Origin of the sequence: Agrilactobacillus fermenti (genome assembly GCF_021030645.1) — a bacterium.
GTDB classification, from domain to species: domain Bacteria; phylum Bacillota; class Bacilli; order Lactobacillales; family Lactobacillaceae; genus Agrilactobacillus; species Agrilactobacillus fermenti.
In genome coordinates this window covers 1-41,570 of the sequence record NZ_JACGCJ010000024.1, presented here as the reverse complement: position 1 = coordinate 41,570, position 41,570 = coordinate 1, and the positions used below count along the sequence as shown (strand labels likewise).

The window sequence follows — 41,570 nt, the reverse complement described above, 5'->3', positions numbered from 1 at the left end:
GACGCATATTCCATAACGGGCTTCTTCATCACTTCGATCAGATGTCAAACGGTGTGGGTTTGATATTCGATCGAAGTGATGAAATAATCGCCCATCGGAATATCGAAAAAAATCTCTCAAATCGTGTTCAAGATATTGACTCAAATCCACACTAGTACAGTTGGTATCACAGCAATAATTCTCTTCATATTCTCCTGCACCCCCATTTAGCGGCAGGTTATTGCTTTACAACAACTTGTTTCAATTCCAATGTTAACCCATTACTTCAACAAATGAAACGATTTCATACGTAAAAAATAGTGGCTGACAGCAAAACGTTAGTTTTATCCAGCCACTATTTGTTTGCGAACAATTTTACTTTAAACGTGTGCCAAAAGGCAATCTATTTGGTCGCGCCAACTTGAATTAATAAGTTTGAAAAATATTTTATTTTCAGTCATCACGTGGTTACTTAATTGATTTTTCGCTTGGGATTCAAAATACCAAGTGGATCAAACAAGTTTTTAATTTGATGCTGAATCTCGTCCACATCAAAACCAAGCTCTTCATTTGTCCATTGATTTTTAGACATGCCTACTGCATGTTCACCAGAGATCGTGCCGCCCAACGCTAAAGCCTTACGAAACATGCGCCGGGTTGCTTCGATCACAGCTGCCGGCGGCTCTTCTTGACCTTGCCAGATCAAACTTGGATGGACATTACCATCACCAGCGTGGCCAGCGGTATAAACATCTACATTCAATTCTCGGGCCACTTCTTGGACGTAATCCATCATTTCAGGCAATTTAGAGAGCGGCACAGCCATGTCCTCCATAATATGATTACCATTTGCAAAAACGGCTGGTAACATATCCTGTCGTAATTTCATTAGTCGGGCTGACTCAACAGGATCACTTGTCACACTAATGTTTTCTGCCTGATGCGCATTTAGGATTTTTTCGGCAATCGCCAAACTTTCCTGTCCACCAGCGTCTAATCTAAAAATCAACATAGATGACGTTTCACTTTTAGCATAGTTGGTTCCCTCGTATTTATCTAGCGCCTTGACAGTTTTCCCGTCCAAAGCTTCTAACATTACGGGATAAATACCAGAGATACGCAAGTCCTTGACCGCCTTAGCCAATTCTGTCATATTTTCGAAGAAAGCAACCCCCATCACGGAAGTCCCAACTGGGATCGGATTTAATTTCACAGTAATCTCAGATACAATTCCAAGCGTGCCTTCTGAACCGATAAATAAATGGGTCAAATCGTAGCCATATGCCTGCTTAAAAGTACGCCCGCCAATTTTTATTTCGCGTCCATCAGCTAGTACAACTTTCAAACCTAAGATTGCATCTTTGGTAACCCCATACTTCACACTGCTCATACCACCGGCATTGGTTGCCACATTACCGCCAACTGTTGAAATTGGCTTGGAACCAGGATCTGGGGCGTAAAACATACCTTGGGCCCGCGCGGCTTGATCCAAATCCCCATTAATGACGCCGGGTTCCACAACGGCCAATGAATCATCTTTGCTGATTTCTTTAATTCGATTCATCTTGATCAATGAAAGAATAATGGCACCATCAATACCGTCCGCACCAATCACAGTACTCGTATCGCCCGTTTGAGGTACAACAGGAATGTGATATTTGCGGGCGGTTTTTAAGGTGCCTTGAATATCAGCCACGTCAGTTACAGCTACATATGCTAGAATTTGACCATCTATTTTGTCCTGGGCACGACCATTAGCCGAATATTTTAAAGCAACCTCATCAGCCACGTGAATCTCGGCATGGGGTGCCTGCTGTTTTAAATAATCCAAAATTTCATCTTTGCTATAAGCTGGAAAAATTGCCATAAATATAGACCTTCCTTTCACATTTCAACTTATGCTACCTAAGTTAATGGATTTTGATTATTTTAGCAAGCGTTTACACTCAAAATAATAGAAATCATTTGAAAACGAAATATGCACTATTTATACCATATTTACCAAAAATATGTATATTTTTGCAATTTAAACTTTATTTTAGAATTTAATTGCAGTAAGGTTAAAAACAACTTATAAATATTCACATTTAAACGCTAAGAAGGTATGTATATGCAAGTTGCAATTATCGGTGTCACTGGTTATGCCGGCAAAATACTCTATCAACTGTTAAGTCATCATCCATACGTCTCTAATATCAATCTATATGGCCATGAGGATGGTACGCTCCACCAATATCTTTTAGACCCATCAATCCAAGAATATGTGTCAATTCAGCCTTTTGATGCTGCAACGATCATGGCAAATAATGATGTCCTGTTCTTCGCTACACCTGCTGGTGTGAGTACCAAATTAGCTAACCCTTTTATTGAACATGACTTTCCGGTGATCGATCTTTCAGGTGATTATCGTTTACAAGATATAAATCAATTTGAGAAATGGTATCAAAAACCCGCTCCCAGCCCTGAGGCATTGCTGAAAACAAATTATAATCTGCCAGAATTCGATACCCCAGAACAGACATATATTGCCAACCCCGGTTGTTACGCAACCGCAACACTGCTTGGCCTTGCACCATTGGTTCAAAATCATTTGCTTGATAATGAAACCATCATTGTAGACGCCAAATCCGGTGTCACAGGAGCTGGTAAACAGCCTAAGTCAAGTAATCAATACGTTCATGCCAATGAAAATCTAAGCCTTTACAAGATTAATCAGCATCAGCACATTCCTGAAATTATCCAAGAATTACAAACTTGGGATCCCAATTTAGCCCATATTCAATTTAGTACGACCTTGTTGCCAGTAGACCGTGGCATTTTAGCCACGATCTATGTGAAGCCAACAGCTGCTTTTCAAAAACTACTGGCAAACAATGCAGATACGTTAAAAACTATCTATCAACGTGTTTATCAAACCAAGCCCTTTGTCAATGTCTATCCCCCTGATCAAATGCCGGATTTAAAAACGGTGGTCGGCACTAATAATTGCCTTATTGGGTTAACCTATAATCCCATTACCAACGTGATCATGATTGTCAGCGTCATTGATAATTTGCTTAAAGGCGCAGCTGGTGCAGCCGTGCAAAACTTTAACCAGCTATTTAACTTTTCTGAAACTAGTGGTTTGCCTATGACAAACTATAACTTATAGGAGGTCGTTAAAATGCAAGTTCTCGAGGATTTATCCCAACCTTATCAAATAATTGATTTTACTTGGCCAATTGGTTTTTACAGTGATGGTATCCATGCTGGTTTACGCAAGCACAAGCTTGATCTTGGGTGGCTGTACTCCAAAGTACCGGCTCAGGCTGCCGGTGTATATACCACAAACCAATTCAAGGCTGCCCCAACACTGACCACCGCACACTTGATTAAAACCAACCATCAGCTTCAAGCGATGGTCATGAACAGCGCCATTGCTAATTCCTGTACAGGTGCTTTGGGTTTGAAAAACGCGCAATTGACTCAAGAAATTGCAGCGGCACAATTAGCAATTGATCCAGATCTTGTTGGTATTGCATCCACTGGCTTAATTGGTGAACAATTGCCAATGGCTAAGTTAACAGCTGGTATCCACAAACTGGCGTTAACCAAAAACGACGCCCTCACTTCTGCAGTTTTAACGACTGATACTCACAGCAAAACCATCAGTGTTCAATTACAGTTGTCTGGCGAGATCGTCACCATCAGTGGTTTTTGTAAAGGATCTGGCATGATTCATCCGAATATGTGCACGATGTTGGGGTTTATTACCACTGATGCAAATATTCAAGCAGAAACTTTACAGCAACTGCTCAGTACCGAAACAGAAACCACTTTTAACCAAATCACGGTAGATGGTGATACATCTACCAATGACATGGTTGTGGCGCTGGCTAATGGTTTGGCGGCAAACCAATTAATTGAACCAGCCACAGAGAATTATGACAAATTTGCGGCAGCATTCCATGAAATCATGGTCTATCTAGCTAAAGCCATCGCCCAAGATGGTGAAGGCGCAAGTAAATTAGTTGAAGTAACTGTCGAGCATGCGGCCAATGAAGCTGATGCTAAAAAAGTAGCCAAAGCTATCGTTGGCTCAAATCTGGTAAAAGCGGCAATTTTTGGTCAAGATCCAAATTGGGGCCGCCTGGTAGCGGCCATTGGTCAAACAGACGCCAAATTAGATATTGCCCATTTGAATCTAAGTCTGAATGGCATACCTTTAGTTGAACAAAGTCAAGCCAGTAACAGTGATCCAAAAATTTTAGCCCATAGTATGACCCAGCATCATATCAATATTGTCGTTAATCTAAATGTCGGCAATGCTCGCGGTCAAGCCTGGGGTTGTGATCTCACGTATCAATATGTCAAAATCAATGCTAATTACCATACCTAAAACGAATATTAGCAAACGAATGCTGCAATAAAATGAAAACTATTTAGCATCTTAGTAAAGTTTAGGAGGCGAAAATTTATGGCAGAAACAGTCGTGATCAAAATAGGGGGTACTGCCTTAGAGCATTTATCGCAAAACTTCTTTACAAGTTTACAGCGACTGCAAGCAGAGGCAACTCGAATGATCATCGTTCACGGTGGTGGTAACCGCATTTCACAAGCTTGTCGCATACAACAATTACCCGTGCAAAAGATCAATGGTATTCGCGTGACAGATGATCAGACAATGACACTCATGAAAACATTGATCTTAAATGAAATTCAGCCTGCTTTCTACCAACAGCTAACTGCCGCCGACCTAGATACTTGGCTGGCAAATGCTGAATCTGCTTCTATTATGGGCGACTATTTAAATCAGGACACTTATTTAAACGTGGGCAAGCCACTGATTTTAGATGAAATAGTCAAAGCTAAATTGAAGCAAGGTCAATTACTTGTTTTTGGTCCCCTATGCCAAACCAGTGACGGCCAATGGCTAAATGTTAATGCAGATGATGTTGCTGCCTTTTTAGCCAGTGAATTACACGCGGATCGCCTACTTTTACTAACAGATGTTCCCGGACTTTGCCGAGCTGAACACGTCATGCCCAACGTCCACTATGCCCAAGTTCAGCGTTTGATTGCCGGTGATGTGATTACGAGTGGGATGATTCCGAAATTAAAAGCTGCTTATCATGCCCTAACTCACGGTGTTTCGCAAGTGGAGATCTTAGATGATCTACAACATCATGGCACTTTGATTTTAAATTGATTTTTACTTAAACCAGATAGGAGTGACAACAATGTCTCATTTATTTCCAACTTATCATCGTTATCCAATTGAGATCGATACTGGGCAAGATTGGCAATTAACAGATAATCACGGTCAAACTTATTTAGATTTTACGAGTGGGATTGGCGTTTGTAATTTTGGTTATCACAATGCTTTGATCCAAGCTAATGTTCAAAGTCAGTTAAATAAAGTTTGGCACACTTCAAATCTTTATCAGAATCAGCTACAAGAAATAGTCGCCAATAGTTTAACTGCTGGTACGGATAAACTAACTTTCTTCTGCAACTCAGGCACAGAAGCAAATGAAGCTGCCATCAAACTCGCGCGCAAATATACGGGTAAAAGTCAAATCATTGCCTTTACAAATGGCTTTCATGGTCGTACGTATGGGGCGCTCTCTGTAACTGACAACCCACCTATCAAAACTGGCTTTGGCCCCTTTGTCCCGAATATGACGTTTGCACCTTACAATGATTCCACTGCCTTACCACTGATTACATCAGAGACAGCAGCTGTCATTCTCGAGGTCATTCAAGGCGAAGGTGGAGTCATCCTAGGCAACCGATCCTGGCTGCAGCAGGTTCAAACTCAATGTCAAACGACCGATACTTTATTGATCATTGATGAAGTCCAAACTGGCATGGGGCGCACGGGCCACCTATTTGCTTATCAACAATTTGACTTAGATCCCGATATCATCACGTTGGCTAAAGCATTGGCAAATGGCATTCCTGTTGGGGCTATGTTGGGTCGCGCTCAATTTCAATCCGCTTTTGGTCCGGGGAGTCACGGGTCAACATTTGGTGGTAATTTACTAGCTATGGCTGCAGCGGAAGGTGTTTTGGCCCAATTAACACCTGATTTTTTGAAACAGGTCCATTTAAAGGGACAGCATTTTCTAGCGGCATTACAGACACAACTAGCTTCTTTATCTACGGTCACCAAAATTCAGGGTATGGGTTTGATGATTGGGATCCAGTTGTCAGAAACCGTTATGGCTGACATCGTTGTGCGGCGATTACAACAACAAGGTCTACTTACTTTAACAGCTAAACACAATACTTTACGCTTACTGCCGCCCCTGATCACGCCTGAAGCTGTACTCATGGATAGCATTCCTATTATCAAAGCAAGTTTGGAGGCACAATATGAATCCGTTACAGGGTAAAAGTTTTTTGAAAGAAATTGATTTCACACCAGAACAAATTAATTATTTGATCGATTTTGCCATTCATTTAGATAAATTAAAAGCGCAACATATTCCCCATGAGTACCTCAAGGGGCAAAATATTGCGCTATTATTTGAAAAGACATCAACGCGAACGCGCTCAGCTTTTACAGTGGCAGCAAACGATCTAGGTGCGCATCCAGAATTTCTAGGTAAAGATGACATTCAACTTGGCAACAAAGAAAGCATCGCTGATACTGCCAAAGTTCTAGGTAGTATGTTTGATGGAATCGAATTTCGCGGTTTTGCACAAAAGGCCGTAGAAACTTTGGCGGAAAATGCTGGCGTCCCAGTATGGAATGGTTTAACTGATGACTGGCATCCAACACAGATGATTGCCGACTTTATGACGTTAAAACAGCATTTTGGCACATTACCAGGATTAACCCTAACTTATTTAGGCGATGCACGTAATAATGTGGCTCATTCTCTTCTGATCACAGCTGCAATGTTAGGTGTCAATATTCACTTCGGTGCCCCTGCTGCGTTACAACCGACTGACGAAGTGATGACCAAAGCGAAGGCTTATGCTCAAAGCTCCGGTAGTGAAATTCTAGTTAGTGACAATGCCGAAACGGCCGTTAATGGTGCTGATGCACTCTACACCGATGTCTGGCTTTCCATGGGCGAACAAGTCGATTTTCACGAACGCGCAGCTTTGCTGTTACCCTATCAAATCAATCAAACGCTTTTAGCAGCGACTGGTAAAAAATCAACCATTGTTATGCATTGTTTACCTGCATTTCATGATCTTAAAACGACCACTGGGCAAAAGATTGCTGCAGCTTTGAATTTAACAGCTTTAGAAATTACAGATGCTGTTTTCCAATCAGATGCTTCAGTTGTCTTTACGCAAGCCCATAACCGCATGCCGGCCATTAAAGCAATCATGTCCGCAACAAATGGTCATTTATTTGCCTGATCCGTACCGCGAATTAGAGTGATGCGGTCATTTGAATGGTCAGCCGACCAAGTTGTTCGATTTCACTCACTAAAGTGTCACCAGCATGCAAAAATTCTTTAGGCTGCCGACCATAACCCACGCCACCCGGAGTACCGGTAAAAATTAAATCACCCGGGTATAATTCTGTAATTTGCGATAGATAATGAACTAGGTCCCCACTATCAAAAATCAAATTTTTCAAAGTACTCGTTTGCTTCACGACACCATTCACTTGGGTCGTGATTTTTAATGCGCCGATATCTTTTATTTCATCTGGCGTTGTTATCCAGGGACCGATTGGTGAAAAACCAGCATAAGATTTAGCCAATGAAAATTGAGGCTTTGCATTAGCAAACTGCAATTGTCGATCCGAAAGATCTTGGCCCACCATGTAGCCCGCAATATGCTGCTCTGCTTCAGACCGAGGAATATCCCGACCGCCATTACCAATCACAACCACCAATTCTGACTCCCAATCAGTCTGCGGACTCGGTATTTTGACCGTTGGATTTGGGCCCGTAATTGAACTGACAAATTTGGTAAAAATATTAGGCTGCTTGGGAGCTTGTGTGTGTAGTTCTAGCATATGATCTCGATAATTGAAACCTACTCCAAATATTTGTTTGCTTGTCACAATTGGTGCTGTTAATTTTTGTAACGAGTCTAGTGGCTCTGGTGCCGCCAATTCTAGCTGCTTTGGTAATTGATCTAACACTTCACTTAACTGAGCGATACCTAAAATACGTTGCCTATTTAACCCATGCGCATCAGGATTGATCACAACTGGCTGTCCTAAATATTGTCCTAATTTCATATCGTTAAACTTCCTTTGAAATTTTAACTTCAAGTTAATTTTAGCATAGGCTTATATCAATAACAGACCACAGTTAAAAATAGGACACAGCTAAACTTCAACAATTATTTTGCTTGTTTGAAATAATGTTGTACGAGAAAATGAACACCAAAAACAATTTCAAAAATTAAAAACAGACCTAATATTGAAAGGTACCCTATCCGCAAATAAGTGGCAATGGGGCCATCATAAAATACACTACTACTGCCATTTATGGTTATCAAAAAGGCAATTAGTAATCCAACAAGGCGATTCGTCGTTGATTTCGTAACCAATGTGAAAATAATAACACCTATTAAAATGACACCAATAATGATTAAGTCTAAAGGCGGCCTTAGAACCCAAACGATCCCAGCCGGAATCTTATAAGTAACTAAAAGATAGAATAAGATATATAAACCAGCTAAGCAAAATAGCGCAAAGTATTGAATAATATGTGCTTTTTTGACAAACGCAAAATGCTTAAAAGTTTGGAAAATAAGCCAGATGAATACCACCGTGAAAGTATCGATTAGTAAATAATGTAATGGCTCAATTTTTAAAGGTCCCGCATCGGCTAAAGTATTGATAAAGATAAAAGCACTCATGATGATCACAATTATTCCTAGCAATTGCCATAAGTCCCGCTTAGACGTTGGTTTAGTATTGGCCAAAATACCATCAGCCATGGCTTTAGGGTCGTGACCAAAATAGGTTTCAGCTGTCTCACCATTAGTTTCAGCCTGTTGTAAGTCCTGAACCAGATCATAGAGCTGATGCATTAATGCTGTCTCATCATAGGTAATGCTCGCTGAAATTAAATAATCCGATAACTGATCAAAATACTGCCGGTTTTCAGTATTTAATTGTGCGGCTATTTTCTGGTAAGCTTCGCGATAGAAATCACTATTGTGTGTCGCCATGATCATTCGCCACCTTTATAATTTTTGTTACATTGGTCGTCAATTGTTGCCATTCAGCGATGAACTGTTGAATAGTTCCCTTACCCACTTCAGTAATCTCAAAATACTTTCGATCTGGACCTTCAGGTGATTTACGCATCTCTCCTTGAATCTGACCATTTTTTTCGAGTTTTTGTAAAATAGGGTAGACTGTGCCACCTACTAAAGATTCAAAACCGAATTGACGTAACTTCTGAATGAGCGCATAGCCATAGATCGGTTCTTGCTGAATCACTAATAAAATACACCCTTCTAAAACACCCTTTAATAACTGTGTGTTCATCTGTGACCTCCACAACTAGTTTGTATAACCAACTAGCTCACGCACAGTGTAAAATAAAGCCACTAGTATGTCAAACAAACTAGTGGCTTTATTTTAATTTAATTAAAAGCATCAAAGTTATTGAAATAGGCGATAAACGGTTGGGTTGTCAGGTAACAACCAATGAAAACCTTCTTCAGCAATAATGGCGATCAAATTAGCAACGACCAAAATTGCAAAAATCCAGATATTGACCGTGGTAACGGCGTTATATTCACTACCCTTAGGACACAGTTGTTTGGCAAAAATCATCATGAAAGCACAAAAGATCATAACAACCACAAAACTAACGAGCGCCCAGGTATAAGTGTGAATGCCAAAAACAGCAGAACCATAGCCTGGATCACCAGGTTTAATATGTAACAGAATCTGTCGAATGGAGGCAGTGGAACCAATAAAGGCAGCTAATAAAGACAGACCATAACCACGCATAAATTTTGTAATAGAAATTGAGCCATTCCGTGTACTCAAAATAATATATAACGGGCCAAAACTAGCTAGCATCATAAAATAGCGCTGAATCATACATAAGGGACATGGGAATTCGTGTAACGCGAATTGGAAGAAAAAACCGCCAGCCAAAACAAAATTATAAGCAAATAAAAATGCATTAGCTGACCAAAAACCTAATTTTGAAAATACAGTACTGTCCTGGGTCATCGGTTGGGTCGTTTGTTGCATGCTAAATACCTCCTCTACAAATTAAGTTGCAATGCGCTGGTCGCATGTAACTTGAACAAAATAACCGATAGAATGCAAACAGCTACCCACATTGCGAAATCTTTCCGGTCAACTTTGCCTCGAATGATCATGCGTAAAAACATCACAGTGACAATAATCATGATAATAATATCCATAAACTCACTCCCTAAATATCTGATGACAACTACATTTTAAGTGAAACTTATGAAAAGCAACTGATGAATTTGTATTCGTTTTCATTATTTTGAAATACCCTCTCAGATAATTAATAGATTGACAAATTAAGCCTAAATCAATCAAAAAGTGAAATCACACTGTTTTTTTATCAAAAAAATTGCTGAGTTTTAGCCACAAAACCACCAATTTTGACGGTTTTATAAGTGAACTAGTTCTCAGCAATTTTTTAGAAAATAATCTGTTATTATATTCCAAAAAAATCGTGTTTTTATTTTAAGACTGCGTCCAATCGATTTTTAGCTTCGTTTCAATTAAATGTCCATTGGCAAAAACAAATGGTTCTGTGGTACTAGTAGCCCAGTCATCGGTTGAGAATTGGATATTTAACGTATCATCGTCGCGATAGACCACACGATAATCCCCATTACTGTTCTGACCATTACTATAACTTTCATAGGTGCCATCATCATTAAATGTAAATTCAGAATCACCTGAATGCCAAGTTCCAATTAAACCAGTCGTACTTGAGTTATCATTTCGGCGAGTCGAATCACTAGGATAATCTTGGTCCGTTTTGTGCGTACTTGTATGCTTATCTGTTTGAGATTGCGCATCGCTCTGGTTTTCCGTATCAGAATCATCTGAGCTAGCTTGCTGATCCGTAGATTTTGCTGCAGAATCTATTTTATTTCCCGAAGCAATTGCCTTATGTACCTTGGTTTTAAATTGTATCTTTTTCATAATATTAGCTTGATCAAAAGCAATCACATCAAGTGTCCGTTGCACTGACTTGCCGTTAACTTTGCCGCTTAATTTCAGTTGATAAGTACCTGGAAGCACAGGATCAAATTGATAATTTGTGTTTCCGGAAGCAGAGACTTTTATTTGGTTCAAATAAAAGGTTGGCTGTTTTAAATTTGTTTTGAGTGTTAAAGGTATTCGTTTAATAATTAAATAGTACTTCGGATAAAATAAAAATTGTCGTCCTTTCGCCTGAATATTAAAGTTAGGGACTTGCTTTTGATCACTTAATTGAGCGACCAATTGACTGCGCTCAGCTGGATGAGCCTGTATAAAGTCTGTTAAAGGCTTCAACTCAGTCTGTGACAACGGTTGGTAATTCGTATCTAAACTTAAGTGCGCCAGCGCACTTCTTTGATCATTATTTAAGGCAGTCATGATATTAGCTTGTTGTCGCGCTTTGCTAAAATACCAGTTACCAAATAAGTAAAGGCCGCCTAAAAGTAGTAACACAACTAACCCAGTCAGCCAAGGCCATTTTTTATGCTGCTTAGGTTTAAGCGCATTCGTAGGCATCGTTTCATCAGCGTTTTGCTTATTCTCTGAATGAATGATATTGGTAGTATCCGATAATTGATCGTTTTTCTTTAGCGTATCTTGAGCTGTCTGACTTTGCTCGGTCTGGTCTAAAGTGGTTAAATCAAAGCCACAGTTTGGACAAAACTGATCATCTGAACTAATTTTTGCCCCGCAATTAGGACAATACTGCCGTGCTGCGTTCATAAATTATGCCTCCAAAGATTCATTAGAAATTTATTGTTGTATGATTTGTGCGAGTTGTCGTGCAATCAAATCATGTCCCGTTTGGTTAGGATGGAAATTATCCCGTGGCCCCCATTGTGCAAAATCAGGAATACGCTTACCACTAGGGCCAGTCACAGAAGTGTCAGTCCCCCAAATTTGGTGCATATCGACCACTGGCACATGATGTGTTGCAGCCACAGCTTTGATCTGTGTATCAAATGCTTGATCATTGGCCACATAAGGGCCGTTTGCCGGAGACCAAGTGGTCATTAAAATCAATTGTGCTTGTGTGCCTTGCTGTAATTGCTCAACCACAGCTGTGAGATCTGCTCGAAAACGATCCAATGTTGCTGCATCTGTACCGCCCACAGCGTCATTTGTGCCAAACTCTATCGTGACCACATCTGGCTGCTGCGCTATCACACTCCGAACTTGCGGCAAAGCTAAATTAGCCACCGTTTTTCCAACTTGAGCTACTTTGGTCAACTGGATCGTTTTCCCTGTTTCTTTTTGCAGCTGATTCGCAAACTGATGTGCAAAATCCTGTGGCTCGGTATCGGCGAACAGCCCCACCGTCAAAGAATCACCAAAGGCAACGTATTTTAATTGTGTTTTTGTTTGCCGTTTTAACTTTGAAATAATCGTATTTGAATTTTTTTGGTTACCAGCTGTGTGTCGCCTCTGCTTAGTCGGTGTTTTTACCGCTGATTGGTGCCGTACTTGACTGGAAGATTCATGGTTATGACTGGATTCCGAGGCTGTTTTCTGACAAGCAACCAACAACAAAATAATGCTTGTAACCCCAAATATTAATAATAAATATCTTCTAAGATAAAGCCCTATCCCTTTCAGATCAATCCCTCCCAATTGACGTAAATTTTTTGATTGATATGCTTTATTCTATACCAATAAGCACGGCAGCAAAAGACAGCAGCCGTGATTGTCATGATTGTATTGGCAAGCGGTCATTGAACCGTCTTTTACGCTAAGCTTTACATTTATATTTGTGCTATGATAATCACAATGATATTTTTTATTTTGGGGGAAACTATGATGATAAAAATTTGTCCAAATTGTGGGACGCAACTAGCTGAAAATACAAAATTTTGTACCCATTGTGGTCAAGATGTTCGTGAAGTGGTGCCAACAACCACCTCAAAGCCCGCAGCTGCTAACCAGACTGTAACGAAGTCCGAAATACATACACAAACTGACAATTCAAAAGTAACCGTACCACCAACACCGGCACCTCAACCCAATGCCAATGTAGAAGCAACCAAGCAATATGCGCGCAACTATTGGCAATTTCTGCTGGCTAGTTTGAAACATCCTTTTACCATCAAAACAACTTATCATCGCTATTTTGGTTTTGTTTCTTTTATGATTGCCGCCCTATTAGCCACCCTCTCAATTGTGACAACTTTACATAGTCAATCTTCTGAGGCCTTCAGAGCTTTTATGATGCAAGCTAACTTAGGTTTCACATTCTATCTTCGCATATTCATTTTTACTTTATTAATTTATATGGCCCAATTCTCAGTAGCTTACTTAAGTACTCATGTCTTACTTGGAGACCGGCGTTTCTCTTATTTACAGTTCACAACACGCTTTGCGCATTATTCTAACCTTAATGTCTTTGCAATGGCTTTATTATTATTGTTTAGTCTCATGGGCATTTCTATGACCAATCTTGTTTTGTTTATCTTAATTGGCAGTGTCGGCTCATTCTTCACAAGTGTTGCTTTTGCAGCTAGTATTTTTAGTGCCCAAGCAACCAATACTTTAGACAAGATCTATGCCTATTTCCTTGGAAGCGTCATTTTAGGGATTGTCGTCATGATTATTTCATCAATCGTTGGCGCTTCAATTATAGATACAATTATCAAAGCCATTGAAAATGTCATCAACAACAGTGATTGGCAAAGGATTTTTAGTAATTTTTGATAATAAAACTGAAGCAACATAAAGTACCCCTTAATTGTTAGATTATCTAGCAATTAGGGGGTACTTTATATTAGCAATATTCTCTATTTTTTACTTAACTCATAATCTAAGCATCAGCACATTTACATTCATAAGTGATCTGAGGGTTGTTAATGGCAATAATATTATCCTTAGTAAAATTCAATTCATCGCCTTCGCTCAACCCTTCAATACGATCTGGAATGTTGATCAATTTACCACGATACTGGTCGCCATTAATGGCTTCGACTTTGACCCACATACGTTCCAAAGACCCATCTGCTGCCTTAAAGCCCAGTTTAACCATGGTCATTTTATCGTCAATGGTTGCTAACTGAAGCTCAGAAGGATGATCTGCTTTTTCTAAAGTGGTACGATTTAATAGTGTATAAGCCATGACACTGCCTCCTTGAATTGTATCCGGTTTCACATTTATTATAGCACGCTTTCCGGGGAAAAGATGTCCTAAAAAATACCGATTACTGCGTTGAATTTATTCTGGTTCAAATTCGATCCATAAGCCACAAATAGGAGAATCAACTAATGAAGCATTTAAAATTGCTGATCTTGGCTTTATTATCATGCCTGGCCTACTACCTATATATGTCGCCTACCCACGCCAATGCTGCCGAAGTCCAAGATAACCTAAACCTGCTCTCTTCAGCCCAAATCAAAGCCATTCAGCAACAAAATCAAGCATTCCGTAACGCCGGCACAGACTATCGCATTTGGGTATATACCATTCAACGTTTCCCAAATTATCTTGCAGTTCGTAAGGGTGATAACAAACTCATGAAGGCTGACAATTTGGAACGTTATCGCAAGTACGCCATTGACCACGCAACTGCCCAGAATTTACGTGCTGCCGATCCTACAAATCAGACCAATACAACCGCAACTTATGCTGCCCTAGAGCAGCAATACGACCATATTGCCATGGTATTGGTCTATCCTTATAATGGCGGCCAGCGCATTGCTTTTATCCCGCCTAATTATGGCGATGATTTTATCACAGATTTTCAGCAGACTATTTATCGTGCCAATTTAGTATCTTTTCTAATTACTGGTAATAACGTGATGCGGTATTTCAACCACTACACCGCTTTTATCCAGGATCATCATATTCAGCACCATTACACCAATCGTTTGACTTGGCGTCTTGTCGGTCATTATGTTTTTGGTTTCATTCTCGTATGGCTTATTTGGCTCTATTTATTACATCGTTTACGCCATCCCAAGCCACCTTACCAGCGCCATCATACGAACAATACTGGCGGCGGCTTTGAGGAAGGCTATATGTGGGGCTATTTACAAAATGACTCTCAGGATTAAAAAGGACAGCGATAAAAATGAAAAAACTTTGGCGTCTTATTTTAGGTTTGTTATATATTAGTATTCCGATGATTTTTGGCATTGGCCTCCTAGATGCACTCAATACTGAATTCACAGCTAAACACGCTGGCCTGCTCTTATTTCTATTAGGCCTTTTAGGGTATAGTTTAGATATTATCTTCAACGCTGACAAGCGCTTTTTGAAACAGATCATCAAACCCAAGAAGGCTGACTAATATGGATAAAAATTTGACTAAACTCAGTAAACGCATGTCTTTCATTTTGCGCCATCATCCTGAAAGAATTGGTCTACAATTAGACAGCTATGGCCGAATTGATCTGTCGACGTTTATCGCAAAATTCAATCAGCACTACCAGACACCCCTCAATCGCCAAGTCATCGAAAAAATCATTACCAGTAGCGATAAGCAGCGTTATGCCATCGAACTCTCCGATCAAGGCGAAACGATTCGTGCCCTTTATGGCCATAGCATCCCGGTCAAACCACTCTCCTTGCCGCAAACACCCCCAAAAATTTTATTCCATGGCACCTCGCGCGTTGCCGCAAAGTCTATTTTAATAGAGGGTATTAAAAAGATGGACCGCGATTTCGTCCATCTTTCCAGTAATATTCAAATAGCTGAACAAGTAGGTGTACGCCACGATCCCCAACCCGTTGTCCTAAAGATTATGGCCCAACAAGCGGCTGAACAGGGCGTTCTTTTCTATCCAACTAAGAGTGGTATTTGGCTTGTGAAATACATTGCACCACAATTTATTCATCATTAAGTTTGCTAAAAACCGGCTATCAACTATTGGCATTGGAATTAGCTGAGCCGCTTTCATCAGCCTTGACACGATCAATGGCAATCACTAGCGAAACAATCAGCTGCTCATAACTTTCATCCGTGATTTGTAATTCATAGGTATCGCCCCAAGAGATCCACTTCTTATGGATCGCAGCAATTAAATTGCGGCCTTGTCTCACTTCAAAATCCATGTCCCACCAGTTGCCTTGAACCGCCAACCCCTTAGCCTCGATCTGGTACTTGGCTCGCAATAAAGTCAGTTTTTTGGTAATCGTCACAACTTCAGGTCGATCTTTTACTTCTACAAAAAACTTGGGTAATACCGAAATTACCTTTTTAGTGATCAGTCCAACCTGATTACCATTGTTATCTAAAATTTTGAACCGTTTAGGTATTTTTAAAAAACTACCTTCTACTCGGTAAACCGGCTGCTGTTGTTCATCCACGACTGTAAACTTTTCGCCTAAGCTGATAATTTTTTGCTTAATGTATAAATTTCGCATGGCTTATCTCCTAAAATGATTAATTACTTTCATTCTAGCAGATTAAGCTACTCTAAATAAAATATTCTTTCTCAAATATCTTTGGCAATATAGTACGCGTCCCAAATGGCATTCATAATTTTACCCGGTTTAACGGCGTCGCCAATCTGATAAGTTTCTTTATCGGCCGTTTGCAATAAATTGACAAAAGGATCATTGGCTTTGTAGCCCACGGCACAAATCACAGTATCGCCATTGATCTGCTTTGAACGGCCTTGTTTATCTTGGGCAAAAACCGTGGTCCCTTCAACATGATCTACTTTTGTTTCGGTCAAAACCGTCACACCTTCAAAAGGTAATAATTCAGTAATCATTTCCCAATTGGCAAATGGTGTGTGTTCTGGACCACCGCAAAGCTGGTCTGACATCTCAATGACCGTCACTTGTTTACCTTTGCGCTGTAACCACAAGGCTGTTTCACAACCAACTAAGCCACCACCGATAATGGTCACGTGATTGCCAGCCTTATTTGGAGCCATCAAAACGGTTTCAGCTTTTAACATTTGCTTACTGCCGAAATCAACCATGATTGGTTTTGATCCGGTTGCCACGACAATTGTGTCATAATTAGGATCATTAAAGTCTCGTTTGGTCGCTGGTGCATTTAATTTGACCGTCACATTAGTCATCTTGTGTAACTGGCGTTCAAACCAAACTAACAATTGATAATCATCTTGCTTAAACGATGGCTGGGATCCAGGAATCACCGCCCCGCCCAAATGATCTTGTGCTTCTAATAACGTCACTTGGTGGCCGCGAGTCCCACAAATATAAGCTGTTTCTAAACCTGCTGGGCCACCACCAATAACGAGCACCCGTTTTTTGGTCAGAGGCTGAGTTAATTTATACTCTGCCTCATGACCAGTTTCCGGGTTAACGGTACAAGAGTATGGTAGACCCTTAGCCAGTCGATCCAAGCAGCCGTCATGGCAAGAGATACAAGGCCGAACATCTTCCCAATCATCAGCTTTAATTTTATTGACTAAATCTGGATCAGCCAGCAATGGCCGACCAAATTCTACCAGATCAATCTTGGCATCAAAAGCTTCATTGATGGCTTCTGGGTCATCCATCCGACCGGCAACGGCAACCGGAATATTCACTGCTGCTTTGACTTTTGCCCCAAATTCATTGTAGATACCCTTCTTTTCAAAATACATTGGTGGATGATTCCAGAACCAAGCATCATAAGTCCCAGCATCGACATTTAGCATGTCATAACCTGCATTTTCGAAGATTTTGGCAACTTTTAAGCCTTCTTCAATATCTCGCCCCTGTTCCACAAAGTGCTCACCCGGTAAACCACCTTCACGCAAGTGCCGAATGAAACTTTTCAGAGAATAGCGCAATGAAACCGGGAAGTCTGCTCCACATTTGGCCTTAATGGCTTTCACAATTTTAATTGGCAAACGCAGACGATTCTCTAAACTACCGCCATATTCATCTTGACGTTGATTGAAGAACGCCATCGTAAATTGATCCAATAGATAGCCTTCGTGAACAGCATGAATCTCAACACCGTCAAAACCGGCTTTCTTACAAATCAGAGCCCCTTTTGCATAGTCCTCAATCGTTTGCTGTATTTCCGCTTTAGTCATTGCGCGATGATGTTTCTTAGGATCAAAGCGATTTTCCTGTTCAGACGGTGCCCACATTTGTTTTGAAACACCTGGAAACGCTGAGCGACCCATCCCAGCCGAAATCATACAAATCGCTTTCGTACCATAATTATGAATCTGTTCCAGCATAATCTTAGATGTTTTGGTGAAGTCGATCGGATCGTAAAGTGGACAAGGCAAGGACAAATCAAAGAAATCTTGATAGTCCACTGCAACTAAACCAACAGTGATCATGCCCACGCCACCCTTAGCACGGCGAATATAGAGTTCTTGAATATTTTTATTAAAGCCACCCCGAGCATCATTGTACCCAACCAGCCCCAGTGGTGCCATGACGGTACGATTTTTAAGTTTTAGTTTACCGATATGTGTGGGCGTAAAAAGTCTGGATACATCCCGTTTTTGAACATCTTTTGTAACTAGAACCATGATATCCCTCATTTCAAGAATTTTTTAAGTTCAAATAAATTGTGCATCATTTAACAATCTTTGTTAAATTACTATTTTTATGGGATAATATAATAGATTTGTTATAGGTAGATTCCCTATAATTCAAATGATTCATAAATATAAACTTTAATGGAATAAGTGAAATTACTATCATGTCTAGAAATATTAAACGCTTTCTTGAAGCTATTCATCAGTATCAATCCATCTCCAAAGCAGCTACTGCCTTATATGTAACCCAACCCTATATCAGTCAAACAATCCATAAATATGAAAAGCAATATGGCGTGTCATTATTAGATCGCGGCAAAAATAAAACCGACCTCACAGTGGCCGGTTTAAAATTATTACACTATTTACAAAGCTGCGCGCAGCGTGAAAATCAATTCGCTCAAGAAATGGCAAGTATTGCCCACTACCACACTGGAGCCATCAAATTTGGCACCAACCAACCTTTAGGGCGCTATCTCCTACCTGACATATTTCCAGACTTTCATAAAGCATACCCTAATATAGCCGTTCAACTGCTTGAGTTACCTACACAGCGCGCTGCTTACCTATTAAACAGCAACGAACTGGATATTTTTTATGGGATGCAAACAAATCTGAACGAAATTCAGTTTTTACCCTTAAAAAGCAACCATTATTATTGGATTATTGCAAAAGGATCCGATCAACATACACGCTATAAAACGAAAGCTATAAAGTCACTGACTAACTTTGAGTTGCTTAATAACACGCCACTCATTAACGTCACCAGTCATTCAAAATTTCAGCAAAACATTGATCAGTTCTTATTACTACAAGGCTTACATCCCAAGATTATCGCTACTGTCCCGGATTTAGATATTGCCACTAAAATGGTAGGCAATCATGTTGCTTCGACCTTTACAACCTATCAAGCCATTCAACAGAACAATTTGACATTGGATCCTAAAATAAGTATTTATCAATTGCCAAAGACACTGCTCTCACTTCAATCAGGTATTTCAACCAGGATGGCTCCTACACCACCGATTCAAAAATTGACTGAGTTGATTACTCAAGTGGTGGTTTAAACAAGCTTTTCCTGGTCATTTCATCGATACATTGCACTTCGGCTTATTCTTTAGGCGGGTTCTCCCGAATGACACGTGCTGGGGCGCCCGCAATCACGACGTTATCGCCAAAAGACTTGGTTACGGTTGAATTGGCGCCAACAATCACATTGTTGTCTAATGTAACGCCTGGTACAACTACTGATCCCCCGCCGATCCAAACATCATTGCCAATGGTCACTGGTTTACCTAAACCAATCCATTTTCGCCGTTCAGCTGGATCATCCGGATGATAAGCCGCATAAATTTGTACATGAGGCGCTAACATGACGTTGTCGCCAATGATTACGGGTGCAATATCCAAAATCACATTATCATAATTACATAGAAAATTATCCCCTACATGTATGTTGTAACCGAAATCACACCGAAAGCTAGGTTGAATATACGGTCGTTTTCCCACCGAACCAAATAGTTTACGAATGATCTCATCTTTCTCAGCAACAGCTTGATCATCTAATTCATTAAGTTGCTTGCACAAACGCCGTGCTCGGGTTTCATCAGCAGCTAACTCTGGATCCAGAATATTATAAGGTTCACCAGCTAAAAATTTTTCTTTTTCAGTTTTCATTAATTGACCCTTTCTTTTATAGTGCTTCAATTAAATTATTGCTAATAAAAGCGCTTTTATTTGTCCGTATAAATTATTATAGCAAAAAAATAGTGTCAGCGGCAAACTGGCACTATCATACAGGAGGTTACTATAAGCAAACTTACTTGTTTGCTAAACTCTCAGCATATTTTGTTTTGATAAAATCAGCTGAAATTTGTAACTTTTTTAATTCTTCGTCAGTCAAATCCAATTGTAGTTGTTCTTGAATGCCATCTCGACCGACAATAGCCGGATAGGATAGGTAAGAATCATACTCTTCTCGGAAATTAGAAACCGGTAATTCTGTCTTAGCATCTGTCAGAATGACATTGGCTAAATAACAAGCGGCCGTTGCCACACCATAGTTTGTATATTTTTTACCATGGAAAACGGTATGTCCACCCACCTTGGATTCTTTGTCTAGGGCTGCTAAGTCTAAGCCATCTTTTTCAGCAATTTCAGTAATGGGCTTCCCTAAAACACATACCGTGGACCAAGCTGTGAATTGAGAATTCCCATGTTCACCTAAGTTGTACCCATCGACAGAACGTGGATCAATCTCAAGACGTTTTGCAACCGCACGTTTCATACGCGCCGAATCTAATAACGTTCCAGTTCCGATAACATGTGCTTTAGGTAAGCCAGTGACTTCTTGATAAATAGATGTGATCACATCCACTGGATTTGTGATCACCACCATTTTACCGTGAAATCCTGAAGCTTTTATTTTTTGAGCAACCTCACGCACGGCCGTCCTTGTAAAAGGCAACTCTGCAAACCGATCGTCATTGGGATTATCTTGGAGTTTGATATTTCCCAATGCAGAAACAATGATATCGGCATCCTTCAAGGCACTGTAGTCGTTTACATAAATATCCGTATGATTTGGTAAATTAGCCATTGCATCTTCAAAATCCAGGGCATCTGCTTGGACCTTTGCCTCATTTGTATCAATGAGCACCAAATCATCTGCCATTCCGGTAACAATAATATGGTGTGCAACGGTTTGCCCAACATGACCCATTCCGATGACCGCTAACTTTCTTGACATAGCTCCATCTCCAATTTTAAATTTTAATTATATTTTTCATTAGGAAACTTATTATTTTCTAATAATTCTAATATAGTCATAAATTGTAGACCTGTCAATGGCTTTATCCGAGATAGCCAAAATTGATTTCGTTAAAAATCCGTCTCCAGGTCAATATACTTACAGCATTAATATCGTATACTAATTATAAAATTCGTAACATCATGAAGAGGTGCGTTAAACGATGTTCACATTGATGGCTGCAACGGCTGTGTCCAATGGTCATTCTCTATCCGGTGGCTTATTGATTGGTTTTATTGTGGCTTTATTTCTGATCATTCTTCTAATTGGTAAATTATTCAAATTGATTTTCCATCATCCATTTATTAGTCTGATATTATTTTTGATTGGTGGCTTTGCTATTTTCAAGTTTGCCATTTATGGTATTCTCGGTCTTGGTGCGGCAGCAGCTTTAGGTATTGCGGCACTATGGGTCGGTTGGGGTAACAATTAAACTAAATTTAGCCATAAAAAAAGAGTAGCGCTTATTGCTACTCTTTTTTTATGGCAGGATTCTTGAACACTTAGTTGCGATGCCTTTTGGTTTATTTTTTTAAATTTGTGACCTATCACCGATTTATTTGTCTAAAGTAACTGAAACTGTTCCTAAATCATGGCTGAAGTTTGCTTGCCAATGCCCTAATGTTAAGTCTACCGGTAATAAGAAAGTCCCCGTGGAAACACGTTGCCCGGCCGTAAGTTGTTTACCCTGACTAGCTAATTTATCTACGAGCCATTTCAAAGAATTCAAAGGATTTCCCAGGACTTCGCTTGCTTGTCCATCTTTAAGTTTATGATCATCATGAAATAACTCGCAAGTTACTTCAGCTAATTCAGCAACAGTAAAATGATCTGCGTTGACTTCATTACCATAGACCACATAGCCGCCAACAGCCGCATCAGCCATAACTAAATGCTTAGGTAAATCAGGAAACCAATTTTTAAACCGAGCATCTGGTACTTCCACGCCTGGAGCTACGGTTGTTTTATGCAACAAATCTTCAAGTGAATCCGACTTATCTAAATCAGACATGGCTTTGAAAACTAACTCGACTTCAACTAATGGTGCCATGACATCTTTCATTGCTAAATGTGCTGGCGATTTCAAAAAATGATCTTGTACCTGTGCTCCGTATAGCGGTTCATCAGCCGCAAACATTTTTTGAGTCTCGCCACTCGTTAAGCTAACTTTATAACCACCAACTGCCTGTTGCTTCAAAGCCGTTAATTTTGCTTGAACCCGGTAAGCAGCAGCATCGTCTTTTAACACATCAGCATAATCTGCCATATTTAAAGGCTTATGCGTTTGGTAAGCTTCAAATAGAGCTTGAGCCACTTTTTCTTCAGTTTCATTCATTACTGCAACATTTTCAGTCATAATAACCGCTCCTTTTAGTTATCTGACTGAATACACCCTCATAAGTGGTTCAGCCAGATAGTGCCATATTTTTGATATTCGTTGATTTCTAATCTGAATCGCACTGTCATCATCGTTTGATCTAATATTAACTTCCATCTGGAACCACCTCACTTTAATTTAAATCTGGAAACAAAAACGACCTTAAAAAACTAGAACAACTTTCTAGAATTTTGAGGACGTTAGATGAAACGTGTTACCACCTTAATTTATCAAAGATTCACATCTTTGACCTCTGACACACAGCAATTGCAATGTGCGAACATGATAACGGACGTTGCCGATGTAGCCTACTTGATTCGGTACATAACTTAGAGAAGGATTACCTTGCTGCATCAGTCTTCGTTACACCAACCCGAAGCTCGCTTTACTGACAAATCAGCTTAGTTTTTTCTCATAATAGTCTATATTTGTTAATCCAAATTTAATTTATATTTCATATAATAACACGCATTTTTAGAATTACAAGTCTTTTTTATTTTTTAATGATGCCCATGATGGGGGTCAAATTTAATTGGCGCCACTTGATCGACCATTGTTCGCGTGTCGCGGTAGTCAATGTGTAACTGCGAGACACGTTTTAATTCTGTCATTGCTCGAGTATATAGGTTTTTACGAAATGGCAACATTAATAATTCATTAGAGTATAGCAATCGTCCTTGTAACCGTCGATGATACAAGAAAAAATTATCCGTTTGATCAAACGTATCGTGAACGACTAAGAGCCAATAAAGGGTGTTCCGTTCACGTTTAAAATAGCGCCAGTAGCGCTCTAATAATTGCTGAATCTCACTAGGCATTTACATCGCTTCCTGTGATATGAGCGTAAGACAAAAGATGTTCAATGACCGAGTACTAACAAGAATCACGATAAATGGCGATTTTCCACTTGAGTGATTCGTAGTTAAGTGCGGGCACTGTTTTTTGAACTACGTTTAAGCCAAAACCTTCATAATCAACCTGTGCCTAAGATTTTATGCTAGTCACATGGCATTGCTCAAGCTTGATGACCACCCACTAAGTTTGTGCGTTCCAACGCAGTCCCGCCTTTAGTCAAACTATTAGCCCGCATTAAAGCCTTGTACCCAAAACGTAATTGAATCTTATCGATGATCTGGTCTAGAACAGCTTGTTGCACTAAGCGCTGCTGATCTTTAAAAAGCCCTAGTTGAAGGCCTAATTGCTTAGAAATACGACTACAGCGTACGCCAGCGTTACGAATTGGCGCCCCATTCCATTTTTTCTTGAATAAATAAGCAACTGCTTCCTGTAACTCTTCAGTCAAATTCGTAGGGGTAATTTTCATTTGCGTGGAAAAATGACCGCCTGCCGCATAACCAATCCCGATACCCACCACACTTGCCTGGACATGATGGCGCCGCAACCTTGTAGCTACCTGGGCTGCAATCTCTTTTAGGACCGTAACACAATCTGATAAGGTCAGATAGTCACGCATCAAAACCTGACTATTACCATAACCCTTGCTATCTAGACGCGGTAAATAGCGCCGTTCTAAATTAGAATAATCGATACCCCAAGCATGATAATAGAGTTGTGCGCCCATAACACCAAACTTTCTTTTTAAGAAAGCCACATCGGCATGAGCCAAATCATAAACAGAATAAATACCCAATTGGTGCAATCGCTTAGCATAACGATGACCAATACCCCACATATCTTGCAAATCATTAATCTGCCAAAGTTTCGTAGGTACATCTTTATAATCCCAATAAGCTTGCCATGGTGCACCTTTTTTGGCCTCATTATCCAGCGCTAATTTAGCTAATAATAAATTTGGTCCCATGCCAACTGTTGTGACTACCCCGGTTTGGGCTAAAACTTTCTTTTGGATCGCGGCAGCAATCTGATTATTTTCTCCAAAAAGGCGATGCGAACCGGTGACATCTAAAAAAGATTCATCGATCGAGTAAGGGTACCAATGCTGCTTATCGGTAAACTGACGGTAAATATGATTGATTTCTAAATTTTTATGAATGTAGTCAGCCATGTGTGGCTCTACCATTTCTAAATTCATATCCGGCTGCACTTCATATTTACGTGTGCCTAACTTGACACCATATGTATCTTTGGCATAAGGTGACGCTGCTAAAATCAAACCACCTTGAGACTCTTCTCGAGATAAAACCGCAATTTTAGAGGCTAAGGGATTGATGCCTCTTTTAATAGCTTCAGTACTGGCATAAAAAGATTTACAATCAATACATAAAATATCTCTTTGTGGTAATGAGCGGTCATTTGCTAACGGATTGGTCTGATTGAATCCCATAGTCATCGATTCCTTCGCGATACCATTTATCTTGATCAACTAGGATTACATTCCGAATGTCAGTCAGTCGAATCTTCTGCTGGTGGTCAGCTGCGGTGGCAAGAACCACATGATTGGCTTCATCATAACCACGTACGTAACCCTTAATATCTGGTAGCAGTCGATCTCCTTCCAAAATATTCAATTGAATTGTCACCGCCAAGCCCTCACTCAAAGATATCTCTAAAATCGTCCCTACCTCGGTTTCAGATTGCTCCGGTCTCACCAATAACCCTTCAGCTTGCAGAGCGTCTGCTTCCAATGCTGCTGAGTGGTCACTTAAAAACCAGCCTTGCCATTTCTTCATACCGCGATCGTCATATAGCCAGAGTTCCCTCGGTGGATCATAGGGTTTCCTCATCATGCACACCTCTATCAAGAATTGGATTTATTACTATAATACAAACATATGTTCGCAAATGTCAATAAAAAAATGGCTGCATACAATTTTTGTACCAGTCATTTTTATTTTTAGTTTAATTTAATAGATAAATCACTGCACCGTAAGCCCCTAACGCAATTTGCTGTTGTTCAATTTGCTTAGGGCTTGTTTCATTACTCAGAAGCTGTTTACTGTCTTTAAATGAAAGCTTTGCTGGAATTTGATAGGTTTGTGGCTGTGCACTAAAGTTTGCGACTACCAATAAAGTTTGCTGATCACCAGAACGTGTATATGCATAGATGTTCGGGTCGTCGGGATTCAACAAGTCATATTTACCAGTTGTGATCACCGCATACTGATGCCTTAGTGCAATCAATCGCTGATAAAAATAAAAAACAGACTGTTGATCAGCCAACGCCTTAGCGACATTAACAGCCGTATAATTTGGGTTTAATTTCAGCCAAGGCTGGCCTGTAGTAAAACCGGCATTTTGGTGAGCATTCCAAGGCATGGGTGTCCGCGCATTATCTCGAGACTTCAAATAGATCGATCTCATAATAAAATCATCAGCTAAACCCTTTTGCTTGAATTCATGATAAATATTATGCGTTTCGATATCTTGATAGTCTTCGATGTGTTTGAAATCAGCATTAGTCATCCCAATTTCTTCGCCCTGATAAATATAAGGTGTCCCTTGCAACATATGTAACACAACACCCAACATCTTGGCAGATTTCTCTCGGAAAGGTCCATCATTACCAAATCGTGTCACTGGTCGAGCTTGGTCGTGATTGCTCCAGTATAGACTGTTCCAACCATCATGATCATACATTTTTGTCTGCCAACGACTCAAAACTGCCTTTAGATCTGGCAATTTAAAACGATTATCTGAAAATTTACCATACTTACCATAATCTAAATGCATATGATCGAAGTGAAAAACCATGTTGAGTTCCTGCCGACTTGCTTTTGTATAAAGTACTGCTTCGTCAGCGTTAGTATGGGGCGTTTCCCCTACCGTCATGATGTCATATTTACGCAAAACTTGCTGATACATTTCATGTAGATATTCGTGAACTTTTGGTCCGTTGGCAGCACCAGCATAATAACTGCCATACTTCTTGTTCTGAATCACGGGGCCATCAGGATACTTAGGATCCTTAGAAATCAGTGAAATAACATCCATCCGGAAACCGTCGATCCCCTTATCCAACCAAAAACGCATTAAATCATAAACTTCTTGTCGTACTTTAGGATTTTCCCAATTCAAATCGGGCTGCTGTTTGGCGAACAAATGTAAGTAATATTGTCCTAGCGCTTGATTATATGTCCACGTTGAGCCGCCAAAACTGGAACCCCAGTTATTCGGCTCATGCCCATCAACGGGATCCTTCCAAATATAATAGTCATGGTGTGGATCAGACTTCGATTGTTCAGCCGCTTTGAACCAAGGGTGTTGGTCAGATGTATGGTTGACCACTAGATCTAAAATAATTTTCAAACCTTGGGTATGGGCTGCTGTTAACAACGACTCGAATTCCGCCATCGTCCCTAATTCTGGGTCAACCGCCCGATAATTAGAAATATCATAGCCGTTGTCTACTTGCGGTGATTGATAGATTGGATTTAGCCAAATGACATCAACGCCTAATTTTTTTAAGTAAGGCAACTTTTGTTGAATGCCGGGAATATCGCCAATGCCATCGCCATTAGAATCATTGAAACTCTTAGGATAGACCTGATAAACCACACTTTTTTGCCACCATTTAATTTTTTTATTCATCATCATCATCTTCATCCGGTTGAAATTCATTGATATAGACAATAGCGTCTTTTGCTTCAGCAACTATCTGTCTGACACGATCAGAACTAATGTACTGCGCTGTAGACTCCATCGTAAAGGCTAAAGCCAATGGCAGATTCATATCGCTAACAATATGCGTGTGCGGCCGAGTGCGATAGCCAAAAAATTTCTGATTCACACTGCCAGCCATCATATCTGTTAGCACGACAACTTCTGTATCTTCGGGAAAAGTGGCCATTACTTTTTGAACTTGGGCTTCAACCGGCTGATTATCCATATAAGTGGTCAAAGTAATCACCATCTCATTTGCCATATCACCGGCGATAAATTTAAGCGTATCCGCTAATCCAGCCGCCAATTGGTGATGTGATGCCAAAACAATCTTACGTTTCATTATATTTAAAACTCCTTACGCTTTAAAAATGCCAAAGAATGAGCCAGCCAAAGCAATCACAATGACCAACAGAATAATCCGCGTTGGCGTCCATTTTTTATTGCCCAATAGTTTATAAACTAGTAGCGTCAACAAAGCAGGTAGTAGCGCCGGCATGATTTTATCAAATACGCCATTCTGCAAAGATAAACTGACTTTACCAAATGCAAATTTCAGCGGTGTTTGCACTTTGACCACTGTGGCAATCAAAGCACCCACAACACTTAGTCCCATGATTGAAGCAGCTTCAGTAAACAATGTCATCTTACTGCCTAGAGAAGTGACTAATTTGGTTCCAGAAGTATAGCCAACTTCAAACATTTTAACTTTGATAAACCAAAATGCGATATTGGCGATCAGCCAAATAATGGCACCAAGTGGATTTCCTTGTAACGCCATATAGCCAGAGATGGAGCCAATGATCGTAGGCCACAAAACCCAGACTAACGTGTCGCCCACACCGGCCAAGGGACCCATCAAACTGGTTTTCAAAGACTGAACTGCATCTTTAGATTGAATGCCGTCTTTAGCTTCCATTGCCGTTGTGGCACCTAAAATAATACTGGACATGACTGTGGTTGAATTGAAATAGTTAAAGTGATTGTCTAGTGCTTGTTGATAGTCATCATCATTTTTGTAAATCTTACGGAGAATCGGTGCTAACGACCAAGCTACCGCTGGGCCCATCTGTGATTCATAATTAAATAAGTTTACGGCCATAAAGTTATAGCGACTAGCCGCTCTTCTTAAATCTTTTTTAGTGATTTCAGAACGATCTGTCTCGTTGTTATTATTCATCGTAGTCGTCATCTTCTTCCTCTGTTGGCGCACCAGTTGTCGTCACTGCAGCGGCCTTATCAGCTTTACGTGACTCCGAAGTGAAGTACCAATAAGCACCGGCAAAGCCAACTAGCGCAATTCCCAAAACAGGTATTTTTAAATAAGCTGCTAACACAAAGCCAACAATGATATAAGGTAAAAATTTCTTAACTGGCATGTAATGCATCAACATACCGATCCCAACGACTGGCAGCATCCCGCCAGCAATCGTGAGCCCGTTCGTTACCCATTTAGGCACAGCCGCAAGAATGAATTTGACGACTTGGGGACCAACTAAAACAACTAAAGCGGTAGGCAGCGCTGTTTGTAAACTAAATAGGATTGGGCCTAACCAAGCCTCCCGCCGCATTTTATGCCATTGATGGGCTTCATTATCCGTTTGCATTTTATGGGCTAAGAAGTTACTGATGATCCGGGCCAAAACTTCTAATTGAATGGCAATCAAGCCAACTGGTAAGCCCACGGCGATCGCGGCTTTGATGCCTGCCCCTGTTCGGACCGCAACAAAGACCCCAACGATCGTTGCCAAACCATAATTAGGTGCTGAGGCACCGCCAAGAGCCGCTACTCCTAGCATCATCAATTGGAAAGTCCCGCCAATTATCAAACCTGTGTGCATGTCCCCCATGATCAGGCCAGAAATCATGCCCACAATAACAGGAAACCAAGACATGATCACTAAGCCATTTTGATCAATGGTCATATAGCCGGCTAATAAAATAATGACAATATCTTGTAATAATTGAATACCAGACATAATTTTTCTCCTCTAATCCATATTATCCTTCGTAAGCCTGTTCGGGATCATCCGGTACATATTGGATTACAAGCGGCACACCCTTCTGCTTGATGGTTTCAAGGTCTGCTTTTTCTTGATCATCTAGGGCAACGAACTTAGTCACTGGTTGGCGACCATCTTCATTGAAAAGGATACCAAGATCAACTTTAGGAATATCAACACCACCTTCAATTAGCTTGATCAGAGTCGCTGGTTCTTTAACTAAAATCAAAACACGCTGGGCATCATACTTGCCCGCATTAAAGTTCGTGATGGCTTTTTGAGTGTCAATGATCGACATCCCTGTCCCTGCTGGCTTAGACATCCGCATGCTAGCCTTAATATCCTCATTTTGACTGATTTCATCGTCTACAACCATAAACCGTTTGACCTGTAATTTTTGCGCCCACTGGTTAACAATCAAACCATGAATTAAACGCTGATCGATTCTTGCCAATACAACTGTCATTTTTGTTGCCTCCAAATATTTTATTGATCATCTTTGGTATCGATACCAAATTTTATTAAAAAATTATGCTGATTTTCTAGGCACAATTTTTAAATCTAACATCTCTCGAGAAGTTTTTGTCTCAGGATGCTTGATTTCATTAAGTAAAACCTCAGCCACTTTATGACCCATCGCCTTGATCGGCTGACGAATCGTGGTTAGCGGATACTGCAAATACCGCGCCAGCGGTTGATCATCCACGCCCAACACAGCTAGCTGGTCTGGAATCTGCAAACCGGACTTAACAGCTTCACTAACTATGCCCGTAGCCACTTCATCACTACCAGCGACAACGGCATCTGGTGGCGCTGACAATGTTCGTATCTGTTGTAAAATACGTTTGCCATCGTCAATCGTATGGGCATTGGTAAACAATAGTTCTGGATCAAACGAAAGCTGTTGTACCTGTAATGCTTTAATGAAGCCCAGATAGCGGTCACTATCAAAGTTGACCCCGCGTGGCTGCATCATAATGCCTCGCCGTCCTGTACAATAAGCAATCCGGCGTTTGCCTTTGCTAAGCAAATATTGCGTGCCTTGGCGGATGCCTTCAAACTGGTTACCGTAAATCATCGAAACGGTTTCATCATTAACGTATTCATTACAGACGGCAATTTTACCGTAAGTCAAGTATGCTTTGATCGTTTCAAAATCATTTTCAATGGCACAAAGAATGACTCCGTCCACTTGATTAACTTTCAATAAATTCAACGCATTAAGCTCATTACGCTTTTGTCCAAAGGTCTGGATGATCAAAGTCTTAAATCCTTTTTCATCGATAACCCGTTCAATGGTATCTACCAAGTAAGAAAAAAACGGATTGACAATCTCTGGAACAACTACTGCAATAGTTTCTGTACCCGAACCTCGCAACTGTCGCGCTGCTTGCAGCGGCGCGTAACCCAACTCGTTCATGGCATTTAAAATGGCTTGGCGCTTTTGCGGCGTTACATGGGGATTGTCATTGATCACCCGAGAAACGGTGGAAACCGAAACACCCGCTAATTTTGCCACGTCTGAAATCGTTACCAATCAAGTCACCTCTTATCTCTTTTGTAATCGTTAACAATATAATAATTCGGACTTTTAAATAAGTCAACACTTTCTTGAAATCGATTTCTTTTTGTTTAATGGGTAACCCATTATTGACCCACTACCGTAAAACTTTTAGACTAAGTACAATATAACGTTAGGGAGTGATGGTCATGCACCATACTGGGACACAGCGCCTTAAAACCGAGAGATTAACTTTGCGGCCACTTCAGGCCAATGATGCAGAAGCTATGTTTCATAACTGGGCTGGGGATCCCAAAGTTACTAAATACTTAAGTTGGCCAACTTATAAAAGTGTGATGGATGCCAAATTATTTTTACAAAATCGTGTTGCTAATTACCCTAATAAAAATTTCTACGATTGGGGCATTGTCCTAACGCAATCGCAAACATTGATTGGTACCATTTCGGTCGTAGCCCACGATGATCAAGTCAAAAGCATGGAGATCGGCTACTGCATTGGCCAAGCTTTTTGGGGCCATGAATATGTTAAAGAAGCTTTTAAAGCGGTAATTCAATATTTGTTTGAAAATACTGATGTCAATCGTATTGAAGCGCGGCATGATACGCATAATCCCAACTCAGGCAAGGTTATGCAAAAATGTGGTTTACAATTTGAAGGTGTTTTGCGCCAAGCCCACCGCAATAACCAAGGTATCGTTGATGACGCGGTTTATGCTATTTTAAGACAGGATTATGAATAGTAGTTCTCTTCTCTTTTACTTGTGTCTTTACGCGAAAAAAAGCGCAAAGACACTTTTATGTGCTTTGCACTGAACCATTATCGCAGTAAATGCATTTAATGGAATATTTTTGATGCATCAAATTAACCAATTAAACCTACTCTGTCCCGTAATGGATATTTTTATATTTCTTTATTTCTGGTGTCACAAGATAAATTTTTTTAATTTTAAATGCTGGCTTAAAGAAGTTTGCGTGCTGCCGATCTAAAGTGACTGTCAAATCCGTTTTACGACCCTGAAAAGCACCAACATATAGTGCTCCATAATTAAAATCCCCACCTTCAGAGTCCGATAGGCGGGTTATATTTTTTTGGCGGTAATGCCATAAAAATTCATAACTCATCTGATCGTCATCTACTACCTTTTTAAGCTCACGCGGACTCGTTGTTCTAAGAAATTCATGAAAATCATGGGTTACAAAACAACGCGCGAAGATTTGGTACGTAAACATATGTATGCCAATTAAGATACAAAAAATAGCAACTAGACTCCAGAAAGTAATTCTTCTGTTTCGCTTTTTTTATCCATTTCAAGCCCCACATCCTCACGTTAATTTCTAAACCAAGCCGTCGCTGGAAGACCAGGTGTTATTTCAGAACAATCATGCAACCATTTAATTTAATTTAATTTAATTATTTTTAATTTTTATAATTTAATTTTAATCATCTGGTCATATCTTTTTTATGAATAAAATATTACTATTCTGTGAATTCCCTTTCTTATTCTTAAACCAAAAAATCTGTCGCCTTTAAGTCTTTTCTATCGACTCATAGCAACAGATTTTTTATTTTCAGTCTCTCATGCTTCTTGATCGTCATAAACTTTTTTAGCCAAATCAAAAGCTGACCATGCTTTAGGCCAACCAGCATAGAAAGCAAGCTGTGTGATCAATTCGACCATTTCTGTTTTAGTAATGCCATTCGTTTTAGCAATTTTCATATGGGCTTCTAATTGAGGAAAAAGTCCCTGTGACATTAAACTAGCACAAGTGATCATACTGCGATCTCGAGCAGACATTTGATCTTCACGAGACCAGACCTCCCCAAATAAAACATCGTCATTCAATTCAGCAAATTTGGGGGCAAATTCACCCAAATTATCACGACCAGCTGTTTGCTTTTTAACCATATTCTTAACCCTCCAAAGCTTGATACTGTACATCTGTCACAGGTTCTAACCATTCTGGCGTGCCAGTTGTAATGGCAATATGTTCAAACCAGCTATCTTTAGTAGCCCCGTGCCAATGTTTGACGCCATCGTGGGTGACCACTACATCTCCAGGATGTAGTTTTTGTGCCGGTTTACCGGCTTCTTGATACCAGCCTGCCCCACCAGTGACCAATAAAATTTGGTACCCATCATGGTGGATATGCCAATTATTGCGACACCCTGGTTCAAAAGTCACGTTACTGACGCCTACATTGACTTTGGGATCGGCAACTAATGATTGCAAATAACTTTGACCGACAAAATATTGGGCATACGCCTCATTTTTTGTGCCTACTGGAAAAATCACACCATTTTTGACTGCTTCATTTTTGACCATTCCTTAGTCTCCTTAGCCTTGCTTCGTTGGATAAATTGTAAATTCGCTGATGTTTACATCTGCTGGTTGGTCAATCGCAAAATTAACGGTACGTGCCACGGCTTCTGGTGAAATACCAACAGCTTGATACAATTGATCCATACCCTTGACGGTTTGTGCATCAGTAATTGTGTGCAACAATTCCGTATTGATCGCGCCCGGATAAAGTGTGACCGTGCGAATATTCGTGCCTTCACTTGCACTTTCCATCCGAATAACTTCCATTAAGTTCTTAACTGCGAATTTAGTTGCCCCATAAACACCGGCGCCAGGAAAACTCTTCAAACCGGCGACAGATGAAGTTGTGATGATATCCCCGTGCTTTTGCTTAGTAAAATCAGGCATAACGGCGGCAATTCCGTTTAAGACACCATTCAAATTAATATCGACCATATCATGCCACTCTTTGGTATGTAATGCGCTGATTGGCGAGCTGGGCATGATCCCTGCATTATTAAAAATACCATCAATTTGATGAAATTCTGATTTTGCTAGCGTCACTAATGCCTGAACTTCTTCGGGTTTCGTGACATCTGTTTTAAGGTAAGCAGCCTGACCATGTTGCGCTTGAATATCAGCAACGATCGCCTTTAATCGGCTTTCACGACGGGCACCTAACACAACTTTAGCGCCGTTTTGAGCTAACAACTTGGCCGTAGCCGCACCAATACCTGACGAGGCTCCGGTAATTACAATTACTTTATCTTTGACTGTCATCATAGATCTCCTTTAATTATTTTTGAGTACAGTCTCAGACTACAACTTAGAGTAAACTATAAGTCAAGAATTCTCGTTAAATTTTTTTAAGTAATCGGCAAATGATTCATCGTCACTAATTTCATGCGTTAATTTACCATCGTACCAATCGATCTTGTGGTTCAGAATCGTCAAATTAGCCTTTCTTTCAGCAATTTCGTTACGGCAACGTGTCTGAACTTGTCTAAGTAAAGCTTTCCGCTGAGCAATAGTTTGATCGCCCTGAGCACGTAGTTGAACATACTGTTTCAATTCAGTCATAGTCATGCCTGTCCCTTTTAGATGTAACAAAAACCCTACCCAACGACTATCTTGTGTGGTATAAAAACGGCGTCCATTACGATTTCGGTGTGGTTGAATCAACCCTTCATTTTCATAATAGCGTAACGTGAAAGTCGTTAAACCAACGAGTTTCGCAAAATCACCAATTTTATATTCTCTTGTTGTATCCATCTACGTTAATCCTTTCGTAAAACGACTTGGTAAGACCACCCTACCACTTAAAGTTAACTCTAAGTCAAAAAAGTTAGAATTTATCCTTGCAATTTTCAGAAAAGGCGTTATTATTAAAAACATAATAAAATTATTTGATTTGGATTAATATTAAATTAGGGAATGATTAATATGACAAAAATTAACGCACAACTAAATACGATTATTATCAGCGCCATTATTAGCTAGTGCGGGCTGATATTTTCGATGCCCGCACTTACAAGCGGGCGGCGTTGGTTCAAGTCAACCAAGAGCTGCGAAGCAGTTCTTGGTTTTTTTATACACTAATTTACTGAAAGGTGGTGATTATCGCTATTATATTATTATTTTTCTAATTGTTCTGTAACTATCTATCAAAGCAACTATTCAAAAAAGGAAGTGTTTGGAATATGGAATCAACCACTACTGTTGTCAGTGAACCTAAAAAATTAACGCTTAAAAGAGACTCGGTGCGTACTGTTATTTTGGCTTCTATGATTGGCACCGCCATCGAATTTTTCGACTTTTATGCTTATGGTACCGCCGCTGCTACATATTTTCCTAAAGTATTTTTCCCTGAGGTGACGCCAACGATCGCCACGATCTTAAGTCTTTTAACTTTTGGTGTAGCGTTCATTTCCAGACCCTTAGGATCCTTTATCTTCGGCCATTTTGGCGATAAAATTGGTCGTAAGAGAACCTTAGTATTCTCGCTATTATTAATGGGTTGTTCTACCGTTTTGATTGGGGTACTTCCTGGCTTTAACACTTTTGGTATGTTTGCCATCGCACTGCTGTGCCTTTGCCGCTTTGTGCAAGGCATTGGTCTTGGTGGGGAATGGTCTGGCGCTGCGTTAGTGGCTACCGAAAATGCCCCTGAAAATCGGCGGGCCTTATATGGTGCTTTCCCAGAATTAGGCGCACCCTTAGGCTTCTTCCTCTGTAATGGTCTCTTCTTTGTCCTTGAATCGTTCCTATCACCAGCACAAATGACGGCTTTTGGCTGGCGGATCCCATTTTTAGTTTCTTCTATCTTAGTCTTAGTTGGCTTTTGGGTTCGAGAACGGATGCAAGAAACACCCGTCTTTCGGCTGGCACAACAAAAGAAAGCCGTCACTAAATCACCTTTAAAAGTCGTTTTCAAGAACTCTTGGCGGCAGATTTTACAAGGTACCTTCTTAATGAGTGGTACTTATACCTTATTTTATCTGCTAACAACTTGGTCTTTGACCTTTGCAACAGGTAAATTAGGTTTCTCAAATCGACAATATTTATCTCTCTTAATGGCAACCATCATCGTTTTTGCCGTCTTCATTTTAGGTGCTTCTCACGTAGCTGATAAATTAGGCCGGCGCACCATTTTGCTTGCTTCTGCTGTTGGTATGGTCGTCTTTGCTTTCTTATTCCCTTATATGCTTTCTGGCCATCAAAATTTTGCTGGTGCCGTCGCATTCCTAGTCTTAGGTTTTGTGATCATGGGCATGGCTTTTGGCCCAGTTGGTGCTTTGCTGCCGGAATTATTCTCAACTAAAGTGCGCTATTCCGGAGCGGGTATCTCTTATAATATGGCTTCCATTGTTGGTGCTGCCTTTGCCCCAACTATTGCCACAGCACTAGCTGCTACTTGGGGTGTCAAAGCTGTTGGCTACTATCTAGCCGTCATGGGTCTAGCCTGCTTAGTCTCATTATTAACCACTAAAGAAACTAAGAACGTTGACTTTTCGAAGTAAAATAGCAGCTGTTCTAACAATCGTCCCCTACTATTGTCCGTGAGATACGTCTACAATAAAAGGTCGACGTGCTAAAAACTACTAATTATACTAGCAATGGCGTAAAATAATATTGTGTAATAAATCACAATATTATTTTATGGAGGTCCTTTACTTATGGAAAGAATTTATGCCAGTCCTTCTCGCTATGTTCAAGGCAAAGGCGTACTGTTTTCGGGCGTTCAACACATTAAAGACTTGGGCGAAAAACCGTTATTGCTTTGTGATGATAATGTTTGGCAAATCGTAGGTCAAGATTTTGACCAACATTTAAAAACAGCAGATTTAATAACGACACATGTGCCATTTAATGGGGAAGCTTCTGATAGCGAGATCCAACGGGTCAGTGATATTGCCAAATCCGAAAAATGTGATGTCATTTTAGGCTTGGGCGGTGGTAAAACCATTGATGCTGCCAAAGCCATTGCAGATAAACTAACTTTACCTGTCGGTATCTTGCCTACTGTTGCTTCCACAGACGCACCAACTTCTGCGTTATCTGTGATTTATAGTGATGATGGCGTTTTTGATCGTTATATTTTCTATAAGAAGAACCCTGATTTGGTACTTGTAGACACCCAGGTCATCAGTAAAGCCCCAGTTCACTTGCTAGCCAGTGGGATCGCAGATGCTTTAGCAACCTGGGTTGAAGGTCAGGCTGTGATTCAAAAACATGGCAATACAATGGCTGGCGGTAAACCGACATTAGCCGCAGAAGCCATCGCGGCCAAATGTGAAGCCACTAATTTTGCCTATGGTCTTCAAGCCATTGAAGCCTGTCGTGGTAAGGTCGTCACTGCCGCACTGGAAGCAGTCGTAGAAGCCAACACTTTATTGAGCGGTATCGGTTTTGAAAGCTGTGGTTTAGCAGCAGCTCATGCCATTCATAACGGATTTACCGCATTGCATGGCGATATCCATAAACTGACTCATGGCGAAAAAGTAGCTTATGGCACTTTAACCCAATTGATTTTAGAAAATAAGCCCAAATCAACTTTAGATAAATTTATTAGATTTTATCGTGCGTTGAAGTTGCCGACCACACTAGCAGATATGAAACTTGCCGATGCCAGTTATGATGATTTGTTAAAAGTTGGTAAATTAGCTACGCAAGAAGGTGAAACCATTCACGAAATGCCATTTGCAGTCACGGCAGATGACGTGGCTAGTGCACTAATTGCCTTAGATCAATATTCGAAGAATTTGGCGTAAATTAATTTGGAAAAATTACTAGAGAAAATTTAGAAATATCAAAACTAGATCTGTTGATCAGGGTGTATTGAAGCACCTGACGTCAACAGATCTAGTTTAGTTATGCCTTAATATTTAATGCACGAATAGACTTAAATAATTGTTTGTTGATTAAAAAAAATGGCTGAAGAATAAAACTAACGTTTTGCTTTCAGCCACCTTTTGTTTTGCGAACAAATTAAATTTTAAACGTGTGCCAAAGTCACTGAATCATTTAAATGCTTTTATTGTAACGCAACTATTACTCAAAATAAGCCTTAAACAAGTCAACATACAGCGCACTAAAGTCTAAATACATCTGTTTGTCTACATATTCATCGACTTGGTGGGCTGAATTATTACCCGGTCCAAAAACGATCATCGGAAAATCAGCAGCTTTATCTTTTAACAAGTTAGAAGCATCAGTAACCGCCGGAATCACACCTGCCGGAACTGATTCACCCGCATATTTTGCCCCAATTTGGCTAGCTAACTGAACTAGTTTTGAATCTCCAGGTGCTTGTACGGACGATTGCGACATATAAATATCCAAATCAATTTTCGCACCGGCATCGTTTTGTGTTTGCACTAATTGTTTCATGATCTTCTCAACTTCATCATTATCAAATTCAGGAATCGTCCGAACATTAATCTCAGCAACAGCTTGTTCAGGAATAGAATTGACTTGATTGCCGCCTTGGAAGATAGTCGTATTAAAACTTAACTTCCCTAGTGCTGAATTCTCCCGCGTATCTTCACGGAAAATACCATTGGCTTCATGCAGTAAATTCAACAAAGGATCGATTGCGTTATAGCCCATGGATGGCATGGAACTATGTGCTGCCTTACCATGAGAAGTTAAGCGAATATCTACCGAGCCCTTGTGTGCATAAACAATATTATAACCAGAGGGTTCGCCAATGATCAATGCTGCTACATCCTGCATATAGCCTTTTTCATAGAAGACTTGGGAACCTTGTTCACCGACCTCTTCACCGGCAGTTGCCATCAATCGAATGGTCCCATTTTTAGGTAGACCTTGTGCCTTCAACTCGATCAAAGCCATGACCATTGCTGCAAGTCCGGATTTCATATCGTCAGCACCACGGCCCACCAAACGGCCATCAGTTTCCGTCAGCTTGAAGGGATCACTGGCCCATTTAGCTTGATCTCCAGGAGCGACAACATCCATATGCCCGGAAATACCAAGCACCGGCTGACCGGAACCAATTTCGGCAACTAAGTCTGCCCGTGTGGCTGTGATTGGAATTAATTTTGCCGTAATATCATATTTAGCCAACAAATCCTTTAAATATTCAGCAACTTTTTGTTCATAATCATTAACTGATGGAATCGCTACCAAATCAGTCAATAACTTTACTTTGTCTGTTTCAGAAAACACACCCATTAAACATAACCCCCTAAATTATAATTACCTTTATTATAACCTAGGTTGCTAAAAGACGAGTTGATTTTGCTTTTAAATTGACTTAAGCACCCGAGCTGGATTACCGCCGATAACCACATTATCACCAAAAGACTTGGTCACTACCGCACCAGCAGCCACAGTCACATTATTACCCAGCGTGACGCCGGGTACGATGACAGCTGAACCACCGATCCAGACATTATTACCAATCGTCACTGGTTTCGGAAACTCATAATTAGCATTACGCAACTCAGGATCAAGGGGATGATTAACCGAATAGATATGAACGCCAGGCCCAAAAAGACAGTTATCGCCGATCGTTATTTTACCAACATCGATCAAAACACAATTATAGTTGGCAAAAAAGTTCTCCCCAATTTCAACAGTATAGCCATAATCACAATGAAAATCCGGCTGAATATTAATTTTAGTGCCCGTTTTGGCAAATAATTGCTTTAAAATTCTTTGCCCGGCGGCAGCATCCGTCTTAACAACTTGATTAAACTCATTAATTAATAAACGCGTATGTCGTCGATCTAAAGCTAGTTCTGGATCTGTATTTAAATACTGTTCATTAACCAACATCTTAGCTTTTTCTGATTTTGCCATGAATAGGTCTCCTTATGCGTCGATTTATTTAAGTTAATTTAGCATCTAAATCATTTTATCATATTTATCCGTATAAATTTTAGCTAAAATAAAGTAGCTGGAACAAAAGTATTTTTATACTCAAACAAAAAAATGTGTCTGGGACATAAGCCACTTTCCAGGTCTAACTGTTAAAAAAAACTATGGAAAAGGCCATGACCGTCCTGTTGTTGGCTATACTTTTACCTGGAAAAAGGAAGTCGAGGATAAAAACGATTTCTCTCAAGGTGAATGGGAGAAGTTAGAGAATACCAAGCATAACGGCGAGTTAAGCCTAGGAGAAAAGCGTGCGGCCACGCAACATGTCATCAGTCGGGACAAGAAGATTGCGGATCTGCCAAGTTACTTGAACCCGCTCAACTTAAACAAAAACGAGCTGGCTAAACAACAAAAGAAATACCGTCAAGAACGTTTGACCGTTGCGATTGAATTAACCCAACTACGGAACAAAGCACAATCTAGCCAATTCACGCAACGTGAAGAAGCCCGTTTAACAAAACTTACCAAACGCTATGAACAAATTGCAGGAATTCACAAAGCCGGTTAAATAAGTTTAGAAGGAACTTTACCATGGACGGAGAAATCACGATCGACCAACTCATCAAACGCCAACAGGAAATCAAAGCCAAACACGACAGCGATACCTTTGTTGGCATTGTCTTGCCCTTGTTCATAAATCCCCCATCTTTTCAGATTAAGCCTTTGGTATTTATATACCTTTAATGGATAAGTATATGATGACCAGTTGCGTTCACATATCCCGTTTAAACAAGTCAAGATTCTTGACAACTTTATAATAGCCATGTTAATTTGTAAGCGCTTATTGGAGTTGTCAAAAATTTTCACCGATCATCATAATTCGGGAGAAGCACCATCCTCGAAGGAAGAAAAAAGGTATGACTTTCACTAAAAAATGGATACCCGTTTCTTTGTTGTTCTGACTGCTATTTTAGGTTTTATTTTTGCTCTGACACTCTTACTCAGTTATGGCCCTGCTGTTGCAACAACACTTGGAATCTCTACTGAAACAGCTACAAGAGTTGTTAACATTATTCAGGCATACCAAACTGCCGTTGCTGTTGTTTCAATTGTGGCAGCTTTAACTGGAGTTGGAGCCATTTCTTCAGGAATCGTTTCCGTAGTTCCGTATATGCTAAAGAAAAAGGCAAAAGGCCAAGTCGCTCTTTGGTGATTGGATTCTCCTTCATCTTCACTTTTCTGGGCGTATTGTTGCAGTACGTGATCGGTAAGTTTCTTTTGATTATCTTCAACTATCGTTTTAAAGTGCCACTATTCACGGCTATGTTACCAAAGGCTTTAGTGTTGCTCATCAGCGTCGTTTTGTTCTCGCTATTTCATAACAGCTGGACTATTGTTTCTATTTTAATTTCCTTTGGAGGATCGCTTCTCATCCTTGCGATCCTTCAAGCCATCACTAAAAACATAGTGGCGTCTTTTATCTTTACGCTTCCCTTTTTTACAGATATTCTTTTGTCAGCATTTAGCATTTGACCTTTAGTGCTTCCTTATGTGGTTGCCATAAAATAAGCGACTCGCAGAAACAATTTAGAGGTTCTATATGAAAAAAAATACATTTATGATTCTGGCTTTTTTTTGCCTGATATTAGTAACTATATTGTCCAGTCTTAAGAAAAATCATATCATCGTTCTTAGTGATAGTAGCAGTCTTTTTATATTCGGCGCTCTGTTCCTTTTCACCTTGCTTTTTTCTGGCTTATCTATCTACTTTAAACTGAAGGAATGATAGTAAGATTCATCAAGCTTGTTTGTTGGTGCATTCTTACTGTCAAAAGTGGCTGGGACATAAGCCACGCAAAATAAAATAATCGTAGTTTTCAGACTGATATTGAATCTGAAAACTACGATTATTTTTTTAACGATTGATTTTCTAAAAATAACATTGACCTTGAGGGTCAATTTCAACAGATTAGCTGCCATAATTGCAATTCCTGCTTCAGTAGTAACCTTTTCAATCCCACGAACCGAGG

48 protein-coding genes and 1 other annotated feature are annotated in these 41,570 nt (G+C 40.1%); of the genes, 16 read left to right on the top strand and 32 right to left on the bottom strand.

Annotated elements, in window-relative coordinates:
• Positions 1-451: 451 nt before the first annotated feature.
• Entirely contained in the window at positions 452-1,846 is a 1,395-nt protein-coding gene (locus FHQ08_RS09380) for an FAD-binding oxidoreductase (RefSeq protein WP_230914153.1), read from the bottom strand.
• A gap of 243 nt (positions 1,847-2,089) precedes the next feature.
• Here FHQ08_RS09380 and argC point away from each other — a divergent pair, with 243 nt between their 5' ends.
• The 5 genes from argC (at position 2,090) to argF (ending at position 7,338) form a co-directional block, all read left to right on the top strand.
• Entirely contained in the window at positions 2,090-3,130 is a 1,041-nt protein-coding gene (argC, locus tag FHQ08_RS09375) for an N-acetyl-gamma-glutamyl-phosphate reductase (RefSeq protein WP_230914152.1), read from the top strand.
• A 12-nt stretch (positions 3,131-3,142) separates the two neighbouring features.
• Positions 3,143-4,357 (top strand): bifunctional glutamate N-acetyltransferase/amino-acid acetyltransferase ArgJ, encoded by a 1,215-nt coding sequence (argJ, locus tag FHQ08_RS09370; protein WP_230914151.1) that lies wholly within the window; start codon positions 3,143-3,145, stop codon positions 4,355-4,357.
• A gap of 78 nt (positions 4,358-4,435) precedes the next feature.
• Positions 4,436-5,167 carry an acetylglutamate kinase gene (gene argB / locus FHQ08_RS09365; RefSeq protein ID WP_230914150.1) on the top strand — a complete coding sequence of 244 codons (732 nt, stop codon included), beginning with the start codon at positions 4,436-4,438 and terminating at the stop codon, positions 5,165-5,167.
• Between the two features lie 31 nt (positions 5,168-5,198).
• Positions 5,199-6,356, top strand: coding sequence for an acetylornithine transaminase (locus FHQ08_RS09360; protein ID WP_230914149.1), 1,158 nt, complete (start codon positions 5,199-5,201; stop codon positions 6,354-6,356).
• Positions 6,337-7,338 carry an ornithine carbamoyltransferase gene (gene argF, locus FHQ08_RS09355; protein ID WP_230914148.1) on the top strand — a complete coding sequence of 334 codons (1,002 nt, stop codon included), beginning with the start codon at positions 6,337-6,339 and terminating at the stop codon, positions 7,336-7,338. The genes FHQ08_RS09360 and argF overlap by 20 nt, the downstream gene beginning before the upstream one ends.
• A gap of 13 nt (positions 7,339-7,351) precedes the next feature.
• Here the strand turns inward: argF and FHQ08_RS09350 are convergent, their stop codons facing one another.
• The 7 genes from FHQ08_RS09350 to FHQ08_RS09320 form a co-directional block, all read right to left on the bottom strand.
• Positions 7,352-8,173 carry a fumarylacetoacetate hydrolase family protein gene (locus tag FHQ08_RS09350; RefSeq protein WP_230914147.1) on the bottom strand — a complete coding sequence of 274 codons (822 nt, stop codon included), beginning with the start codon at positions 8,171-8,173 and terminating at the stop codon, positions 7,352-7,354.
• Between the two features lie 104 nt (positions 8,174-8,277).
• Positions 8,278-9,114, bottom strand: a complete 837-nt coding sequence (locus FHQ08_RS09345; RefSeq protein ID WP_230914146.1) for a DUF1129 domain-containing protein — start codon at positions 9,112-9,114, stop codon at positions 8,278-8,280.
• Positions 9,098-9,436, bottom strand: coding sequence for a PadR family transcriptional regulator (locus FHQ08_RS09340; RefSeq protein WP_230914145.1), 339 nt, complete (start codon positions 9,434-9,436; stop codon positions 9,098-9,100). Before FHQ08_RS09340 ends, FHQ08_RS09345 begins: the two co-directional genes overlap by 17 nt.
• A 117-nt stretch (positions 9,437-9,553) precedes the next feature.
• A complete protein-coding gene (locus FHQ08_RS09335; protein WP_230914144.1) occupies positions 9,554-10,156 on the bottom strand; it encodes a disulfide bond formation protein B in 603 nt (200 codons plus the stop codon).
• Positions 10,157-10,170: 14 nt separating this feature from the next.
• Positions 10,171-10,332 carry a DUF5993 family protein gene (locus FHQ08_RS09330; RefSeq protein WP_230914143.1) on the bottom strand — a complete coding sequence of 54 codons (162 nt, stop codon included), beginning with the start codon at positions 10,330-10,332 and terminating at the stop codon, positions 10,171-10,173.
• 295 nt (positions 10,333-10,627) lie between these two features.
• Complete coding sequence (locus FHQ08_RS09325) at positions 10,628-11,878, bottom strand: zinc-ribbon domain-containing protein (RefSeq protein ID WP_230914142.1); 1,251 nt, start codon at positions 11,876-11,878, stop codon at positions 10,628-10,630.
• Between the two features lie 30 nt (positions 11,879-11,908).
• Positions 11,909-12,766 carry an SGNH/GDSL hydrolase family protein gene (locus tag FHQ08_RS09320; protein ID WP_230914141.1) on the bottom strand — a complete coding sequence of 286 codons (858 nt, stop codon included), beginning with the start codon at positions 12,764-12,766 and terminating at the stop codon, positions 11,909-11,911.
• 183 nt (positions 12,767-12,949) lie between these two features.
• Between FHQ08_RS09320 and FHQ08_RS09315 the strand changes: the two genes are divergently transcribed.
• Complete coding sequence (locus FHQ08_RS09315; protein ID WP_230914140.1) at positions 12,950-13,843, top strand: zinc ribbon domain-containing protein; 894 nt, start codon at positions 12,950-12,952, stop codon at positions 13,841-13,843.
• 106 nt (positions 13,844-13,949) lie between these two features.
• On the opposite strand, the gene FHQ08_RS09310 is transcribed toward FHQ08_RS09315, so the two are convergent.
• On the bottom strand, positions 13,950-14,258 hold the full coding sequence (locus FHQ08_RS09310) for a DUF2314 domain-containing protein (protein WP_230914139.1): 309 nt from the start codon (positions 14,256-14,258) through the stop codon (positions 13,950-13,952).
• A gap of 146 nt (positions 14,259-14,404) precedes the next feature.
• Between FHQ08_RS09310 and FHQ08_RS09305 the strand changes: the two genes are divergently transcribed.
• Genes FHQ08_RS09305 through FHQ08_RS09295 form a run of 3 tightly spaced genes read left to right on the top strand, consistent with a single transcriptional unit; the run spans position 14,405 to position 15,982 of the window.
• Entirely contained in the window at positions 14,405-15,193 is a 789-nt protein-coding gene (locus FHQ08_RS09305) for a hypothetical protein (protein WP_230914138.1), read from the top strand.
• A 17-nt stretch (positions 15,194-15,210) separates the two neighbouring features.
• The gene (locus FHQ08_RS09300; protein WP_230914137.1) at positions 15,211-15,429 is read left to right on the top strand and encodes a hypothetical protein; all 219 of its coding nucleotides are present in this window, start codon (positions 15,211-15,213) and stop codon (positions 15,427-15,429) included.
• Between the two features lies 1 nt (position 15,430).
• On the top strand, positions 15,431-15,982 hold the full coding sequence (locus FHQ08_RS09295) for an RNA 2'-phosphotransferase (protein WP_230914136.1): 552 nt from the start codon (positions 15,431-15,433) through the stop codon (positions 15,980-15,982).
• 19 nt (positions 15,983-16,001) lie between these two features.
• Here the strand turns inward: FHQ08_RS09295 and FHQ08_RS09290 are convergent, their stop codons facing one another.
• Positions 16,002-16,505, bottom strand: a complete 504-nt coding sequence (locus FHQ08_RS09290; protein ID WP_230914135.1) for an LURP-one-related/scramblase family protein — start codon at positions 16,503-16,505, stop codon at positions 16,002-16,004.
• Between the two features lie 71 nt (positions 16,506-16,576).
• The gene (locus FHQ08_RS09285) at positions 16,577-18,592 is read right to left on the bottom strand and encodes an FAD-dependent oxidoreductase (RefSeq protein ID WP_230914134.1); all 2,016 of its coding nucleotides are present in this window, start codon (positions 18,590-18,592) and stop codon (positions 16,577-16,579) included.
• Between the two features lie 173 nt (positions 18,593-18,765).
• Between FHQ08_RS09285 and FHQ08_RS09280 the strand changes: the two genes are divergently transcribed.
• Positions 18,766-19,668 (top strand): LysR family transcriptional regulator, encoded by a 903-nt coding sequence (locus FHQ08_RS09280; RefSeq protein ID WP_230914133.1) that lies wholly within the window; start codon positions 18,766-18,768, stop codon positions 19,666-19,668.
• Positions 19,669-19,711: 43 nt separating this feature from the next.
• Here FHQ08_RS09280 and FHQ08_RS09275 read toward each other — a convergent pair whose 3' ends face one another.
• Together FHQ08_RS09275 and FHQ08_RS09270 are read right to left on the bottom strand one after the other, a co-directional pair.
• A complete protein-coding gene (locus tag FHQ08_RS09275) occupies positions 19,712-20,278 on the bottom strand; it encodes a sugar O-acetyltransferase (RefSeq protein WP_230914132.1) in 567 nt (188 codons plus the stop codon).
• A gap of 142 nt (positions 20,279-20,420) precedes the next feature.
• A complete protein-coding gene (locus FHQ08_RS09270; RefSeq protein WP_230914131.1) occupies positions 20,421-21,350 on the bottom strand; it encodes an L-lactate dehydrogenase in 930 nt (309 codons plus the stop codon).
• Positions 21,351-21,573: 223 nt separating this feature from the next.
• Here FHQ08_RS09270 and FHQ08_RS09265 point away from each other — a divergent pair, with 223 nt between their 5' ends.
• Positions 21,574-21,843, top strand: coding sequence for a hypothetical protein (locus tag FHQ08_RS09265; RefSeq protein ID WP_230914130.1), 270 nt, complete (start codon positions 21,574-21,576; stop codon positions 21,841-21,843).
• 123 nt (positions 21,844-21,966) lie between these two features.
• Here the strand turns inward: FHQ08_RS09265 and FHQ08_RS09260 are convergent, their stop codons facing one another.
• The 10 genes from FHQ08_RS09260 to FHQ08_RS09215 form a co-directional block, all read right to left on the bottom strand.
• Entirely contained in the window at positions 21,967-22,767 is an 801-nt protein-coding gene (locus FHQ08_RS09260) for a 2-keto-4-pentenoate hydratase (protein ID WP_230914129.1), read from the bottom strand.
• 211 nt (positions 22,768-22,978) lie between these two features.
• Positions 22,979-23,216, bottom strand: a binding site (T-box leader).
• 72 nt (positions 23,217-23,288) lie between these two features.
• Positions 23,289-23,606 (bottom strand): hypothetical protein, encoded by a 318-nt coding sequence (locus FHQ08_RS09255; protein ID WP_230914128.1) that lies wholly within the window; start codon positions 23,604-23,606, stop codon positions 23,289-23,291.
• A gap of 197 nt (positions 23,607-23,803) precedes the next feature.
• Positions 23,804-25,093 (bottom strand): Y-family DNA polymerase, encoded by a 1,290-nt coding sequence (locus FHQ08_RS09250; RefSeq protein WP_230914127.1) that lies wholly within the window; start codon positions 25,091-25,093, stop codon positions 23,804-23,806.
• Entirely contained in the window at positions 25,059-25,493 is a 435-nt protein-coding gene (locus FHQ08_RS09245; protein ID WP_230914126.1) for a DNA-directed RNA polymerase subunit beta, read from the bottom strand. Before FHQ08_RS09245 ends, FHQ08_RS09250 begins: the two co-directional genes overlap by 35 nt.
• A 115-nt stretch (positions 25,494-25,608) precedes the next feature.
• On the bottom strand, positions 25,609-27,297 hold the full coding sequence (locus FHQ08_RS09240) for a glycoside hydrolase family 13 protein (RefSeq protein WP_230914154.1): 1,689 nt from the start codon (positions 27,295-27,297) through the stop codon (positions 25,609-25,611).
• Entirely contained in the window at positions 27,290-27,712 is a 423-nt protein-coding gene (locus tag FHQ08_RS09235) for a PTS sugar transporter subunit IIA (RefSeq protein ID WP_230914125.1), read from the bottom strand. Before FHQ08_RS09235 ends, FHQ08_RS09240 begins: the two co-directional genes overlap by 8 nt.
• A 15-nt stretch (positions 27,713-27,727) precedes the next feature.
• A complete protein-coding gene (locus FHQ08_RS09230; RefSeq protein ID WP_230914124.1) occupies positions 27,728-28,561 on the bottom strand; it encodes a PTS system mannose/fructose/sorbose family transporter subunit IID in 834 nt (277 codons plus the stop codon).
• Complete coding sequence (locus FHQ08_RS09225) at positions 28,542-29,348, bottom strand: PTS mannose/fructose/sorbose/N-acetylgalactosamine transporter subunit IIC (RefSeq protein ID WP_230914123.1); 807 nt, start codon at positions 29,346-29,348, stop codon at positions 28,542-28,544. Before FHQ08_RS09225 ends, FHQ08_RS09230 begins: the two co-directional genes overlap by 20 nt.
• A 22-nt stretch (positions 29,349-29,370) precedes the next feature.
• Positions 29,371-29,838 carry a PTS sugar transporter subunit IIB gene (locus FHQ08_RS09220; protein ID WP_230914122.1) on the bottom strand — a complete coding sequence of 156 codons (468 nt, stop codon included), beginning with the start codon at positions 29,836-29,838 and terminating at the stop codon, positions 29,371-29,373.
• Between the two features lie 63 nt (positions 29,839-29,901).
• A complete protein-coding gene (locus FHQ08_RS09215; RefSeq protein ID WP_230914121.1) occupies positions 29,902-30,909 on the bottom strand; it encodes a LacI family DNA-binding transcriptional regulator in 1,008 nt (335 codons plus the stop codon).
• A gap of 173 nt (positions 30,910-31,082) precedes the next feature.
• Here FHQ08_RS09215 and FHQ08_RS09210 point away from each other — a divergent pair, with 173 nt between their 5' ends.
• The gene (locus tag FHQ08_RS09210; protein WP_230914120.1) at positions 31,083-31,634 is read left to right on the top strand and encodes a GNAT family N-acetyltransferase; all 552 of its coding nucleotides are present in this window, start codon (positions 31,083-31,085) and stop codon (positions 31,632-31,634) included.
• 136 nt (positions 31,635-31,770) lie between these two features.
• Here the strand turns inward: FHQ08_RS09210 and FHQ08_RS09205 are convergent, their stop codons facing one another.
• The 5 genes from FHQ08_RS09205 to FHQ08_RS09185 all read right to left on the bottom strand — a co-directional run bounded on the left by FHQ08_RS09205 (position 31,771) and on the right by FHQ08_RS09185 (position 34,467).
• Positions 31,771-32,124, bottom strand: coding sequence for a hypothetical protein (locus FHQ08_RS09205; protein WP_230914119.1), 354 nt, complete (start codon positions 32,122-32,124; stop codon positions 31,771-31,773).
• A 347-nt stretch (positions 32,125-32,471) separates the two neighbouring features.
• Complete coding sequence (locus FHQ08_RS09200) at positions 32,472-32,801, bottom strand: carboxymuconolactone decarboxylase family protein (protein WP_230914118.1); 330 nt, start codon at positions 32,799-32,801, stop codon at positions 32,472-32,474.
• 4 nt (positions 32,802-32,805) lie between these two features.
• On the bottom strand, positions 32,806-33,219 hold the full coding sequence (locus FHQ08_RS09195) for a cupin domain-containing protein (RefSeq protein WP_230914117.1): 414 nt from the start codon (positions 33,217-33,219) through the stop codon (positions 32,806-32,808).
• A gap of 12 nt (positions 33,220-33,231) precedes the next feature.
• Positions 33,232-33,975, bottom strand: a complete 744-nt coding sequence (locus FHQ08_RS09190) for an SDR family oxidoreductase (RefSeq protein ID WP_230914116.1) — start codon at positions 33,973-33,975, stop codon at positions 33,232-33,234.
• A 63-nt stretch (positions 33,976-34,038) separates the two neighbouring features.
• Positions 34,039-34,467: a MerR family transcriptional regulator gene (locus FHQ08_RS09185; protein ID WP_230914115.1), complete on the bottom strand. Its 429-nt coding sequence runs from the start codon at positions 34,465-34,467 to the stop codon at positions 34,039-34,041.
• Between the two features lie 428 nt (positions 34,468-34,895).
• On the opposite strand from FHQ08_RS09185, the gene FHQ08_RS09180 reads away from it, so the two are divergent.
• Both FHQ08_RS09180 and FHQ08_RS09175 read left to right on the top strand, forming a co-directional pair.
• On the top strand, positions 34,896-36,215 hold the full coding sequence (locus FHQ08_RS09180; protein WP_230914114.1) for an MFS transporter: 1,320 nt from the start codon (positions 34,896-34,898) through the stop codon (positions 36,213-36,215).
• Positions 36,216-36,371: 156 nt separating this feature from the next.
• A complete protein-coding gene (locus FHQ08_RS09175; RefSeq protein WP_230914113.1) occupies positions 36,372-37,466 on the top strand; it encodes a glycerol dehydrogenase in 1,095 nt (364 codons plus the stop codon).
• Between the two features lie 280 nt (positions 37,467-37,746).
• Here FHQ08_RS09175 and FHQ08_RS09170 read toward each other — a convergent pair whose 3' ends face one another.
• Together FHQ08_RS09170 and FHQ08_RS09165 are read right to left on the bottom strand one after the other, a co-directional pair.
• Positions 37,747-38,892, bottom strand: a complete 1,146-nt coding sequence (locus FHQ08_RS09170) for an ArgE/DapE family deacylase (RefSeq protein WP_230914112.1) — start codon at positions 38,890-38,892, stop codon at positions 37,747-37,749.
• 72 nt (positions 38,893-38,964) lie between these two features.
• Entirely contained in the window at positions 38,965-39,522 is a 558-nt protein-coding gene (locus FHQ08_RS09165) for a sugar O-acetyltransferase (protein WP_230914111.1), read from the bottom strand.
• 385 nt (positions 39,523-39,907) lie between these two features.
• Here FHQ08_RS09165 and FHQ08_RS09155 point away from each other — a divergent pair, with 385 nt between their 5' ends.
• Positions 39,908-40,108 carry a hypothetical protein gene (locus FHQ08_RS09155; protein WP_230914110.1) on the top strand — a complete coding sequence of 67 codons (201 nt, stop codon included), beginning with the start codon at positions 39,908-39,910 and terminating at the stop codon, positions 40,106-40,108.
• Here FHQ08_RS09155 and FHQ08_RS09150 read toward each other — a convergent pair.
• Entirely contained in the window at positions 40,105-40,365 is a 261-nt protein-coding gene (locus tag FHQ08_RS09150) for a hypothetical protein (protein WP_230914109.1), read from the bottom strand. The two genes, FHQ08_RS09155 and FHQ08_RS09150, sit on opposite strands and share 4 nt — an antisense overlap.
• A 109-nt stretch (positions 40,366-40,474) precedes the next feature.
• Between FHQ08_RS09150 and FHQ08_RS09145 the strand changes: the two genes are divergently transcribed.
• On the top strand, positions 40,475-40,753 hold the full coding sequence (locus FHQ08_RS09145; RefSeq protein ID WP_230914108.1) for an uberolysin/carnocyclin family circular bacteriocin: 279 nt from the start codon (positions 40,475-40,477) through the stop codon (positions 40,751-40,753).
• Between the two features lie 551 nt (positions 40,754-41,304).
• On the opposite strand, the gene FHQ08_RS09140 is transcribed toward FHQ08_RS09145, so the two are convergent.
• Positions 41,305-41,570, bottom strand: a 266-nt coding sequence (locus FHQ08_RS09140) for a hypothetical protein (protein ID WP_230914107.1), incomplete at its 5' end; no start/stop codon positions are given.

Coding starts and splice junctions, on each gene's coding strand:
- FHQ08_RS09380 (WP_230914153.1), bottom strand. CDS start 1,846: ATGGCAATTTTTCCAGCTTATAGCAAAGATGAAATTTTGGATTATTTA.
- argC (WP_230914152.1), top strand. CDS start 2,090: ATGCAAGTTGCAATTATCGGTGTCACTGGTTATGCCGGCAAAATACTC.
- argJ (WP_230914151.1), top strand. CDS start 3,143: ATGCAAGTTCTCGAGGATTTATCCCAACCTTATCAAATAATTGATTTT.
- argB (WP_230914150.1), top strand. CDS start 4,436: ATGGCAGAAACAGTCGTGATCAAAATAGGGGGTACTGCCTTAGAGCAT.
- FHQ08_RS09360 (WP_230914149.1), top strand. CDS start 5,199: ATGTCTCATTTATTTCCAACTTATCATCGTTATCCAATTGAGATCGAT.
- argF (WP_230914148.1), top strand. CDS start 6,337: ATGAATCCGTTACAGGGTAAAAGTTTTTTGAAAGAAATTGATTTCACA.
- FHQ08_RS09350 (WP_230914147.1), bottom strand. CDS start 8,173: ATGAAATTAGGACAATATTTAGGACAGCCAGTTGTGATCAATCCTGAT.
- FHQ08_RS09345 (WP_230914146.1), bottom strand. CDS start 9,114: ATGGCGACACACAATAGTGATTTCTATCGCGAAGCTTACCAGAAAATA.
- FHQ08_RS09340 (WP_230914145.1), bottom strand. CDS start 9,436: ATGAACACACAGTTATTAAAGGGTGTTTTAGAAGGGTGTATTTTATTA.
- FHQ08_RS09335 (WP_230914144.1), bottom strand. CDS start 10,156: ATGCAACAAACGACCCAACCGATGACCCAGGACAGTACTGTATTTTCA.
- FHQ08_RS09330 (WP_230914143.1), bottom strand. CDS start 10,332: ATGGATATTATTATCATGATTATTGTCACTGTGATGTTTTTACGCATG.
- FHQ08_RS09325 (WP_230914142.1), bottom strand. CDS start 11,878: ATGAACGCAGCACGGCAGTATTGTCCTAATTGCGGGGCAAAAATTAGT.
- FHQ08_RS09315 (WP_230914140.1), top strand. CDS start 12,950: ATGATGATAAAAATTTGTCCAAATTGTGGGACGCAACTAGCTGAAAAT.
- FHQ08_RS09310 (WP_230914139.1), bottom strand. CDS start 14,258: ATGGCTTATACACTATTAAATCGTACCACTTTAGAAAAAGCAGATCAT.
- FHQ08_RS09305 (WP_230914138.1), top strand. CDS start 14,405: ATGAAGCATTTAAAATTGCTGATCTTGGCTTTATTATCATGCCTGGCC.
- FHQ08_RS09300 (WP_230914137.1), top strand. CDS start 15,211: ATGAAAAAACTTTGGCGTCTTATTTTAGGTTTGTTATATATTAGTATT.
- FHQ08_RS09295 (WP_230914136.1), top strand. CDS start 15,431: ATGGATAAAAATTTGACTAAACTCAGTAAACGCATGTCTTTCATTTTG.
- FHQ08_RS09290 (WP_230914135.1), bottom strand. CDS start 16,505: ATGCGAAATTTATACATTAAGCAAAAAATTATCAGCTTAGGCGAAAAG.
- FHQ08_RS09285 (WP_230914134.1), bottom strand. CDS start 18,592: ATGGTTCTAGTTACAAAAGATGTTCAAAAACGGGATGTATCCAGACTT.
- FHQ08_RS09280 (WP_230914133.1), top strand. CDS start 18,766: ATGTCTAGAAATATTAAACGCTTTCTTGAAGCTATTCATCAGTATCAA.
- FHQ08_RS09275 (WP_230914132.1), bottom strand. CDS start 20,278: ATGAAAACTGAAAAAGAAAAATTTTTAGCTGGTGAACCTTATAATATT.
- FHQ08_RS09270 (WP_230914131.1), bottom strand. CDS start 21,350: ATGTCAAGAAAGTTAGCGGTCATCGGAATGGGTCATGTTGGGCAAACC.
- FHQ08_RS09265 (WP_230914130.1), top strand. CDS start 21,574: ATGTTCACATTGATGGCTGCAACGGCTGTGTCCAATGGTCATTCTCTA.
- FHQ08_RS09260 (WP_230914129.1), bottom strand. CDS start 22,767: ATGACTGAAAATGTTGCAGTAATGAATGAAACTGAAGAAAAAGTGGCT.
- FHQ08_RS09255 (WP_230914128.1), bottom strand. CDS start 23,606: ATGCCTAGTGAGATTCAGCAATTATTAGAGCGCTACTGGCGCTATTTT.
- FHQ08_RS09250 (WP_230914127.1), bottom strand. CDS start 25,093: ATGGGATTCAATCAGACCAATCCGTTAGCAAATGACCGCTCATTACCA.
- FHQ08_RS09245 (WP_230914126.1), bottom strand. CDS start 25,493: ATGAGGAAACCCTATGATCCACCGAGGGAACTCTGGCTATATGACGAT.
- FHQ08_RS09240 (WP_230914154.1), bottom strand. CDS start 27,297: ATGAATAAAAAAATTAAATGGTGGCAAAAAAGTGTGGTTTATCAGGTC.
- FHQ08_RS09235 (WP_230914125.1), bottom strand. CDS start 27,712: ATGAAACGTAAGATTGTTTTGGCATCACATCACCAATTGGCGGCTGGA.
- FHQ08_RS09230 (WP_230914124.1), bottom strand. CDS start 28,561: ATGACGACTACGATGAATAATAACAACGAGACAGATCGTTCTGAAATC.
- FHQ08_RS09225 (WP_230914123.1), bottom strand. CDS start 29,348: ATGTCTGGTATTCAATTATTACAAGATATTGTCATTATTTTATTAGCC.
- FHQ08_RS09220 (WP_230914122.1), bottom strand. CDS start 29,838: ATGACAGTTGTATTGGCAAGAATCGATCAGCGTTTAATTCATGGTTTG.
- FHQ08_RS09210 (WP_230914120.1), top strand. CDS start 31,083: ATGCACCATACTGGGACACAGCGCCTTAAAACCGAGAGATTAACTTTG.
- FHQ08_RS09205 (WP_230914119.1), bottom strand. CDS start 32,124: ATGTTTACGTACCAAATCTTCGCGCGTTGTTTTGTAACCCATGATTTT.
- FHQ08_RS09200 (WP_230914118.1), bottom strand. CDS start 32,801: ATGGTTAAAAAGCAAACAGCTGGTCGTGATAATTTGGGTGAATTTGCC.
- FHQ08_RS09195 (WP_230914117.1), bottom strand. CDS start 33,219: ATGGTCAAAAATGAAGCAGTCAAAAATGGTGTGATTTTTCCAGTAGGC.
- FHQ08_RS09190 (WP_230914116.1), bottom strand. CDS start 33,975: ATGACAGTCAAAGATAAAGTAATTGTAATTACCGGAGCCTCGTCAGGT.
- FHQ08_RS09185 (WP_230914115.1), bottom strand. CDS start 34,467: ATGGATACAACAAGAGAATATAAAATTGGTGATTTTGCGAAACTCGTT.
- FHQ08_RS09180 (WP_230914114.1), top strand. CDS start 34,896: ATGGAATCAACCACTACTGTTGTCAGTGAACCTAAAAAATTAACGCTT.
- FHQ08_RS09175 (WP_230914113.1), top strand. CDS start 36,372: ATGGAAAGAATTTATGCCAGTCCTTCTCGCTATGTTCAAGGCAAAGGC.
- FHQ08_RS09170 (WP_230914112.1), bottom strand. CDS start 38,892: ATGGGTGTGTTTTCTGAAACAGACAAAGTAAAGTTATTGACTGATTTG.
- FHQ08_RS09165 (WP_230914111.1), bottom strand. CDS start 39,522: ATGGCAAAATCAGAAAAAGCTAAGATGTTGGTTAATGAACAGTATTTA.
- FHQ08_RS09150 (WP_230914109.1), bottom strand. CDS start 40,365: ATGGCTATTATAAAGTTGTCAAGAATCTTGACTTGTTTAAACGGGATA.
- FHQ08_RS09145 (WP_230914108.1), top strand. CDS start 40,475: ATGGATACCCGTTTCTTTGTTGTTCTGACTGCTATTTTAGGTTTTATT.